The 54,948-nt window shown below is 64.1% G+C and carries 59 protein-coding genes and 1 tRNA gene (2 of these 60 only partly in view); 26 read left to right on the forward strand and 34 right to left on the reverse strand.

Features of this window, described 5'->3' with window-relative positions; all coding sequences use genetic code 11:
- The 4 genes in view from ASE61_RS17405 to ASE61_RS17420 are tightly spaced (at most 43 nt apart) and all read left to right on the forward strand, a layout consistent with a single transcriptional unit that may run on beyond the window.
- Positions 1-1,036, forward strand: partial view of an ABC transporter substrate-binding protein gene (locus ASE61_RS17405; RefSeq protein ID WP_061968971.1) — the 3' portion only. 491 nt of this gene lie to the left of the window's left edge; only the last 1,036 of its 1,527 coding nucleotides appear in the window; the start codon falls outside the window, past its left edge; its stop codon occupies positions 1,034-1,036.
- 43 nt (positions 1,037-1,079) lie between these two features.
- Entirely contained in the window at positions 1,080-2,015 is a 936-nt protein-coding gene (locus tag ASE61_RS17410; RefSeq protein WP_061968973.1) for an ABC transporter permease, read from the forward strand.
- Positions 2,016-2,019: 4 nt separating this feature from the next.
- Positions 2,020-2,832, forward strand: a complete 813-nt coding sequence (locus ASE61_RS17415) for an ABC transporter permease (RefSeq protein WP_061969172.1) — start codon at positions 2,020-2,022, stop codon at positions 2,830-2,832.
- A gap of 36 nt (positions 2,833-2,868) precedes the next feature.
- The gene (locus ASE61_RS17420) at positions 2,869-3,792 is read left to right on the forward strand and encodes a serine hydrolase (protein WP_061968976.1); all 924 of its coding nucleotides are present in this window, start codon (positions 2,869-2,871) and stop codon (positions 3,790-3,792) included.
- Between the two features lie 46 nt (positions 3,793-3,838).
- On the opposite strand, the gene ASE61_RS17425 is transcribed toward ASE61_RS17420, so the two are convergent.
- From ASE61_RS17425 to ASE61_RS17455, 7 genes are read right to left on the reverse strand one after another with little or no spacing between them, the layout of a single operon-like run.
- On the reverse strand, positions 3,839-5,551 hold the full coding sequence (locus tag ASE61_RS17425) for a GMC family oxidoreductase (protein ID WP_244492891.1): 1,713 nt from the start codon (positions 5,549-5,551) through the stop codon (positions 3,839-3,841).
- Between the two features lie 31 nt (positions 5,552-5,582).
- Positions 5,583-6,014, reverse strand: coding sequence for a GlcG/HbpS family heme-binding protein (locus ASE61_RS17430; protein ID WP_061968980.1), 432 nt, complete (start codon positions 6,012-6,014; stop codon positions 5,583-5,585).
- Positions 6,015-6,016: 2 nt separating this feature from the next.
- On the reverse strand, positions 6,017-6,925 hold the full coding sequence (locus tag ASE61_RS17435; RefSeq protein WP_061968982.1) for a carbohydrate ABC transporter permease: 909 nt from the start codon (positions 6,923-6,925) through the stop codon (positions 6,017-6,019).
- Positions 6,925-7,788 carry a carbohydrate ABC transporter permease gene (locus ASE61_RS17440; RefSeq protein ID WP_061968984.1) on the reverse strand — a complete coding sequence of 288 codons (864 nt, stop codon included), beginning with the start codon at positions 7,786-7,788 and terminating at the stop codon, positions 6,925-6,927. The genes ASE61_RS17435 and ASE61_RS17440 overlap by 1 nt, the downstream gene beginning before the upstream one ends.
- Before the next feature lie 53 nt (positions 7,789-7,841).
- The gene (locus ASE61_RS17445; protein ID WP_082617502.1) at positions 7,842-9,158 is read right to left on the reverse strand and encodes an ABC transporter substrate-binding protein; all 1,317 of its coding nucleotides are present in this window, start codon (positions 9,156-9,158) and stop codon (positions 7,842-7,844) included.
- A gap of 26 nt (positions 9,159-9,184) precedes the next feature.
- Positions 9,185-9,931 carry a GntR family transcriptional regulator gene (locus ASE61_RS17450; protein ID WP_061968987.1) on the reverse strand — a complete coding sequence of 249 codons (747 nt, stop codon included), beginning with the start codon at positions 9,929-9,931 and terminating at the stop codon, positions 9,185-9,187.
- A complete protein-coding gene (locus tag ASE61_RS17455; RefSeq protein ID WP_156407137.1) occupies positions 9,912-11,108 on the reverse strand; it encodes a mandelate racemase/muconate lactonizing enzyme family protein in 1,197 nt (398 codons plus the stop codon). The genes ASE61_RS17450 and ASE61_RS17455 overlap by 20 nt, the downstream gene beginning before the upstream one ends.
- 323 nt (positions 11,109-11,431) lie before the next feature.
- On the opposite strand from ASE61_RS17455, the gene ASE61_RS17460 reads away from it, so the two are divergent.
- On the forward strand, positions 11,432-13,039 hold the full coding sequence (locus ASE61_RS17460) for an FMN-binding glutamate synthase family protein (RefSeq protein WP_061969174.1): 1,608 nt from the start codon (positions 11,432-11,434) through the stop codon (positions 13,037-13,039).
- 45 nt (positions 13,040-13,084) lie between these two features.
- On the opposite strand, the gene ASE61_RS17465 is transcribed toward ASE61_RS17460, so the two are convergent.
- From ASE61_RS17465 to ASE61_RS17480, 4 genes are read right to left on the reverse strand one after another with little or no spacing between them, the layout of a single operon-like run.
- Positions 13,085-13,768: an HD domain-containing protein gene (locus ASE61_RS17465; RefSeq protein WP_200959655.1), complete on the reverse strand. Its 684-nt coding sequence runs from the start codon at positions 13,766-13,768 to the stop codon at positions 13,085-13,087.
- 38 nt (positions 13,769-13,806) lie between these two features.
- On the reverse strand, positions 13,807-15,096 hold the full coding sequence (locus ASE61_RS17470) for a TRAP transporter large permease (RefSeq protein ID WP_061968991.1): 1,290 nt from the start codon (positions 15,094-15,096) through the stop codon (positions 13,807-13,809).
- A 6-nt stretch (positions 15,097-15,102) separates the two neighbouring features.
- A complete protein-coding gene (locus ASE61_RS17475) occupies positions 15,103-15,693 on the reverse strand; it encodes a TRAP transporter small permease subunit (protein ID WP_061968993.1) in 591 nt (196 codons plus the stop codon).
- A 27-nt stretch (positions 15,694-15,720) separates the two neighbouring features.
- The gene (locus ASE61_RS17480) at positions 15,721-16,782 is read right to left on the reverse strand and encodes a TRAP transporter substrate-binding protein (protein WP_162260117.1); all 1,062 of its coding nucleotides are present in this window, start codon (positions 16,780-16,782) and stop codon (positions 15,721-15,723) included.
- 109 nt (positions 16,783-16,891) lie between these two features.
- Between ASE61_RS17480 and ASE61_RS17485 the strand changes: the two genes are divergently transcribed.
- Positions 16,892-17,821: a LysR family transcriptional regulator gene (locus ASE61_RS17485; protein WP_061968996.1), complete on the forward strand. Its 930-nt coding sequence runs from the start codon at positions 16,892-16,894 to the stop codon at positions 17,819-17,821.
- 15 nt (positions 17,822-17,836) lie between these two features.
- Here the strand turns inward: ASE61_RS17485 and ASE61_RS26570 are convergent, their stop codons facing one another.
- A complete protein-coding gene (locus ASE61_RS26570; protein WP_061968998.1) occupies positions 17,837-18,745 on the reverse strand; it encodes a LysR family transcriptional regulator in 909 nt (302 codons plus the stop codon).
- A gap of 204 nt (positions 18,746-18,949) precedes the next feature.
- Between ASE61_RS26570 and ASE61_RS17495 the strand changes: the two genes are divergently transcribed.
- From ASE61_RS17495 to ASE61_RS17510, 4 genes are read left to right on the forward strand one after another with little or no spacing between them, the layout of a single operon-like run.
- Complete coding sequence (locus tag ASE61_RS17495) at positions 18,950-20,014, forward strand: mandelate racemase/muconate lactonizing enzyme family protein (protein ID WP_162260118.1); 1,065 nt, start codon at positions 18,950-18,952, stop codon at positions 20,012-20,014.
- A 46-nt stretch (positions 20,015-20,060) separates the two neighbouring features.
- Positions 20,061-21,047, forward strand: coding sequence for a TRAP transporter substrate-binding protein (locus tag ASE61_RS17500; protein WP_061969002.1), 987 nt, complete (start codon positions 20,061-20,063; stop codon positions 21,045-21,047).
- A complete protein-coding gene (locus ASE61_RS17505) occupies positions 21,044-21,556 on the forward strand; it encodes a TRAP transporter small permease (protein WP_061969004.1) in 513 nt (170 codons plus the stop codon). The genes ASE61_RS17500 and ASE61_RS17505 overlap by 4 nt, the downstream gene beginning before the upstream one ends.
- Before the next feature lie 13 nt (positions 21,557-21,569).
- Positions 21,570-22,847 carry a TRAP transporter large permease gene (locus ASE61_RS17510; RefSeq protein ID WP_061969006.1) on the forward strand — a complete coding sequence of 426 codons (1,278 nt, stop codon included), beginning with the start codon at positions 21,570-21,572 and terminating at the stop codon, positions 22,845-22,847.
- A 219-nt stretch (positions 22,848-23,066) separates the two neighbouring features.
- On the opposite strand, the gene ASE61_RS17515 is transcribed toward ASE61_RS17510, so the two are convergent.
- The 3 genes from ASE61_RS17515 to ASE61_RS17525 are packed head-to-tail and all read right to left on the reverse strand — an operon-like array spanning position 23,067 to position 25,972.
- On the reverse strand, positions 23,067-24,128 hold the full coding sequence (locus ASE61_RS17515; RefSeq protein WP_061969007.1) for an NAD(P)-binding domain-containing protein: 1,062 nt from the start codon (positions 24,126-24,128) through the stop codon (positions 23,067-23,069).
- Between the two features lie 41 nt (positions 24,129-24,169).
- Complete coding sequence (locus ASE61_RS17520) at positions 24,170-25,030, reverse strand: ABC transporter permease (RefSeq protein ID WP_061969009.1); 861 nt, start codon at positions 25,028-25,030, stop codon at positions 24,170-24,172.
- Between the two features lie 3 nt (positions 25,031-25,033).
- Positions 25,034-25,972, reverse strand: a complete 939-nt coding sequence (locus ASE61_RS17525; protein WP_061969011.1) for an ABC transporter permease — start codon at positions 25,970-25,972, stop codon at positions 25,034-25,036.
- Positions 25,973-26,076: 104 nt separating this feature from the next.
- Between ASE61_RS17525 and ASE61_RS17530 the strand changes: the two genes are divergently transcribed.
- Positions 26,077-26,991, forward strand: a complete 915-nt coding sequence (locus ASE61_RS17530) for a LysR substrate-binding domain-containing protein (RefSeq protein ID WP_061969013.1) — start codon at positions 26,077-26,079, stop codon at positions 26,989-26,991.
- Here the strand turns inward: ASE61_RS17530 and ASE61_RS17535 are convergent.
- The 3 genes from ASE61_RS17535 to ASE61_RS17545 form a co-directional block, all read right to left on the reverse strand.
- Positions 26,981-28,525, reverse strand: a complete 1,545-nt coding sequence (locus ASE61_RS17535; protein WP_061969014.1) for an ABC transporter substrate-binding protein — start codon at positions 28,523-28,525, stop codon at positions 26,981-26,983. The genes ASE61_RS17530 and ASE61_RS17535 overlap by 11 nt on opposite strands.
- 146 nt (positions 28,526-28,671) lie before the next feature.
- Positions 28,672-29,391 (reverse strand): GntR family transcriptional regulator, encoded by a 720-nt coding sequence (locus ASE61_RS17540; protein ID WP_061969016.1) that lies wholly within the window; start codon positions 29,389-29,391, stop codon positions 28,672-28,674.
- A gap of 62 nt (positions 29,392-29,453) precedes the next feature.
- The gene (locus tag ASE61_RS17545; protein ID WP_061969178.1) at positions 29,454-30,392 is read right to left on the reverse strand and encodes a 2-hydroxyacid dehydrogenase; all 939 of its coding nucleotides are present in this window, start codon (positions 30,390-30,392) and stop codon (positions 29,454-29,456) included.
- Between the two features lie 104 nt (positions 30,393-30,496).
- Here ASE61_RS17545 and ASE61_RS17550 point away from each other — a divergent pair, with 104 nt between their 5' ends.
- From ASE61_RS17550 to ASE61_RS17565, 4 genes are all read left to right on the forward strand, one after another.
- A complete protein-coding gene (locus tag ASE61_RS17550) occupies positions 30,497-31,465 on the forward strand; it encodes a Bug family tripartite tricarboxylate transporter substrate binding protein (protein ID WP_082617507.1) in 969 nt (322 codons plus the stop codon).
- A gap of 48 nt (positions 31,466-31,513) precedes the next feature.
- Positions 31,514-32,269: an HpcH/HpaI aldolase family protein gene (locus tag ASE61_RS17555; RefSeq protein ID WP_082617508.1), complete on the forward strand. Its 756-nt coding sequence runs from the start codon at positions 31,514-31,516 to the stop codon at positions 32,267-32,269.
- Positions 32,270-32,348: 79 nt separating this feature from the next.
- Positions 32,349-32,819, forward strand: a complete 471-nt coding sequence (locus ASE61_RS17560) for a tripartite tricarboxylate transporter TctB family protein (RefSeq protein WP_082617509.1) — start codon at positions 32,349-32,351, stop codon at positions 32,817-32,819.
- A gap of 4 nt (positions 32,820-32,823) precedes the next feature.
- Complete coding sequence (locus ASE61_RS17565; RefSeq protein ID WP_061969022.1) at positions 32,824-34,326, forward strand: tripartite tricarboxylate transporter permease; 1,503 nt, start codon at positions 32,824-32,826, stop codon at positions 34,324-34,326.
- Positions 34,327-34,423: 97 nt separating this feature from the next.
- On the opposite strand, the gene ASE61_RS17570 is transcribed toward ASE61_RS17565, so the two are convergent.
- Genes ASE61_RS17570 through ASE61_RS17585 form a run of 4 tightly spaced genes read right to left on the reverse strand, consistent with a single transcriptional unit; the run spans position 34,424 to position 37,882 of the window.
- Positions 34,424-35,257 (reverse strand): metal ABC transporter permease, encoded by an 834-nt coding sequence (locus ASE61_RS17570; RefSeq protein ID WP_061969024.1) that lies wholly within the window; start codon positions 35,255-35,257, stop codon positions 34,424-34,426.
- The gene (locus ASE61_RS17575; protein ID WP_061969025.1) at positions 35,257-36,114 is read right to left on the reverse strand and encodes a metal ABC transporter permease; all 858 of its coding nucleotides are present in this window, start codon (positions 36,112-36,114) and stop codon (positions 35,257-35,259) included. The genes ASE61_RS17570 and ASE61_RS17575 overlap by 1 nt, the downstream gene beginning before the upstream one ends.
- Complete coding sequence (locus ASE61_RS17580; protein WP_061969027.1) at positions 36,111-37,016, reverse strand: manganese/iron ABC transporter ATP-binding protein; 906 nt, start codon at positions 37,014-37,016, stop codon at positions 36,111-36,113. Before ASE61_RS17580 ends, ASE61_RS17575 begins: the two co-directional genes overlap by 4 nt.
- Positions 37,013-37,882 (reverse strand): metal ABC transporter substrate-binding protein, encoded by an 870-nt coding sequence (locus ASE61_RS17585; protein ID WP_244492906.1) that lies wholly within the window; start codon positions 37,880-37,882, stop codon positions 37,013-37,015. Before ASE61_RS17585 ends, ASE61_RS17580 begins: the two co-directional genes overlap by 4 nt.
- Positions 37,883-38,222: 340 nt before the next feature.
- On the opposite strand from ASE61_RS17585, the gene ASE61_RS17590 reads away from it, so the two are divergent.
- A tRNA-Arg gene (locus tag ASE61_RS17590) sits at positions 38,223-38,299 on the forward strand.
- Positions 38,300-38,419: 120 nt separating this feature from the next.
- On the opposite strand, the gene ASE61_RS17595 is transcribed toward ASE61_RS17590, so the two are convergent.
- Positions 38,420-38,878, reverse strand: a complete 459-nt coding sequence (locus ASE61_RS17595) for a DUF669 domain-containing protein (protein WP_061969031.1) — start codon at positions 38,876-38,878, stop codon at positions 38,420-38,422.
- 95 nt (positions 38,879-38,973) lie between these two features.
- Between ASE61_RS17595 and ASE61_RS27505 the strand changes: the two genes are divergently transcribed.
- From ASE61_RS27505 to ASE61_RS17615, 3 genes are all read left to right on the forward strand, one after another.
- Positions 38,974-39,417: a helix-turn-helix domain-containing protein gene (locus ASE61_RS27505; protein WP_082617541.1), complete on the forward strand. Its 444-nt coding sequence runs from the start codon at positions 38,974-38,976 to the stop codon at positions 39,415-39,417.
- Positions 39,418-39,889: 472 nt separating this feature from the next.
- Entirely contained in the window at positions 39,890-40,195 is a 306-nt protein-coding gene (locus ASE61_RS17610; protein ID WP_061969035.1) for a helix-turn-helix domain-containing protein, read from the forward strand.
- A gap of 134 nt (positions 40,196-40,329) precedes the next feature.
- Complete coding sequence (locus tag ASE61_RS17615; protein ID WP_139163570.1) at positions 40,330-40,518, forward strand: hypothetical protein; 189 nt, start codon at positions 40,330-40,332, stop codon at positions 40,516-40,518.
- A 354-nt stretch (positions 40,519-40,872) separates the two neighbouring features.
- On the opposite strand, the gene ASE61_RS17620 is transcribed toward ASE61_RS17615, so the two are convergent.
- From ASE61_RS17620 to ASE61_RS26575, 4 genes are read right to left on the reverse strand one after another with little or no spacing between them, the layout of a single operon-like run.
- Positions 40,873-41,889, reverse strand: a complete 1,017-nt coding sequence (locus ASE61_RS17620) for a PAS domain-containing protein (protein ID WP_082617510.1) — start codon at positions 41,887-41,889, stop codon at positions 40,873-40,875.
- A gap of 18 nt (positions 41,890-41,907) precedes the next feature.
- Positions 41,908-42,174: a hypothetical protein gene (locus ASE61_RS17630; protein WP_061969042.1), complete on the reverse strand. Its 267-nt coding sequence runs from the start codon at positions 42,172-42,174 to the stop codon at positions 41,908-41,910.
- Complete coding sequence (locus ASE61_RS17635; protein ID WP_061969044.1) at positions 42,171-44,240, reverse strand: ATP-dependent helicase; 2,070 nt, start codon at positions 44,238-44,240, stop codon at positions 42,171-42,173. Before ASE61_RS17635 ends, ASE61_RS17630 begins: the two co-directional genes overlap by 4 nt.
- Entirely contained in the window at positions 44,237-44,455 is a 219-nt protein-coding gene (locus ASE61_RS26575; protein WP_139163571.1) for a hypothetical protein, read from the reverse strand. Before ASE61_RS26575 ends, ASE61_RS17635 begins: the two co-directional genes overlap by 4 nt.
- 59 nt (positions 44,456-44,514) lie before the next feature.
- Here ASE61_RS26575 and ASE61_RS17640 point away from each other — a divergent pair, with 59 nt between their 5' ends.
- Entirely contained in the window at positions 44,515-44,769 is a 255-nt protein-coding gene (locus tag ASE61_RS17640; RefSeq protein ID WP_061969046.1) for a hypothetical protein, read from the forward strand.
- Between the two features lie 447 nt (positions 44,770-45,216).
- The gene (locus tag ASE61_RS17645; RefSeq protein WP_061969048.1) at positions 45,217-45,411 is read left to right on the forward strand and encodes a hypothetical protein; all 195 of its coding nucleotides are present in this window, start codon (positions 45,217-45,219) and stop codon (positions 45,409-45,411) included.
- 690 nt (positions 45,412-46,101) lie between these two features.
- Here ASE61_RS17645 and ASE61_RS17650 read toward each other — a convergent pair.
- Both ASE61_RS17650 and ASE61_RS17655 read right to left on the reverse strand, forming a co-directional pair.
- Positions 46,102-46,437, reverse strand: a complete 336-nt coding sequence (locus ASE61_RS17650) for a DUF6894 family protein (protein WP_061969050.1) — start codon at positions 46,435-46,437, stop codon at positions 46,102-46,104.
- Between the two features lie 133 nt (positions 46,438-46,570).
- The gene (locus tag ASE61_RS17655; protein ID WP_061969052.1) at positions 46,571-46,792 is read right to left on the reverse strand and encodes a hypothetical protein; all 222 of its coding nucleotides are present in this window, start codon (positions 46,790-46,792) and stop codon (positions 46,571-46,573) included.
- A gap of 147 nt (positions 46,793-46,939) precedes the next feature.
- Here ASE61_RS17655 and ASE61_RS17660 point away from each other — a divergent pair, with 147 nt between their 5' ends.
- A complete protein-coding gene (locus ASE61_RS17660; protein WP_061969054.1) occupies positions 46,940-47,173 on the forward strand; it encodes a hypothetical protein in 234 nt (77 codons plus the stop codon).
- Between the two features lie 3 nt (positions 47,174-47,176).
- On the opposite strand, the gene ASE61_RS17665 is transcribed toward ASE61_RS17660, so the two are convergent.
- Entirely contained in the window at positions 47,177-47,443 is a 267-nt protein-coding gene (locus ASE61_RS17665) for a PilZ domain-containing protein (RefSeq protein ID WP_082617511.1), read from the reverse strand.
- Positions 47,444-47,801: 358 nt separating this feature from the next.
- Here ASE61_RS17665 and ASE61_RS17670 point away from each other — a divergent pair, with 358 nt between their 5' ends.
- Together ASE61_RS17670 and ASE61_RS17675 are read left to right on the forward strand one after the other, a co-directional pair.
- A complete protein-coding gene (locus tag ASE61_RS17670) occupies positions 47,802-48,011 on the forward strand; it encodes a cold-shock protein (RefSeq protein ID WP_061969057.1) in 210 nt (69 codons plus the stop codon).
- 117 nt (positions 48,012-48,128) lie between these two features.
- On the forward strand, positions 48,129-48,362 hold the full coding sequence (locus tag ASE61_RS17675) for a hypothetical protein (protein WP_142114547.1): 234 nt from the start codon (positions 48,129-48,131) through the stop codon (positions 48,360-48,362).
- Between the two features lie 991 nt (positions 48,363-49,353).
- Here ASE61_RS17675 and ASE61_RS17680 read toward each other — a convergent pair.
- From ASE61_RS17680 to ASE61_RS17690, 4 genes are all read right to left on the reverse strand, one after another.
- Positions 49,354-49,635 (reverse strand): hypothetical protein, encoded by a 282-nt coding sequence (locus ASE61_RS17680; RefSeq protein WP_091858736.1) that lies wholly within the window; start codon positions 49,633-49,635, stop codon positions 49,354-49,356.
- Complete coding sequence (locus ASE61_RS26580) at positions 49,635-49,805, reverse strand: hypothetical protein (protein ID WP_156407139.1); 171 nt, start codon at positions 49,803-49,805, stop codon at positions 49,635-49,637. Before ASE61_RS26580 ends, ASE61_RS17680 begins: the two co-directional genes overlap by 1 nt.
- Before the next feature lie 972 nt (positions 49,806-50,777).
- Entirely contained in the window at positions 50,778-52,118 is a 1,341-nt protein-coding gene (locus tag ASE61_RS17685; protein ID WP_061969063.1) for an ATP-binding protein, read from the reverse strand.
- Positions 52,115-52,777 (reverse strand): response regulator, encoded by a 663-nt coding sequence (locus ASE61_RS17690; RefSeq protein ID WP_061969064.1) that lies wholly within the window; start codon positions 52,775-52,777, stop codon positions 52,115-52,117. The genes ASE61_RS17685 and ASE61_RS17690 overlap by 4 nt, the downstream gene beginning before the upstream one ends.
- Before the next feature lie 110 nt (positions 52,778-52,887).
- Between ASE61_RS17690 and dsbD the strand changes: the two genes are divergently transcribed.
- Together dsbD and ASE61_RS17700 are read left to right on the forward strand one after the other, a co-directional pair.
- A complete protein-coding gene (gene dsbD / locus ASE61_RS17695) occupies positions 52,888-54,678 on the forward strand; it encodes a protein-disulfide reductase DsbD (RefSeq protein ID WP_061969066.1) in 1,791 nt (596 codons plus the stop codon).
- 48 nt (positions 54,679-54,726) lie between these two features.
- Positions 54,727-54,948 carry the 5' end (the start) of a DsbA family protein gene (locus ASE61_RS17700; RefSeq protein WP_061969068.1) on the forward strand. 429 nt of this gene lie beyond the right edge of the window, so the window shows 222 of its 651 coding nt (coding positions 1-222); its start codon is at positions 54,727-54,729; its stop codon lies beyond the right edge, outside the window.

Genomic DNA, 54,948 nt, shown 5'->3' on the forward strand with positions numbered 1-54,948 from the left:
CTCCTCGGCGATCCTGCCGCAGAAGGCGTTCGAGGCCGCTCCCGACAAGTTCTTCGAGAAGCCGATCGGCTCCGGCCCCTTCACCGTCGCGGCCTGGAACAAGGGCCAGGCGCTCTCGCTCAAGAAGAACGCGCATTACTGGCAGGCCGGCAAGCCGAGCCTGGACGGCGCCGAGATCATGGTCCTGCCCGAGGGCAACAGCCGCGTGCTGAAGCTGCAGGCCGGCGAGATCGACGCCGCCGTCGAGATCCCGCTCAACCAGATGCAGAGCCTCGGCCGCGCCGGCACGATCAAGACCGCCGTCGCCAACGTGCTGCGCACCGATTTCGTGCTGCTGAACACCAAGAAGAAGCCCTTCGACGATGTCCGCGTCCGCCAGGCGCTGAACTACGCCATCGATAAGGAAGGGCTGGTCAAGGCGCTGCTCTACGGCGCCGGCAAGGTCGCGAACTCGCCGATGCCGCTGATGGCCTATGCCGATCCCGACCTGAAGCCCTATGCGCATGACGTCGCCAAGGCCAAGGCGCTGCTCAAGGAAGCCGGCTATGCCGACGGCTTCAAGACCTCGCTGCTGGTGCATTCCGGCCGGCCGCTGCATCGCCAGCTCGGCCAGGCGCTGCAGAGCGCGCTCGCGCAGATCGGCGTCACCGCCGAGATCCGCCTCGTCGAAGGCGGCACGCATTGGTCGACCACCAAGGCCGGCGACTACGAGATGGCCGTCTCCTACGCCTCCAGCGACACGATCGACCCCGACCAGATGGCCGGCTTCCTGATCGTCAATCCGGAGCGCGCCAACGCCTACCACACCGAGTGGAAGAACGAGCGCGTTAACGAGCTCTACGCGAAGGAGCGCGCCACCAGGGACGGGCCGGAGCGCGGTGCGATGTTCAGGGAGATGGTCAAGCTCTCGCATGACGGGGCGCCGTCGATCTTCCTGTTCTATCCCGGCACGCCTTACGCCTATCGCAGTAATGTCAGCGGGTTCGAGGTATTGCCGACCGGCAATTTCCGCCTCGAAGACGTCAAGCTGAAGTGAGGACGGGGCGGCCTCCGGCCGCCCTGCCCCCAGGCCCGCTGCCATGCTGACCTATATCCTCAAGCGGCTCGTCCAGCTCATCCCGGTGCTGTTCGGCATCACGCTGGCCTGCTTCTTCCTGCTCAGGGCGTTGCCGGGCGACCCGGCGACGCTGCTGCTCGGCGCCCGCGGCGGGGCGGACGAGATCGCTGCGATGAAGCAGCGGCTCGGGCTCGACCTGCCGCTGTGGCGGCAATATCTGCTCTTCCTCGGCGACATCCTGTCCGGCAGCCTTGGCCGGTCGGTCGTCTACGGCCAGCCGGTGATCTCGCTGGTGCTGGAACGCCTGCCGGCGACGCTCTGGCTCGTCGCCTACTCGACCGTGATCGCGGTGGTGCTGACGATCCCGCTGGCGCTGTGGTCGGCGGTGAAGCGCGACCGGGCGCCGGACGTACTGGTCAAGCTCGTCTTCACGGTGCTGCTCGCGATCCCCTCCTTCTGGCTCGGGCTCGTGCTGGTCGTCATCCTCGCCATCGGGGTGCCGCTGTTTCCAACCTCGGGCTACGGCACCGGCCTGTTTTCGCGCCTGCATCACCTGACGCTGCCGGCCTTCGTGATCGCGCTGGCGACGGCTTCCCTGACGATCCGCAGCCTGCGCAGCGGCATTCTCAACGTGCTCGGTTCGGACTATGTCACCACCGCTCGCGCCAAGGGCAACGCAATGGGACGCACCATGCGCGTCCATGTGCTGCCGAACGCGCTGATCAGCTCGATCTCGGTGCTCGGCGCCCATACCAGCTGGGTGATCGGCGGCACCGTGGTGATCGAGACCGTTTTCGCGCTGCCTGGCCTCGGCTCGCTCTTCGTCGAGTCGATCTTCGCCCGCGACTACCCGATGATCCAGGGGCTGACGATCGTCTTCGCCGTGCTGGTGGTCCTGATCAACCTCGCGACGGACATCGCCTATGCGCTGGCCGATCCGCGCATCAGGCTGGATTGAAGCGATGAGCAAGCGCCGCCTCGATCCGACGCTCCTCGTCGGCCTCGTCATGCTCCTGCTGCTCGCCCTGCTCGTCGGGCTGGGCCAAGTCTGGACGCCGCATGACCCCTTCCTGGTCGATTACGGCAACACGCTGCAGCCGCCCTCCGCCACACACTGGCTCGGCACCGACGATCTCGGCCGCGACGTTGCCTCGCGGGTGATGGCTGGCGGGCTGGTCGATCTGCGGGTCGCGCTCATCTGCGTCATGGCCCCGGCGCTGCTGGGCATCGCGATCGGCGCGCTGGCGGGCTTCGTCGGCGGACGGGTCGACACCGTGATCATGCGCATCACCGACATCTTCTGGGCCTTCCCCTTCCATGTGCTGGTGATCGCCATCGTCGGCGTGCTCGGGCCGGGCGAGGCCAATCTCTATCTCGCCTTCCTGCTGGTGAACTGGATCTCGTTCGCCCGCATCACGCGCGGCGAGGTGCTGGTGCTGCGGGAGCTCGAATATGTGCAGGCGGCGCGCAGCTTCGGCTCGACCGATACCCGCATCATCGCCGCGCATATCCTGCCCAACGCCGTGACGCCGTCGATCGTCTACGCCATGGCCGATGTCGTGCTGACGATCCTGGCCGTGACCTCGCTCTCCTTCCTCGGCCTCGGCATCCAGCCACCGACCCCGGAATGGGGGCTGATGATCGCCGACGGACGCCAGTTCATGTTTGACGCCTGGTGGATCGCGACCGCTCCCGGCCTCGCCATCATATACACCGGCGTCACCTTCGCCCTGATCGGCGAGGGCCTCGACACCGCGCTGCGCCCGAAGGGCTGACCCATCCTACCGACCGACCTGCCTTGCGAGACGACCATGAGCTTCTTCACCGACAGTTCCGACCTCAAGCGGATCGGCGCCCTGATCGAGGCCCATGCCGCCCCGATCTATGCCGCGCGCAGCGTCCCCTTCACGCAGTTCGCCTATGTCCTGACCCGGCCGGCGCCGGAGCCCGGCGGCAAGCCCGAGGGCGCCGCTCTCCGGCCGGACTGGCGCGCCTATCCCTGCTCTCTGGTGAAGGTGTTCCATCTCTTCGCCGCGCAATTGCGGCTGGAGGGCGGGCAGCTCTCCGCCCATGGCGAGCTCGACCGCGCCATGCGCGACATGATCCTGTGGTCGTCGAACTCCGCGACGAACTACATCATCGACCTGCTGACGGGCACGACCGGCGATACGCTGCTGAATGACGCCGAGATGGATGCCTGGTGCGAGCGCCGCGAAGAGATCAACCGGATCTTCGTCGGGTTGGGCTGGCCGGAACTCGCCGGCATCAATCTCAACCAGAAGCTGATGGACGACCTGCGCTACGGCCGGGAGAAGATCGCGCTCGACCGCTCGCACGTCGGGCACAACTGCCTGACGCCGATCGCGATGGCGCGATTGATGCACGAGATCTTCAGCGACTCCGCCCTCCTGCCGCCGGCGCGCCTTGCCGCCATCCGCGACCATCTCGCGCGCGATGCCGATCATCCCGAGCGTGGTCGCGGCATCTATCAGCTCCTCGGCTATCTCGGCGATGCGCTGCCGCGGGGCACGCAAATCTGGTCCAAGGCCGGCCGCACGCGCTGGCTTGGTGACGACCGCGCCTCCTTCCGCCGGCATGACACGCTGCGCGCGATCCTGCCTGCGGGGCAGGAATTCCGGCTCACCGTCTTCACCCAGGGCGAGGCCATCGCCGAGGACGAGAGCTTCCTGCCGGCGATCGGGGCACTGGTCGCAACCGAATTGTCGCGAGCCTGACGGCGCATCAGGATGCGTGGCGCGTGCTCCCGCGCGCGCTCGCGGCCTAGCTCGACCGCGCCCTTATCAGATCCGCCATCCGCTCCGCGATCATGATCACCGGGAGGTTGAGGTTCGCGCGCGGCGCGGTCGGCATGATCGATGCGTCGACGACGCTGAGGCCGCCCACGCCGTGGACGCGCCCCGTCGCTCCGTCGACGACCGCATCGGGATCATCGGCCGCGCCCATCCGGCAGGTGCCGCAGCAATGCCATTGGCCGAAGGCATGGGCCTTGACATAGGCCTCGAGGATATCCGGCTCGTTGAGCAGCGATTGCAGGCTGATGCCGCTGGAGACGGCGCGCTGGAAGAACAGCTTTCGCAGCGGCGGCAGGGCATCGATGGCGAGCGCGATCGGCGCTGTGATCAGGTAGTTGCGCAGCGTCTGCCGGCCCAGCGACTTGGCAAAGCCGCTATAGCTCGAAGCGCCCGGCATCTCGACGATATCGGCCAGCGGGCGGGTGGCGAAGAGCCTGGCCATCAGGTGTACGGCTGCGCCCATGCGCTGGAGGTCGCGATAGTCGGAGAGATAGTTGAAGTCGGCAGTCGCCTCCTTGCGCGGATCCGATGAGACCAGCCGCACCGCGCCGCGCGAATGCGCCTTGTTGATCCAGGAGATGATCGTGCCTATCCGGGGGCCCAGCGGATGCCAGGCCGACTTCGCCGCAACCATCAGGAACATGTCCGAGGGCCCGCATTCCTCGACGCCGGAGCTGTAGCGCATGCCCACATGGATGTGCCGGCGCGTCGAATTGCCCAGCCGCGCGGCCGGCTTGATATAGCCCGAGAGCGAGATGCCGGGGTGCTCCTGCAGATTGGCGCCGACGCCACGCAGATCCGCATGGACCTCGACGCCGAGCGAGCGCAGATGTGCCGCCGGGCCGATGCCGGAGCGCATCAGGAGAGCCGGCGAATGCATGGCGCCCGACGAGACTACGACCTCCCGCGCCGCAAGACGCTCCTGCCCGCGCCCTCGGGCGATGTCGACGCCGACGACCTGCCTGCCCTCCATCGCCAGCGAGAGGACCTGGGTATCGGTCATGATCGTCAGATTGGGCCGGCGCCGGGTCGCGGCATCGAGATAGGCCATCGCGGTCGAGACGCGGTGCTGGCCGTTATTGGACAGCGTGATCGCGAAATGGCCGTCGCCGAAGGCGCCGTTCTGGTCCTTGATGTCGGGATAGCCCTGGGCCTCCATGGCAGCCTCGGCCGCGATGGAAAAGGCCGGCCAGCGCTCGCGCGGGATACGGTGCACAGGGATAGGCCCGTTCTTGCCGTGAAGCGGCCCCGCATAGTCGAGATCCGTTTCGGCCTTGATGAAATAGGGCAGCACCGAGCTCCAGTCCCAGCCCCAGGCGCCGGCCTGTCCCCATTCGTCATAGTCGTCCGGGGTGCCGCGATTGGCGATCTGGCCGTTGATGCTGGAGCCGCCGCCGATCAGCATCGGCTGCTCGTAGCGCTTGAGCGGCGGCCGGTTCGCGGCATTGTGCAGATGCGGCTGCGTCTGGACCATCAGGTCCGGCCAGTGGTTCTGGGGGTCGAAGGCCGCCTTGCCGGGATAGGTGTCCAGGATCGCAGAGCCTTCCTCACCGGGCTTGAGGTCGCGCCCGGCCTCGATCAGCAGGACCTTTCGCGCGGGATCGGCTGACAGGCGATTGGCCAGGACGCAGCCGGCCGAACCGCCGCCCACGATGATGACATCCCACATGATTTGGCTCACGATGCTTGCGTAGACAGAAGACATGCGCGGATCAGGCGGAGAGCCCGAGCGCCTCGAAGGCAGCGGCTCCGGCTTCGGCGACCTGCTGGTCTTGGACCGTCGAGCCGGAGCTCACGCCGATCGCGCCGACCACCTGCCCCCCGATGCGCAGCGGTATCCCGCCCGCGAGGGTGGTGAAGCGCCCGCCATGCAGGTTCTGGAGACCGAAGCCGGGCTCGCCCGGCAGGGTGCGCGCGGCGATCGCCCTGGTCTCGACCTGCGCGCCCGACGCGCTGAAGGCCTTCGCCAGCGCGATCTCGATCGAGGTAAACTTGGCGCCGTCCATGCGCCGGAACGCGACGAGGTGGCCGGCGGCATCGACGATCGCAATGTTCTGCGGCACGCCCATCCGCGCCGCTTCTCCCGCCGCGGCGGCAATGACGATATCGGCTTCGTCGCAGCCGATGTTCAGAACGCTGTGCATGTCTAGCCCTTGACCGAGCCCTTGGTCAGGCCGGACACGATCAGGCGGCTGAGCAGGGCGAATGCGATGAGGATGGGAAGGATGGCCAGCGTCGCGGACGCCGTCAGCGGCCCCCATTCGCGCCCGAAATAGCCGATGAAATTGTAGATCGCAGGCTGAATCGGCCGCAGCGCCGGGGTGTCGACCATCACCGAGCCTGCGACGAATTCGTTCCAGCAGGCAACGAAGGTCAGCACACCAGCCGCCCCCAGTGCCGGGCGCGTCAAGGGCAGCATCACGCGCGTCAGAATCTGGAAATGCGTGGCGCCGTCGATGATCGCGGCCTCGTCGAGCTCGCGCGGGATGCTCTCGAGCGAGCCCTTGACGATCCAGATCGCCATCGGGAGTTGATAGGCGGTGTAGATCAGCGGCAGCGTGAACCAGGAATTGGTCAGGCCGAGGCGCGTGAAATAGAGATAGTTCGGAATCAGCAGCGCGGCTGCGCCCAGCGACAGCGGAATGCTCGCAACCACGAGCATGAACAGCGCCCGGCGCAACGGGAAGTCGAAACGGTCGAAGGCATAGGCGGCCGGCAGGGCCAGCGCCAGCACGCTCGCCACGGTCAGCACGCTGTAGAACACGCTGACCCGCATGTTGCCGAGAAAGCCGCTGTCGACGACGCGCTGGTAGTTTTCGGCCGTCGGGATGAAGTCGAGCAGGACCGGAGGTGTCCTGAACAGGTCCGGTTGCGATTTCAGCGAGGTCAGCACGCCCCAGAACAGCGGCAGCAGGTTGAGGCCGGCCAGCACCGCGAACAGGCCGGCGATCACCAGGCCCAGCATGCCGGGCAGGACGATGCGGGACCGGCCCGGCACGGCTGCCTGCTGCACGGCGACCGGCCTGGGATGCGAGGCGGAAGACGCGGTGCTCATCACGCCTTCCACTTCGCGAGGCGGACATAGGCGAGGACGAGGATAATGTTGCCGGCAAACATCGCCAGCGCGAGCGCAGTGGCGGAGCCGAGGTCGAAATTGACGAAGGCGCGCTCGAACACCTCGATCGGCAGGATGCGCGTCGCGTCGCCCGGCCCGCCGCCGGTCAGGACGAGCGGCGTCTCGACGGTGTTGAGATTGGACAGGGTCAACACGATCGTCACCAGCAGCAGCGGCGTCTTCAGCAAGGGCAGGACGATCAGCCAGAAGATCTGCCAGCGGTTGGCGCCGTCGATCTTGGCGGCTTCCTCATAGTCCTCGGGAATGCCCTTGAGCCCCGCGAGCAGGATGATGACGGCATAGCCGAGCCGCTTCCAGACGGAGACGCCGATCAGCAGGGCCATGGCGCTGCCGGGACTGTTGAGGAGCTGCATGTCGGCAATGCCCGCCATCCGGACCAGCGACCCCGCCAGCCCGATATCGCTCACGAACACCCAGCGAAACAGCAGGGTGGCGACCACCGTCGAGATGATCCAGGGCAGGATGACGATCATCTGGACGACGAAGCCGAGCCGCTGGCCGAGCCGGTTGATCCAGACCGCCAGAGCGAGCGCAATGACCAGCGTCAGCGCGACGGCAGCGCAGGTGAACACCGCGCTGCGCTCGAGCGTGGCCGCAAGCACGGGGTCGTCGAGCAGTCGCGCGTAGTTCTCCAACCCGGCGAAGTCCGTCGGCGCGCCGTACTGGATGCGAAACAGGCTGAACCAGAAGCCGTAGAGGACCGGCGAGAACAGCACCAGCATCAGCAGCGCCATCGCAGGCAGCACGTAGTTGACGCCGGTGAGGCGCGAATACATCGTCATCAAGAGCGATCCCCGGTCGAAGGCGGAGCCTTTTGGGCTCCGCCCGGGTGACGTCAGCGATTGTTCTGGCGATTGAAGCGGGTTTCCGCCTCTTCGAGGGCCGCCTTGACGGAAACGCCTTCCACGATGATGCGCTGCGTCGCCTTGTTCAGCGCCTGACGGTAGCCGCCGACATTGAACTCGATCGGGGTCAGCCAGCCATATTTGCTCGCGCCCTCGGCGGCGACGCGGATATAGCCGTTGCCAGGCTGGTCGACGAAGGAGGCTACGGCCTTGGCCGTCGAGGCCATCAGGGGCGATTGCCCGCCGACAGTGACCCAGATCTTCTCGGCTTCCGCCCCGAGCATGTAGTCGACGAACCTGCCGGCCTCCGCCTTCTGCGTGCCCTTGGACCAGACGCCGACGGCCCAGCCGGCCATGACGGCGGGAGAATGAGCGGTCTTGCCATTCCCGGGCCAGAGCATCAGGCCGACATTCTCCTTGCCGAGCTTGGCCTGGAGCGTCGAGACGCGCACGCTCGGGCCCTGGATCATCGCGACGCGGTCGGAGGAGAACTGCTCGAACAGATCATCCACCGTCCAGGTCGCCGATTGAGCCGGCGAGACGTTGTATTTCTTGATCAGATCGGTCGCGAAGGTCATGGCCGCGACGCCTGCGGGACTCGCGAAATTGGCCTTGCCGTCGGCCTTGAACAGCTGCTCCCCCTCGCCGAGGAGATAGGGAATCATCATGTGCGGGTCGGCCTGCTGCTCGCTGAAACCCTGGGCGAAGCCATAGCGCGTCACCTGGCCGGCGGCATTCTTCACCGTCAGCTTCTCCGCGGCGATGCGGAGGTCGTCCCAGGTCTTGATCGAGGCCGGGTCGATGCCGGCGGCCTTCAGCAGGTCCGCCCGGTAGACGATCGAGATGTAGTTCGGCGAGGCGAACATCGCGTATTGCTTGTTGCCCTTCTTGGTCAGGTCCCAATAGGCGCTGGCATGGTCCTTGACCTGCTCGGCCGGCCATTTCCCGATGAACAGCTCGTTGAGGTCCGCCAGCGAACCCGAGCCGATCGCGTCGCCGAGGAAATCGGTGACGACCCAGCTGATGTCGGGCGCATTGCCGGCGCGATGGGCGGCCAGGAACTTCGGCGTCATCTGATCCCAGACCTGCGTCTCGACGACGATGTTGGTGCCGGGGTTCGCAGCCTCGTAGTTCTTGATGATCTGCGCCAGAGCGACCTCGCGCGGCGACGTCCCGGTCGCGCTCAGGAACGTCCACATTCGGATCGTCTTCGTCTGCGCCGAGGCCGGGGCCTGCGGAATCAATGCGCTCGCCAGCACGCAGCCGAAAGCCGCGAGCGTGTTCAAAAGCTGACGTCTCTTCATCATGGGTTCCTCCCCGAAAATATGGCCAATTAGGTTCGGCTCTGTGCGAGTTCTTCGATCAGATTGCGGGCCTTGAGATCGGCCAGCGCATCCTTGAGCGAGCGGCCGAGATGGGCGCGCACCGCCTTGGCGTAGTCGTTCGGATTGCGGTCGCGCAGCGCCGCGAGGATCGCCCGGTGCTCGACGGCCTCCGAGGCGTGCCGCCCGCGCCAGGATTCGATGCCGCGCTGGATCCAGGCGTTGAGCACCTGCATCTGGATGCCGCGATAGGTCGAGAGCAGCAGCGCATTGCCGCTCAGCTCCACGATCTGATGGTGGAAGCTCGCGTTCTGCTCGTGCCGATCCTTGTGCGAAATGGCTTGCGGATCGACTTCGAGACGGCGCTGGACCTCCTCGATCCGGTCGATCGCCGTGCCGTCGAGCGTGCCGTCCCTGAGCCGCTCGATCATCAGCTCGCCGGCCATCAGCTCGATCGCCAGCCGCACCTGCCAGAGGTCCAGGACCTGCTTGGCATCGGGATCGCGGATATGATAGCCGCGCCGCTGGATGACCTCGATGAAGCCTTCCGCCGCGAGCCGCATCAGGGCCTCGCGCACCGGCGTCAGACTGACGTTGAAATGTTCGGCGAGCTTCTCGGGATAAAGTCGCGCACCCCGCTCGAAATAGCCGAACACGATCATGTCGAGCAGCGTGCGCCGCAAGGTCTCGGCGAGCGTCTCGCCGGGCTTGCCGACGAGATCACCGAGGTCGCCGGGGCTACGCACCAAGATGGACATGGGCCCGCTCCTCTGTCTCCCCCAGGCCGTTCACGGCATAGCGGGACAAACGCCCGAGATCCGGCTCGCCGCCGTGACCGGGGGTATCCTGGGCGACGAGCTGTCCGCCTTCGGTGATGAGCGGGCGCACCGCCATGTTGTCACGCAGCGGATTCAGCAGGCGGTTCGCCTCATAGGCATGGACGGCGGGCGCGGCCCGGCAGGTATGCACGGCTGCCGAAACAGCGACGCAGGTGCCAACGCCATGGGGCGCCATGCGGATGCCGGAGCGCGCGCAGAGCGCGCCGATCGCCATCAGCCCGGACACGCCACCGGCACGCGAGATGTTGGGCTGCAGGAAATCGACCGCATCGGCGGCGACGAGCCTTGCATGAGCGTCCAGCGTGAAATCGTTCTCACCGGCCGCGATCGGCACGGGCGAGGCCTTGCGAACCTGCGCCAGCGCCTGCGGATCATCGGGCGGCACGGGTTCCTCGAACCAGCCGATATCGTAAGGGGTCAGCGCCTTCGCGACCGTGATCGCCGTCGCGACGTCATAGGCACAATTGGCATCGAGATAGAGCGCCGCGCCCGGCCCGATCTCGCCGCGCACGGCGGCGATGTGCTCGATGTCGGTCGCAAGGCCGCGGCCCACCTTGAGCTTGATGGCGGTATAGCCCTGATCGAGATAGGCACGCGCCGCGCGCGCCGATTTGTCGGGGTGATCCTGGAATCCGACCGGACTGACATAGGTCGCGACCGGCCCCGGAGAGCCACCGAGCAACGTCGCCAGAGGCAGCCCGGCGGTCCGCGCCTTCAGATCCCACAAGGCGATGTCGACGCCGCTCAGGGCCTCGATCGCCGGGCCGCGCGTGCTGCCCATCGCCGTGAAATAGCGCTCCAGATCGCCAAGCATCTCCCTGGGATCGGCGATCGTCGCCCCGATCAGCGCTGGAGCGATGACACCGTTGATGATCGCAGTGGCAGCACCGGCATGGGGCAGACCGAAAGCCTCGCCATAGCCGATCGCCCCGTCATCGCTTTCCACGACGACGAGCGTCGCGACCTGGCCGGTGCGCGGGATGCGCCGAAAATGGGCGGCCGGGGCCAGCAATTCCGCCGGCACCTTGTCGATCCCGCCGAACACATCCGCAAACCGCGCTTCGAGCTGAATGGCTCTGAGTCGAGAAATCTTCAACACCGGCTCCTCCAATATTATAAATTATAATTTATTTTTTTTGAGAGGAGTCAAGCGGCACGTGCGGCCTGAAGGTTTATCCGAAAAGGCCGCCGCTTTGACGATCTGCGATGCTGATCGGAAGTATCGCTCCGAACGGCGGCGCGCCAGGGAGCCGGTCCCTTCCGAAGCTATGTTTGGGGGTGCAAGTTTATCCTCTTGCGACGGGGACCTGAAAGGCTGGGGCCCCCAGCCTTTCAGGTCCCGCCGCTCAGTTCAGCCAACTCGCCATGGCGATGCGCCGAGGCTACAACGGTCCGCTGCTGTTCGGACGGGTTCTCGATATGACATTGCGATTGAGTCGGTTCACGACGCTCACATTATGCCTTCTGGTCGCGCTCTCGACGCTTCCCCTGGCCTTCCGGTATCACTGGCTATGGGTCCCGGGGATGCTCGCGGCTCTTCTGGCGCTCGTCGGGTTATGGGACCTTGTCCAGACCGGGCACGCGATCCGCCGCAACTATCCGGTGATCGGCCATATCCGCTGGTTCGCGGAACTGGTCCGTCCCGAGTTGCGCCAGTATCTTTTCGAGGCTGACGAGGAAGCCGCCCCGTTCTCCCGATCGCAACGCTCGCTGGTCTATCGCCGGGCCAAGGGCATCGCCGGCGACCACCCCTTCGGAACCATGCTCGACGTCTATCGAGAGGGTTACGAATTCATCGGGCACTCGACGCGCCCAGCGCCGGTGGCGGATCCCGACAGCTTCCGCATCACCATCGGCAACGACCAATGCCGACAGCCCTATTCGGCCTCGGTCTTCAACATCTCCGCCATGAGCTTCGGCTCGCTCTCCGCCAACGCGATCCGCGCGCTGAACACCGGGGCGCGTCTGGGGAATTTCAGCCACGACACCGGCGAAGGCAGCATCAGCCCCTATCACCGCGCCGGGGGCGGCGACATCGTCTGGGAGGTTGCGAGCGGCTATTTCGGCTGCCGCGACGAGCAGGGGAATTTCGATCCCGACCGCTTCGCCCGCCAGGCGGCCGACGCCCAGGTGAAGATGATCGAGATCAAGCTGAGCCAGGGAGCCAAGCCCGGCCATGGCGGCATTCTGCCGGCGCCGAAGGTTTCCCCCGAGATTGCCGAGACACGAGGCGTTCCGGTTGGGCTCGACTGCATCTCGCCGTCGAACCACAGCGCATTCTCGACACCGCTCGAAATGATGGGCTTCATAGCGCAGTTGCGCGCGCTTTCAGGCGGAAAGCCAGTCGGCTTCAAGCTTTGCCTCGGCCATCCATGGGAGTTCATGGGCATCGTCAAGGCGATGCTGGCAAGCGGCGTCGTGCCGGACTTCATCGTCGTCGACGGCGCCGAAGGTGGCACCGGCGCCGCACCGGTGGAGTTCAGCGACCATATCGGCCTGCCGATGCGCGAAGGCCTGCTGTTCGTTCATAACGTCCTCGTCGGCGCGGGGCTGCGCGATAGGGTGAAAATCGGCGTCGCAGGGCGCATCGTCAGCGCCTTCGACATCGCCAGCGCGCTGGCGATCGGCGCGGACTGGACGAATGCGGCGCGCGGTTTCATGTTTGCCTTGGGCTGCGTCCAGGCGCTGTCCTGCAATACCAATCGCTGCCCGACGGGCGTCGCGACCCAGGATGCGGTTCGTCAGCGGGCGCTTGTCGTTCCCGACAAGGCACAGCGCGTCCACCTCTTCCACGCGAACACCCTCAAGGCTTTGGCGGACATGCTGGCCGCAGCCGGCCTCACCCACCCGTCCGATCTGGGTCCTCACCACCTCGTCCGCCGCGTCAGCGCGACCGAAATTCGCCTGTTCTCCGATCTCCATGTCTTTCTGGAGCCCGGCGAACTCACCTCCGGAGAGTGCGAGCACGCATTCTATCGCCGCAACTGGGACGCCGCCCGCGCCGACAGCTTCGACAGGCTCGCGTGAATTCGCCGAAACCCCGCCTGCCGAAGCGGCGGGGTCCTTGTGCGATCAAGCCTTGGCAGATTTTGGCTGCCCGCTGACGCCTCCGGTCATGCCGTCGAGCCAGGTGTCCGTGGCAGCAAACTGGCGCCCGGCCTCCACGGTCTTCCAGAATGTCACATCGGCCCAATGAACGATCGTATTCTCGAGACTGCGCTCGAGGAGTTCCCCCTCGGCAGAATGCGCCGCGGCGATATGAGCGACGGCCTCGGGCAGGTCCATGGCGAAGCAGATGAACACCCCGTAGCCGGGATGGCGCACCGACGGAAAGCCGACGGCATATGAGTCAGCCTTCCAGCGCTTGACGTTGTCGGGCTGGAACTCCCAGACCTTGCCGATGTCGTGGCAGAGCGCGCCCGCGATCAGGATATCGCGATCGTAGCGGAAATTGGGGAACAGGCCCGCCATCTCCTCGGCCGTCTTGACCGCAAGGCGGCAAACCGAGCGCATATGGTCGCATTGCGTGCCGGTCAGGAGCGGGTTCGAGTCGTAATTGCCCGATGGCTTCATGTCGCCGATCTGCGTGAAGCCATGGGCTTCGAGCGCTGCAACCCAGGCATCGATGACCTTGTCGCGCAGGTCGCGATCCTTGATCCATTCGATCTCCGGCATCTCGGCGATGCGGGCGGCACGTTTGGCGTCGGTGATCTCGATCGACTTGCCACGCATTGTCACGGTTCGCGGGTAGCTCACAGCATTCTCCGAATTGAAGATCAGGCGTTGGACGAGGGTCACTGCGCGCCGATCAGGCGTGGCAGCCACATGACGATGTCGGGGGCGACGATGATCAGGACGATCATCAGGAGCAGGCTTCCGATGAAGGGCAGAACGCCGAGAATGACGTCGCTGATGACGCCGCGCCCTCGCACCCCCTGCACGACATAAAGATTGACCCCGACCGGCGGCGTGATCATCGCGGTCTCGCAGAGCAGGACGACCATGATGCCGAACCAGACCGGGTCGAAGCCGGCTTGCACCACCACCGGGACGATGATCGGGATCGTCACGATCATCATCGGCAGCGGCTCCATGAAGCAGCCGAGAACGAGATAGAAGATGATGATCGCGACCAGCGTGCCCATCGGCCCCAGCCCGAGGCCGGTGATGAAGCCGTTCAGCGCGGCAACGAGGCCGATCGCCGACAGCACGAAGTTCAAGAAGAAAGCCGATGCCACGATCAGCATGATCATGGCGGATGTCCGCATCGTGCCATCCAGCGCTTCGAGGATCATCCTGACGGACAGCTTGCGGTTGATCGCCGCCAACGCGATCGCCACGACGACGCCCAGTGCAGCCGATTCCGTCGGAGTCGCGAAGCCTGCATAGATGCTGCCGATCACGATCACGAAGATGAACCCGGGAGGAACAAGTCCGCTCAGGCTCTCAAGGCGTTCCTTCCAGGAGGTTTCGATCGCGCGGCCGCGCCATTCCGGCCGGACGAGGCAGCAGATCAGGATCGTCGCCATGAAGATCAGCCCGAGCACGATCCCGGGCACGAAGCCGGCGAGATAGAGCTGCGGCACGGAGGTCTGCGTCAGCCAGCCATAAATGATCAGGTTGATCGATGGCGGTATCAGGATGCCGAGCGTGCCACCGGCGGCAATGGTGCCGAGGAAGAGTCTCTCGCCATAACCATAGGTCTTGATCACCGGCGTCGCGACGGTTCCGATGGTCGCGGCCGTCGCCACGCTCGAGCCCGAAGTCGCCGCAAACACCATCGAGGCACCGATATTGGCGTGCATCAGCCCGCCCGGGAGCCAGGCGAGCCAATGGCTCATCGAGCGATAGAGTCGATCCGCCATGCCCGAGCGCAGCAGGATCTCCCCGAGCAGCACGAAGAGCGGCACGCTGACGAGGATGGCATTGGTCGAGGCCGACCAGATGACCTCGCCCATGGCGAGATAGATCGGCATCGGCGAGAACGCCGCCCCCAGCGACAATGCCAGAAGCAGAAGCGCGGCGCCGACGGGAATGCTGAGGCCGAGCAGGAGGATGAGGAGGCCGAGCGAGGTCTGGACCATGGCCGATTATCTCTGGATCACGGGTTGCGCGTCGACGGCGTCGAGCGCCTCTTCGATTTCATCGGCGACATCGGGTGTCGTGACCATTGCGGCAGCGGCTGCGCGGTCACCTCGCATGAGGGCGAGCGCGACGAGAGCGAGCTGCTCCATGCAGACGAAGGCGAACCAGACCAGCCCGACGAACCAGAGCCCTTGCGGGATGACCAGCAATGTCCCCAACGAGGTGTTCTCGCGTGCACCGAGGGTCCACGAGGTATCGACCGTGTCCCAGGCGAACCAAGCCATGATGAGTGCGACGGCGCCGAGCGCACCGAGCGCGAGGACATCCAGGGCGAACCTGATGAGCGGCGGCATCCAGTTCCTGATGACGTCGATCCGGACATGGGCGCGGTTCAACAAGGCGTAACTGAAGGCCCAGCTCGCGGAGATGGCGAGCGCATAGCTCGACAGCTCCGTGCCAACGCTGAACGGGATATGGATCACCTTGCGCGCCAGGATCTCCATGGTGATCACCACGGAGGATCCGACGAGCATCAGGCCGCCGATGCGGGCCATCCAGAGCGAGATGGCCGCGACGATCGCGTGAAATGCGTTCATGGCAATCTGCCCCGAAAAGCCCGCGGGTTACTGCGCCTTGGCCTCGATGCCCGCGACCTTGCCGACCGTCGCGTTCCACTCGGTGACGCATTCGGTGCCGCAGCGCTTGGCCCAATCGGGCAGGATCCGCTCGCGCAGGATCTTCTGCGCTGCCGCCTTGTCCGGCTCGGAGACGGTGACGAACTTCATCTTGGAACTGGCTTCGATGCCGTCCTTGCAGGGGCCGAGACCGGTGTTGCAGTTCACGCCGTCCTGGATGTCGTTGCCGGCCTGCACCCACATGCGATCCTCCAATTCGGCGAACTGCTGTTCGAGAAAGGTGCGGGTCTTCGGATCGAGCTTCGCCCAGCTGCTCAGATTGGCGCCGAAAAACGTCATCGACCAGCCCATGGGCAGCGCATAGAGATGGTCGCTCACCTCCCACCAGCGTGCGGTATTGCCGGCTGACGTGCCTGTCACCGCACATTGGGCGACGCCGCGCTGCATCGCCGGGATGACTTCGGCGAAGGGAACGTTCACCGAAGAGCCGCCGGCGCCCTCGACCATCTGCGACATTGCCCGGTTGAAGGTCCGCACCGCCTTGCCGCGCAGCGAATCCAGCCCCGTGATCTCGCCCTTGCAGTAGAACATCTGAGCCGCCACCGGGCTCATGCTGAGCAGCTTGGTGTGGTATTTCGCCTCGAGCGCCTTGGCGAGCGCGGGGCGGAAGGCGTCGGCAGCCTTGCGCTGCGTGACGATATCGACGGTCACGCCGGGCAGATCGAGGCCGTCGAAGCGGGAATCCTCGCCCGCCATGTAGGACATCGTCGCCTCGGAGATGTCGAATACGCCCTGCCGCAACAGGCGCAGCACCTCGGGGCCGCGTAGGCCGAGCTCCTCGAGCGATCCGAACGTCGTGGTGATCGCGCCGTTCGTCTTTGCCGCGAGCATCTCGGTGAAGAACGGCTTGTAGACCTTCTGGAACAGGTTCTGCGTCTGATTTCCGCCGGAGACCTTGAGATTGATCTTCGGGAAATCCTGAGCCTGGGCGCCGAGCGCCGACATTCCAAAGGCTGCCAGAAACGCCAATACACGAAGCGGTCGCTGCATCACTCTCTCCCTTGAAAGGTCGATTATTCGACTTCTGGCGGGCAGCGTAAGCCGCATTGCAATCGCAAATCCAATTGGATTATCTCGTGCGACAACATTGGAATTTTCAATGCGCCCGACGATCGCGGAATTAGAGGCCTTTGTCTGGACGGCACGTCTCGGCTCCGTGCAGGCGGCTGCGAGACATCTATTCCTCGCGCAGCCAACCGTGTCGCTTCGGCTGAAATCCCTGCAGGACGAGCTGGGCGTCAAGGTTTTCGATCGCGCCGGCTCGACGCTGCGCCTGAGTCCGGACGGCGAGCTGCTGTTCGGGCATGCGATCTCGATCATCGAGGAGCTCGGCCGCATGCGCGAGCGTGCAGGCTCGACCGGGGCGCTTCACGGCACGGTGAAGGTCGGCATGCCGGAAACCTTCGCGGTCGCCTGCCTGACGCTGATCCTCAAGGACCTTGGAGCGCTCTATCCGCGGCTGCGGCTGGAACTCTCCGTGGCCACGAGCTCCCAGCTCGAGGACGAACTCCGCGAGCACAGGCTCGACGTCGCCTTTCTGGTCCACCCCAGCGACGGCGTTGCGATCAGGCTGGTCGAGCTCGGGCGCCAGGAGGCGGCATGGGTCGCCGCCAAGAGCCTCGGCCTCGGCCCGATCGTGCGGCCTGCCGATCTGCAGGACTGTCAGATCCTGACAAACCCCCCGCCATCCGCCATGCATCGGCAGATCACCGAGTGGTTCAGCGCAGCAGACGTCAAACCGCGCCGGCTGGACTTTTGCACGGGCCAGATGGTCATCGCCCATCTGGTTCAGGAGGGCGTGGCCGCCGCCTTCCTGCCTGTAAAACTGATGGAGCCCGCTCTTGCCGACGGGCAAATCGTGAAGCTGCGGGCCGTGCCGGACTTCGCGCATGCCGCGCTTTGCGCCGGCCATCGCATCGGAGGAGCAACCGCCGAGATCGAGGCGGTGATCGCGGCGGCGCGACGGGTTCTGGGGACGATGCCGTTCCTGCTGCCGCCAGCACGGAGGGGGCGCGAGTGCGAGGGCTGATATCGGCCCAGCCCGTCAGCGCGGGCCGTCCACCTTGAGATAGTCGATCGCGTCGAGCGCCTTCTGGATCGATTTCAGCATGGCGCTGACCGGAGCGGTCAGGCCACCTTCCGGATAGCTCGCATAGACCCTGCCATGATTGAGGTCCGGAACCGGGCGCAGCACCGTGACGAGACCGGCCTTGACGTCGGCCTCCATCATCCGGACCGGCAATACGCCGAGGGCCACGCCCGACGAGACGAGATGGCCGATCACGGCGACGCTGTTGCAAAGATCATGGCGAAGCGGTTCGAGGCCGGCAGTCGCGAACCAGTCCTTGATCTGTCGAAACATGGCCGATCTCGGCTGATTGCTGACGATCGGCAAGGGGCAGAGGTCAGCGGGGCGGACTTCCGGACCGAGCCCCCATTTGACCGAGGCAACCCAGGCCGTGTCCTGCACGCCAAGCGGAACCAGCCTCATGCCGGGACGCCCGATCGGGTTGACCAGGACTGCGAGGTCCAGCCTGCGGTCATTGAGTTCGCGTTCCAGCTCGTAGCTGATCGAGACGACGTATTCCGCCTTCAGCAGCGGATAATCCGCCCGCACCGTTTCCAGCAGGCTCGGCAGGCAGGTCATCGCGAAGCCTTCGGCAAAGCCGACGCGGATACTGCCGGTCACGACCGCAGGGTCGGTCTGCAGCATGATCCGGTCGGCTTCCTCCAGCAGGGCGGCAGCGCGCGGGAGCAGGGCGAGGCCGTCCGCTGTCGGCGCAAGTCCCCGGCCCTTGCGCTGAAACAGCCGGACATCGAGCGCCTGCTCGAGATCGCGCAGGCGTAGCGAGATGGTGGGCTGCGACATGTGGAGATGGCCCGCAGCCTTGCTCAGCGAGCCGAGGCGAACGGTCCAGAAGAAGGCCTCGAGTTGCGCGATGGTGAATCTCATGCCTGGCGCATTCTCATATTGAGATTCCTGATTGATACCCCTGCAGATAAACCAATTGGATTGGCGATGGCAAAGCTGATTAACGGTTGAGTCCCTGCCGCAACCTGCCTGCCGTTCATGCTGTCCGCGCCTCCCAAGATACGTCGCATCGACGGATTCGAGCTCACTGCGAAGCTGAGCGAGACCGTCGGCAATTCGCGGCAGATGTTCGATCGCCGCGGCGCCCTGCTCCTGCGGGTCACCAGCGATACGGGCGCGGTCGGCTGGGGCGAGACCTGGGCCTATCCCGGCGCGGCTGCCGCGCTTGTCCGCGAGCATTTCGCCCCTGCCCTGCTCGGGCGCGACGCGACGACGCCGCGCGCCGGCTGGCAGGCGATGGCTGCCGGGCTCGGCTATGACCGACGTGGCATCTCGACGATGGCGCTCGGCGGGCTCGACGTCGCCTTGTGGGACCTCGCCGGGCAGATCGCCGGGCTGCCGGTCCATGCCCTGCTCGGCGGCAAGCTGCGGGACCGGATCCCGGCCTATGTCAGCGGCCCCTTCATGAAGCCGGGCCGCGATCCCTATCGCGACTTCGAGGCCGATATCGCCGGCTATCTCGACGCCGGCTTCCGGGCGATCAAGCTCAGGATGGGCAGCGATCCGGCCCGTGACGGCGCAACCGCCCACAAGGTCCGCGCCCAGATCGGCGACGCTATGCCGCTGATGGTCGATCTGAACGAGGGCTTCAGCGTCGAGGGCGCGCTCGCGATCGCCCGGCGGCTCGCGGAGGTCGATCCGGTCTGGCTCGAGGAGCCGATCGCCCATGACGACCTGCCGGGTTATCGCCGCTTCGCCGCCAAGGCGCCGATGCCTCTGGCGGGCGGCGAGGCGCTCTTCGGCCTGCGCGCCTTCCGGGATTATCTCACCGCCGGCGTGTTCGACTTCATCCAGCCCGATCTCGGGCTGTGCGGCGGGCTCTCCGAGGGGATGCGGATCTCGGCGCTGTGCGAGGCGTTCGACGTCGCCCTGGTGCCCCATGTCTGGGGCTCCGTCGTGAATTTCCAGGCCTCGCTGCATTTTGCGGCCTGCCTGCCCGAGCGGCGCGGCCGCCTGCGCTGGCCGCTGTTCGAATACGACCCTTCCGAAAACCCGCTGCGCACCGCCTTCGCCAGCCATCCGCTAGACGCCGACGGGGCGGTTGCGGTTCCGGACGCCCCGGGCCTGGGCCTTGACCTGACGCCCGAGCGGCTCGCGCCGTTCATCACGAACCATTGGACGATTGAATAATCGGCTCGTCGGATTCAACCGAGAGCGAACCCAGAGGGAGACGACCATGCGACTGAGATCCATCCTGCGTTCCGCGCTCGTCGGCGCGGCCTGCCTTGCCGGGCTGACATCCGCGTCGGCTCAGCAGCCGAAGGTGCTCAATCTAGCCTTCGTCGGCCGGGTCACGGCGCCCGAAGGCGTCGCCATGACGGCCTTTGCCGAAGAGATCAAAGCCAAGACCAACGGCCGCATCGAAATTCGCCTGCATCCCGGCGGCGCGCTCGGCGGCGACCGCGAGGTGCTGGAAGGACTTCAGCTCGGCACCGTCGATCTCACCGTGCCCTCGACCTCGGTGATCGCGAATTTCGTGCCCGAGGTCCAGGTTTTCGACATCCCCTTCCTGTTCCGAGATTTCGACCATGCCCAGGCGGTTCTCGACGGCCCGATCGGCCAGGAGATCCTGGCCAAGTTCAAGGCCAAAGGCCTTCAGGGCCTGGCTTTCGGAGGCATCGGCTTCCGTCAGCTCACCAATAGCCGCCGGCCGGTCAACGGCCCCGACGACGTCAAGGGGCTGAAGATCCGCACCCAGGAGAACCAGATCCATCTCCAGATCTGGCGCGCGTTGGGGGCGCTGCCGACGCCGATGGCACTGCCGGAAGTCTTCACGGCCCTGCAGCAGGGCGTGGTCGACGGCCAGGAAAACCCGATCGGCGCGATCCTCAACAACAAGTTCGGGCAGGTGCAGAAATACCTGACGATCACCAACCACGCCTTCACGCCGGTCGGCTTCGTCATGGCGCCCCGTGCCTTCGAGGCGCTGTCGCCGGAGGATCAGAAGCTCTTCGTCGAGGCCGGTCGGCGCGCCATGGCGATCTGCAAGGACGAGGTCGGCAAGGTCGAGAAGACCGGCATCGACGAGTTGCGCAAGCTCGGCCTCGAGGTGGTCGAGAAGGTCGATACCGCCAAGTTCCAGGACCTGCTCAAGCCTGCCTTCGCCGAGCTGGGCAAGCGCTTCGGCGAGGCGACGATCGCGCGCATCAAGGACCAGAAGTGAGCGCGCGGCAGTCCAGGGCGGTCGCGCTGCTGTTGGGCGCGGAGCGCATCGTCACCGGCGCCGGCCTCGCGGCCGGCTGCCTGGCGATGGCGCTGGCGGCCTGCGTCGGGCTCTTCCAGGTCCTGACCCGCTTCATCCTCCAGGAACCCGCAACCTGGTCCGAGCCGCTGATCCGCGCCTTGCTGATCTGGATGGCCTATCTCGGCCTGGCATCGGCGGTGCGGGCCGGATCGCTCGTTTCGGTGGATCTGCTTTACCGCCTCGTCAAAGGGCGAAATCGCCGGCTTCTCGAAGCCGCGATCGCGATCGCGACCTTCGCACTGCTGGCGATCCTGTTCTGGTTCGGCGCCGATCTGGTCTGGCGGGTCCGCTTCCAGAACCTGGCCGGGCTCGAGATTCCGATCAGCTACGCCTATGCCGCGATCCCGACCGGAGCGCTGGTCTCGATGCTCGCCGTGATCGCGCATTTCTTCGATCCACGCCGCGAAGAGCTCGAAACCGCGGTCTGAAAGACGATTTGCCATGACTGCAACGATGCTCGTCACGATGTGCGTGCTGTTCCTGCTCTCGGTGCCGGTGGCTGTGGCCGTCGGCCTCGCGGCGGTCGCGGGACTCGGCCTCTACACCCCGCTGCCGCTGGTGCTGGTGGCGCAACAGGCGTTCGCCTCGCTCGACAAGTTTCCGCTGGCGGCGGTGCCGTTCTTCATCCTCGCCGGCAATCTCATGGGCGAGGGCGGCATTTCGCGGCGGTTGGTCGATTTCGCCAAGAGCCTGGTCGGCGGCGTGCAGGGCGGCCTCGCCTGCACCTGCATCCTGACCTGCATGATCTTCGCCGCGGTGTCCGGATCGAGCGTAGCCACGACCTTCGCCATCGGTGCGATCCTGATCCCGGCGATGGTCAAGCACGGCTATCCGATCTCCTTTGCGGCTTCGCTCCAGGCCAGTGCGGCCGAGCTCGGGGTCATCATCCCGCCTTCGATTCCGATGATCCTCTACGGCGTTGCAGCCGAGGTCTCGATCGGCGAACTCTTCGTGGCCGGCTTCGGCCCCGGCATCCTGATCGCCTGCGCGCTGATGCTCTCGGTCTGGCTCTGGTGCCGCATCCGCGGCTATGGCCGCAACGATCACGAAGGGCGCATGCAGGTGCTGGCGGCAACGCGGGCTGCCGGCCTTGCCCTGATGATGCCGGTGATCATCCTTGGCGGCATCTATGGCGGCGTCTTCACCCCGACCGAAGCCTCGATCGTCGCGGTGTTCTATGCGCTGATCGTGAGCTGCTTCATCTATCGCGAGCTCGATTTCGCGACGGTGATCGCGATCCTGCGCAAATCGGTGGTCTCTTCATCGGTGATCATGCTGATCATCGCGATGGCGGGCCTGTTCAGCTTCCTGCTGACGCGCGCCGGCGTGCCTGCCCAGATCGGCGCCTATATCATCGCGACCTTCGACAGCGGCTGGTCCTTCCTGCTCGCGGTCAATCTCTTCCTGTTCGTGATCGGCATGTTCATCGAGACTTCGGCGGCGATCATCGTGCTGGCACCGATCCTGGCGCCGGTCGCGCTGCGCTTCGGCATCGACCCTGTGCATTTCGGGATGGTCATGGTGGTCAATCTGGCGCTTGGGATGATCACGCCGCCCTTCGGCGTCAATCTGTTCGCGGCCTGCGCGGTTGCCCGGATCTCGCTGGACAGGATGACGAAATCACTCCTGCCCTTCATCGGCGTCGTCTTCGCCTGCCTGATGCTGATCACCTACATGCCCTGGATCTCGCTCGCCTTGCGGGATTTTGTCTACCGCTGATCTTTTTGCCGCGCGCGAGCGGCTATCGCGCGCACGGGACGCGTCCGATCTTGGGAGCGACAGCGGCGAGATCGGTTCCGAGATCCGATCGCAGCTGGAAGCGACACGACCGCATCACGACCGTTCGTTGCGCTTTGAATGCAAAAGGCTTGGGTAGAAAGTGCGGTCGAGACAAGACCGGCAATGTTCCTGTCTCGACCACCTTTTTAGGCTTCGCTCTCAGCTCCAGAATGCATCCTGCCACAGGCTCAGCTTCTCGCCGACGCCGTTCTTGAGCGCGTTCTCATAGACGCGGTAGCCGCACATCACGTCGTAAATCGCCATGCCGCGGGCGAAGTAGACGATCACATCGTCGTCGTCGCGGCGCCCGCCGGTCTCGCCGGCGATGACCTTCCCGAGATCGATGATCTCTTCCTCCTTCGCCAGGCCGCGATCGACCATGACGCTCGGGGTCATCGTCTTGCGCTCCATGCTGATCGCCGAGTTCATGACATAGCCGTCGGCGCGAGCGAGCGTCTCGAAGGTCGCGTCCCAGATCGAGAGGTCGACCAGCAGGCTGCCCTTCTTCATCCAGTCCGGCGTGATGTAGGCGTCGTCGATCGTCTGGACGTTGGTCGCGGGAATGACGACATCGGCGTCGGCGACCGCATCGCGCGCCGAATCGGCCACGCGGACATCGATGTTCAGCTTGCGCGAGAACTCGGCGGCGAAGGCCTTGGCGCGCTCGGTGTTGAGGTCGTAGACATGGGCGACCTCGAGCTCCGGCATCACCTCGGCTGTGCACTGAATCGCGGCTTGGTTGATCGGGCCGACGCCGATCAGGCCGACGCTGCGCGCGCCCGGCCGGCGCAGATGCTTGACGCCGATGGCGCCGAGCGCGCCTGTGCGCATGCAGCTGATCACCATCGCGTCCATCAGCGCGAGGGGATAGCCGGTCTCCGGGTCGAGGATCGTGACCAGGCCCGAGGCACGCGGCCCTTTGCCATTGATCGGGTTGTCCGGGTTGCTCGGGATGTTCTTCAGCGCGACCTTCATCACGCCGTCGTCGTCGAGATAGCCGGCGTGGATATTCGCGCGCTTCTTGCTGGGATAGCCGACGAAGTTCTTCAGTTTCTCGGCCGGAACACCCCAGAACAGCGTCGCGGTCGGCGCCTCGATCGCCTTGCCCCGATAGGCCAGCAGCGTGGTCCGCTCGGTGTCGGCGACCGTGGCGGCGACATCGCCGGCGCCGCAGCGCACCGCGTCCTCCTGGCTGAGATAGATGAAATTGGCTTCACTCATGACAAGGCTCCGGGGTGGTCGTTCATGCGCTGCTTGCAGGGTCAGTCGCGCTGCCGCAGTTTCGGGTCGGTGGCGTCGCGCAGGCCGTCGCCGAGAAGATTGAGCGCCAGCACGGTCAGGAAGACGAAGACGCTCGGGAACACCGCCAGCCACCAGGCCTCGAGGATGTTCTCGAAGCCCTCGCGAATCATGCCGCCCCAGGTCGCCGTCGGCGGCTTGACGCCCAGCCCGATGAAGCTCAGCGAGGCTTCGGTGCGGATCGCCGTCGCCATCCACAGCGAGCCCATCACCAGGATGTCGGCGATCAGGTTGGGCAGAATGTGGATGCGCATGATGCGCTGGTGGGTGCAGCCCATCGAGCGCGCCGCCTGGACGAATTCCTGCTCCTTCAGCACCAGCGTCGGCGCCCGCGCCAGCCGCACGAAGGGCGCGATCTCGGTGATCGCGATCGCGATGATCAGGTTTTCGAGGCTCGCTCCCAGCACGGCGGCGACCAGCATGCCGAGCAGCAGACTCGGGAAGGACAGCATCAGGTCGACCAACGCCATCACGAAGGCATCGAAGCGCCCGCCGATATAACCCGAGATCACGCCGAGCGCCGTGCCCAGCGTCATCGCGATCAGGATCGAGACCAGCCCGACGAAGAGTGAGACCCGCGCGCCATAGATGATCCGCGACAGCACGTCCCGGCCATAGGAATCGGTGCCGAGCCAGAACTCGCTCGAGGGCGGCATCAGCCGGTTGACGATGTCCTGCGCCAGAGGGTCGTAGGGCGCGATCAGCGGCGCGAACACCGCCATCAGCACGATCGCCGTCAGCAGGGCGAGGCCGAACCAGGCAAAGACACCGCCGCGGGAGATGAACCGCGCCGTGTCGCGCAGGGTGGAGAAGGTTGCGCTCATGGCTCAGGCGTTCCTGATCCGCGGATCGACCGCGGCATAGGCCAGGTCGGTCAACACGTTCGCGAGCACCACGAAGGAGGCGAAGATGATCATCAACCCCTGCAGCAAGGTGTAGTCGCGGGTGTTCAGCGCGCTGAGGATCAACCGCCCCAGCCCGGGGCGGTTGAAGACGATCTCGGTCAGCACCGCATTGCCGATCAGCGTGCCGAAATAGAGCCCGACCACCGTGATGATCGGCAGGAGCGAGTTCCTCAGGACATGGCGCAGCGCCAGCGTCGTCGGCCCGATGCCCTTGGCGCGGGCGGTGCGGACATAGTCCTCGCCCAAGGTCGCCAGCATCGAGGAGCGCGTCACCCGCGCCACATAGGCGCTCATGATGATGCCGAGATTGAGCGCCGGCAGGGCGACGCCGAGGAAGCGATCCCAGGGGCCAGCGTTCTGGCTCGTCCCGATCACGGGGAACCAGCGCAGTTGGATGGCGAAGGCCAGGAGCAGCAAGATGCCGGAGACGAAGGCCGGCAGGGACAAGCCTACCAGTGAGAACAGCCGACCGACATAGTCCGGCCAGGCATTGCGGTGGACGGCGGCATAGATGCCGAAGGGCAGGCCGAGCGCAAGGCCGACGAAGATCGAGGCGGCGGCGAGCTCCAGCGTGTTCGGCAGGACGCGCAACGCCTCTTCCAGCACCGGCCGCTTCGTCACAAGCGAGGTGCCGAGATCGCCTTGCAGCAACCCGCCGAGGAAACCGAGATATTGCTGGGGCAGCGGCCGGTCCAGCCCGAGCTCGAGGCGCAGCGCGTCGAGGGCCGCGGTGCTGGCCTGGTCGCCGAGGATCACGGCAGCTGCATCGCCCGGCACGACGCGGATGATCACGAAGATCGCCGTGAACATGGCGAGCAGCGTCGGTAGTCCGAGCAATATTCGTTTGAATGCGTATTGCATGACGTTTTTAGCAGTCGCGGTTGCGCGACCTCCTTCTGGTGAATATCGACAGGCAATGCTAAAACGTCCAACAACGTTTTTGGCTCGGTGTATTCCAGAGAGTTATGCCCAGAAGCATCAATCTACGGCAGGTCGAGGCCTTTCGCGCGGTGATCGAGAACGGCACCGTCAGCGCCGCCGCGCTCGCGCTCAACGTCACCCAGCCGGCCGTCAGCAAGCTCGTCTCCAATCTCGAATACGACACCGGCTTGCGGCTGTTCGACCGCGTCAAGGGCAAGCTCGCGCCGACGATCCAGGGCATGCGGCTCTATGAGGAGGTGGATCGCGTCTTCTCCGGGCTGCACCAGCTCGAGCGCGCGGTCGAGACCGTGCGCCGCGAGGAGAAGGGGCGGCTCGTCGTGGGCGTGCTGCCGGCCCTCTCTGGCCATTTCATCCAGCAGGTGACGATGCGCTTCCTCGAGAGCGAACCGCATGTCTTCGTCTCGCTGATCGTGCGCGGCTCGCCGGGCCTCACCGACTGGCTCGCCACCCGACAGGTCGATGTCGGCATCCTGAACGCCAGGGTCGAGCATGCCTATCTCGAGACCGAACCCTTCCTGTCGCATCCGCTGGTCTGCATCATGCCGCCGAGCCATCCGCTGGCGCGGAAATCCGTGGTCCGGCCGGAGGACCTTCATGACGAGCCCTTCGTGGGCTTCGACGAGGGCGTCGAGATCCGCCGCGTCGTCGACGAGGTCATGGCGAATTACGGCTCGCAGCCACGTCTGGTGCTGGAGGTGACGACGGCGCCGACGCTCTGCGAGTTCGTCGCCCACGGCCTCGGCCTCTCGCTGGTCCATCCGCTGATGGCGGGGCCGGTGCAGGGCCGTGTCGCGATCCGGCGCTTCGAGCCGGCGATCGACAACCATTTCCTGCTGGTCAAAGCACAGAAGGCCCGCAATGCGGGCCTTCTCGATCTCTTCATCGGGCATGCCCGCCGCTGCGGCGGAGAGCTGATGCGGGAGGCGCTCAGCGCGTGACGGTGGTCTTCTCGGTGATCTGCGGGGCGATGTTGATCGCGCCCTTCAGCTCATAGCCGTAATCGACCTTCTTGCTGCGCGCCCAGACCTGCTGCAGCTCGAACAGCGGCACGGCGCAGACATCGGCGTTGATCTTCTCCTGCGCGGTCTTCCAGGCCGCCATCTGCCGGGCAGCGTCGGTCTCCTTGCGGGCCTGCTCGATCTCGGCGTCGGCCACGGCGCAATGCGAGAAATTGGTGATCGCGGTCGGCTTACCGACCGTCGCAGCCGAGTGGTAGAATTCGGTCAGATAGGTGTCGGCGACCGGGAAGCGTGCTGCGCCGTAGAACACCAGCGCGCTGGCGTTCTGGCGGATCTGTTGCTGGTAGGTCGGATGATCGACCACCTTCATGTCCAGCTTGATACCGGCCTTGCCGAGCTGGTTCTGAATGACTTCCATGATCGGCAGCTGCGAGGAGATGTTCGAGACCACAACCGCCAGCGTGATGCCGTCGGGATGGCCGGCCTCCTTGAGCAGCGCCTTGGCGCGATTGACGTCAGCCTTCACTGTCCAGGAGCAGTCCTCGCCGCGATAACCCGGCGGCACGACCGAGCAGCCCTTCTTGGCGACGTCAGGGCCGACGAAGCGAACGATCTGATCGACGTCGATGGCCGCTGCGATCGCCTGCCGAACCCGAATGTCGTCGAGCGGCTTGATGCTGCGGTTGATATGCAGCGTGCGGAACTCGCCAAGCCCGAAGATGTCGACCACGGCATCAGGGCGTGCCTTGACCTGCGTCACCCAACGCTGCTCGCGCCGGCCATAGATCATGTCAATCTGGCCCGACTGGAAGGCAAGGTCGCGGCTGCTGTCGGAAAGCACAAAGCGCCAGAACACTTCATCGATCTTCGGCACGCCTCGGAAGCTGTCCTTGTTGGCGGTCAGGCGGACATATTGCTGTGGCACGTGCTCGGCGATCGCGAAGGGGCCTGTGCCGACCGGCTTCGCCGAGAAGCCCGCGCCCATCTGCTCGGCCGCCTTCTTGCTGACGATGCGCCCACCATTGAAGTTCGAGAGCAGCCCGAGCAGGCTAGCATTCGGATATTTCAGCTCGACGCGAACGGTCATGTCGTCGACCTTCACCACATCCGCGATCGACGAGAAATTGCCGGCGAAGGACGAGGTCTTCGGATCGGAGGCGCGCTTCAGCGAGAACACAACGTCATCGGCGGAAACTTCGCCGAAGCCGCCCTGGAACTTGACGCCCTTGCGCAGATGGAAGGTCCAGGACTTGCCGTCGGCAGCAGTCTCCCAGCGCTCGGCGAGGTCGGGCTCGAGCTTGGCCGGGTCAGCGCTGCCCGGCGGAAACCGCACCAAACCATCGAAGACGTTGCTGAGCAGCATCGAGTCGAAGCCGTTGGCGCGATGCGGATCGATATTGGTGATGTCGGAGGTGCCGACAGCGACCTGCAGCGTTTCCGCCCGAGCCGGAGATGCGGCGAGAGCCGGCGCAGCCAGCAGGCCCGCCAGAACGGCCATCGTTGTCTTGTTCATCGCGGTGCTCCCCATGCTTTGACGCATGAGGCCGATCGCGCCGCATGCCGTCAAATGACGTTTGGCGAGCCGCTTATAAGCAATGGTTATGCTGATGCTTGCTGAGGCAGGCAGCGTCGCGGTGCCGTGGCAGGCGCTTGCCACCGTTACCAGTCGCCGTTCTTCAGGAATCTGAGCAATTGATTCCTGGCTCCTTCACAATGTGTCTGCGCGATGTCGCGAGCCCGTTTGACGTCATGATTGGCGATGGCTTTCAACAACAGCCGGTGCTCCGCAATGATCGTCTCGATGCGCGCCCCGCCATAGGCATATTTCACGCGAATGGCCTCGATGAGTAGCCGCCCGCGATCAAGCACCCGCAGCGCTTCCGAATTGCCCGGCAGCCGATTGATGAAATTGTGGAGGCGGAAATTGGCATGCAGCATCGTGGCTGCCTCGCGCGTCGTCGCCTTCTCCTCGAAATTGTCCACCAAGGCAGTGAGCTCGGCCACGCCCGCGTCATCAATGAGCGCAGCGGTTTGCCCGGTCAGCATCACTTCGATCCCGGCTCGCACATCCAGCACATTGCGGATGTATTCGGCATTGATGCTGCGGATTTCGGCGCCACGGTTGGGGTGCAGCTCGACGATGCCCTCGGCTTCGAGCTCCTGCAGGGCGGTGCGGACCGGCATATGGCTGACCCCGCAAAGCGTGGCGATCTCGTTGATCTTGAGGCGCTGCCCCGGAACCAGTTCGCCGTGCAGGATGCGGCGGCGCAAATCCGCCGCAACCTGCATGGAGGTCGTGGCGCCGACCTTGAGCGCAGGCGCCAGGTGCTCCGGAGCCTCGCTTGCATGATCCGGATAGTATGTCTTGCCGTAAACCACGGAGTTCCGATCCTGGCTTGGTGCGCTTGATTGCAGGCGGCGATCGTTCGTCGAGCCCTGCTTCACGGTAGGGGTGAGAGGAGAGGCTCGCCCTCAAAGAAGGCGGTGAGGTTGTCGAGCAGCATCTGCCCCATCGCAATTCGCGTATAGTTGGATCCCGATCCCAGATGCGGCTGCAGAACGACGGTGTCCAGTGCGGCCAGCGCTTCGGGAACGTTCGGCTCATGCGCAAAGACATCGAGGCCGGCGCCTGCCAGGCGCCCATTCTGCAGCGCCTCGACAAGGTAAGGCTCATCGACGACGGAGCCTCGCGCCACGTTGATCAGATAGCTATCCGGGCCGAGCGCATCGATGACCTCGCTCCCGACGAGGCCCACGGTGCCGGGCCCGCCCTGAACGGAGATCACGAGGATACGAGCGAAGCGCGCGAGATCGCGGATGTCCGCGAAATAGCGGTAGCCGGTATCCGGCTGTTCGCGCCTGCCAGTATAGGCGATCTTCATTCTGAAGGCTTCGGCCCGTCGTGCGATCGCCTTGCCTATGCCACCAAGGCCGACGATGCCAAGAGGCTCACCCCAGACCTTGTCGGTCAAGGCCGGTTTTTCGGTTGCCCAGGCCCCGCGGCGGACGAAACGGTCGTTGAAGAGGACGCGCCTGACGGTGGTCAGCGTCAGGGCCCAGGCCATGTCGGCAACACATTCCGAGACGACGCCCGGCGTGTTGGTGACCGCGACACCCATGGCCCGTGCGGCCGACACATCGATGCCGTCATAGCCTGCGCCCGAGGATGCGATCAGCCTGAGCTTCGGTAGGCGCGACATCAATTGGCCGCTTAACTGATAATCCCCGCGCGTCGCAATCGCAGTCAGACGCGGCGCGACTGCCGCGATCAACGCATCGCGATCGGGCGCGAGGTCATAGCGGCGCACGACATATGTTCGCGACAGCGCATCGCTCGTCTCCGGCAGCAGCGGGCCGATCTGCAGGACCTCCGGCTTCATCTTCGTCCCCTTGCAATCCGCGTTGCCTTGATATTTGATCAAATATCAATTACGCAGCGATCGAACCCGGCGTCAATGCCGGGAGCAATGAGAGGGAGGACGATATGCCATTCATTCGCATGGCTCTGGCGGCCGGGCTCGTGGCTACGGGCCTGTCGACAGCGGCGCTGGCCCAAACCTATCCGAGCGAGCCGATCAAGCTCGTCGTTCCGTTCCCGCCCGGCGGCACCTCGGATTTCGTCGGTCGTGTCGTCAGCGAAACGCTCGGCAAACAGCTCGGCCAGCCCGTCATCGTCGAGAACCGGCCGGGTGCGGCGGGCACCATCGGAACCGTAGGCGTCAGCCAGGCGGCTCCCGACGGCTACACGATCCTGCTGACCTCGTCGGACATCACGATCACCCCGATCATTCAGGCGAATGCCCCCTTCGATCCGATCAAGGATTTCGCTCCGATCGGCCTCGTGCTGCGCTATTCGCATTATCTGGTTGCCAACGCGGCTTTCCCGGCGAAAACCGTAGGCGATCTCATCACCCTAGCGAAGGCGAAACCGGGAACGATCAATTTTGCCTCGGGCGGCATCGGGGGCAGCAATCACATGGCGGCCGAACGCTTCCAGAGCGTTGCCGGCATCAAGCTGACGCATGTGCCCTATAAGGGTAACGGGCCCGCCATTACCGATCTGGTCGCCAACCGGGTCCAGCTGTTGTGGACATCGTTGCCGCCGGTGCAGGCTTTCATCAGCAGCGGCAAGCTGAAGATCATCGGCATCACCAGCAAGGAACGCTCTCCTGCAACCCCGGATGTCCCGACCTTCTCCGAGAGCGGGCTGCCCGGTTACGAGCTGAACAACTGGTTCGGGGTTCTCGCACCGCCAAAGACGCCGCCCGCGATCGTCGAGCGCCTCAACGCCGCCCTCAAAGAGACGATGGCCTCGCCCGAGGTCCTGAAAAAGCTCGAGGCTCTCGGAATGGATCCGGTCGTCAACCAGCCGGCCGAGTTCAGCGCGATGCTCAAGGATGAAATGGAAAGCTGGCGCCTGATCGCCAAGCAGGCCGGCCTCGCCGCGAAATAGCCTGCAACAGTCTGACGCTCGATCATCACGCGCCCTTGGAGCACGACCATGCGAACCAATACCGCCAAGCAGCGGGCACTCGCGGATCAAACCGCTATCGGCATCATGTGCAACCTCGCCAGTCCTATCGGGGCCGAAACATTGGGGCAGTGCGGCTACGACTTCGTGGTGATCGATCTCCAGCACGGGGAGAACAATCTGGCGACCGTCCAGGTGCTGATGCAGACGCTCAGCGCCAGCGCTTCGACGCCGATCGTCCGGGTGCCTGCCAATGACCCCATCCATATCCAGCGCGTGCTCGATCTCGGCGCCTATGGCGTGATCGTTCCTTTCGTCAACAATGCCGGCGAGGCCCGGAGCATTGTCGAGAACACGGCTTACCCGCCGCTGGGCTCGCGCAGTTTCGGGCCGATCCGCGGCACGATCTATGGCGGACCGGATTATTTCGCGAAGGCCGGTGACGAGCTTCTCGTCCTGCCGATGATCGAGTCGGCCGACGGCCTGGCCAATGCTGCGGCGATCCTGGCGGTGGACGGCATCCATGGTTGCTTCGTCGGCCCGGCAGATCTCAACATATCGCTCGGCCATTCACCCGATGCGCCCCTCGCCGCAGCCACCGAGGAGGGCATCGCCGCGATCCTCGCGCAGGCAGCGGCGCTCGGCAAAGTCGCCGGCATTCACGCCTTCAGCATCGAGGACGCCAAACGTCGGGCCGAGCAGGGGTTTCGGTTCATTACGGTGATGGCCGACACCCGCCTCATCAGAATGGGCGCGCAACAGACATTCGCCGCATTGCGGAGCTGACAGGCTCCGCTCAGGCGCCGAACCATGCGCACGATATCCGCTGCGGCGCAGCGCTTCTCGATGGGAGGCAGGATCGAGAATGAGATTACAGATCAGAAACCGGCGGGATTTCTACTCGGGGCTGATGTTCGCTGCGTTCGGCGTTGCATTCGCGGCCACCGCCGCCCGATACGAGATCGGCTTGCCGGCACAGATGGGCCCCGGCTGGTTCCCCCTGGCGCTTGGGGCCCTTCTCACCGGGCTCGGCATCCTGATCGCGTTCGCGGCCTGCCGCGTCAGCGCGACACGCACGGAGATCGCGGCGATCGCCTGGCGCGAAATGAGCCTGATCCTGCTCGCAGTGGCCCTGTTCGCGCTGCTGCTTCCGACCGCAGGTGCGGTCATTGCGGTGGTTGCCCTGGTCGCGGTCTGCGCCTGGGCCGGGCGCTCCGGAAAGCTGATCGAGACCGGCCTCGTCGCTCTCACCCTTGCGGCGATTTGCGACTTCGTCTTCATCCGTGGCCTGGGCCTGCCGATCGCGGCCTGGCCATCATTGCCTTTCAGCGGCTGAAGCGATGGATTTCGCGTCGAACATCATTCTCGGCCTGACCACGGCGATCCAGCCGCAGAATCTGCTGTTCTGTTTCGTAGGCGTGGTTCTCGGCACGGCGATAGGCGTCCTTCCAGGCCTCGGGCCGCTCGCAACCATCGCGATGCTGCTTCCGCTGACCTTCAAGGTGGCGAGCCCCGACGCTGCGCTCATCATGCTGGCAGGCCTCTACTACGGGGCCCAGTATGGCGGCTCGACCACGGCGATCCTCGTCAACCTGCCGGGCGAGCCATCCTCGATCGTTACCGCCCTCGATGGCTATCAGATGGCGCGCAAAGGCCGCGCGGGCACGGCCCTCGGCATAGCCGCGCTGAGTTCCTTCTTCGCAGGCACCGTCGCGACCGCCGTCATAGCCGTTGCGGCCGCCCCTTTGGCCGAGCTCGCCTTCGCTTTCGGGCCGGCGGAGTATTTCTCGCTGATGGTTCTGGGGCTGATCGCTGCGGTGGTTCTGGCTCAGGGGTCGATCCTCAAAGCACTGGCGATGGTCGTGCTGGGCCTGTTGATCGGCATGATCGGGACCGATGTGAATTCGGGTGCGACCCGCTTTTCCTTCGGCATCCCACAGCTTTACGACGGGCTGGATATCGCGGTCATCGCGATCGCGGTGTTCGGCTTCGCCGAATTGATTTCACTGATCAGCGAAGCCGGAACCCAGAGCACGACCGATGCGCCGATCGGCCGGATCCTGCCGGACCGCAGGGAGTTGCGGCAGGCTGCGCCAGCGGCGATGCGCGGCACGATATTCGGATCCTTGCTCGGCGTTCTTCCCGGGGGCGGCGCGACGCTGTCGTCCTTCGTGTCTTATGCGGTCGAGAAGAAGCTGTCGAAGACACCGGAGCAATTCGGCCGGGGAGCCGTCGCGGGTGTCGCGGCGCCGGAAGCTGCCAACAATGCTGGTGCACAGACATCCTTCATTCCCATGCTGACGCTCGGCCTGCCGTCAAATCCGATCATGGCGCTGATGATCGCCGCATTGATGATCCATGGCATTCAGCCTGGCCCGCAGGTCATGACAAGCAACCCGACGCTGTTCTGGGGGCTGATCGCGTCGATGTGGATCGGCAATCTGATGCTCGTCGTGCTCAATCTTCCGCTCATCGGGCTGTGGGTCCGGATGCTCGCCATCCCGACGCGCATCTTGTCGCCCGCGATTCTGATGTTCTGTGCCATCGGCGCCTATTCGATGGACAACAGCACGTTCAATATCTGGATCTCGATTCCGCTTGCGGCGCTAGGCTATCTCTGGCGCAAGCTCGACTGCGAAGCAGCACCGCTCCTGCTGGGCATCGTGCTGGGCCCATTGCTGGAGGAATACCTGCGGCGGGCCATGGTTCTCTCGCGTGGCAGCTGGACGATCTTCGTCGAGGAGCCGATATCCTGCACCTTGTTGGCTATTGCTCTCGTGATGCTCGTCGTCGTTGCGCTGCCGGCGGTTCAAAGCCAGCGCGAGAAGGCTTTCGCCGAATAGGATCCCATGTCTCGTTTTGGGCCGCGATTGGCAGGGCAGCCTAGGCGCGGCCTTCCAGCGCAGCACGGCCCTCGCGCTCCTTTTGCAGGCTATGCACCTATACCGGTGCCTCGGTGGCTCTCCTGCTCGTATGGAAAAGCGCGAGAACGAAGACGAGCGACAACAGCAGCACGATCGTCGGTGCCGGCGCGCTGTCGAGGAAAAACGAGAGATAGACACCCAACACGGAACCGGTCACCGCGATGATGACCGATATCAGCAGCATCGTGCTGAAGCGGCGGGTCAGCAGGAACGCGATGGCACCGGGCGCGATCAGCATGGCAATGGCGAGGATGATGCCCACCGCCTGCAGCGCGCCGACGATCGCCAGCGAGATCAGCCCGAGCAGGCCGTAATGCAACAGCTTCACCCGTAGCCCGATCGCCTGGGCCTGGGCCGGGTCGAAGGCGTGCAGCAGGAAATCCTTCCATTTGACGGCGATCACCGCCGCGGTGAACGTGGCGATCGCCGCAGCCCCGGCAATGTCCGCCCCGGAGACGCCGAGCATGTCCCCGAAGAGGATGTGGTCGAGATGCACGTCGGACTGGATCTTGACGTAGAGCACGAGGCCGAGCCCGAACATGCCCGAGAAGACCACGCCCATCACCGTGTCCTGCTTGATCCGGCTGTTCTCCTTGAGGAAGCCGGTCGCGGTGGCGCAAATCATACCGGCGACGAAGGCGCCGATCGCATAGGGAAAGCCGAGGATATAGGCGAGGACCACGCCCGGAAACACGGCATGGCTGATCGCGTCGCCCATCAACGACCAGCCCTTCAGCACGAGGAAGCAGGACAGGAGCGCCATCGGCACCGCGACGATCGCGGATATCACCAGCGCGTTGACCATGAAGTCGAACCGGAAGGGCGACAACAGCATATCGATGAGAGCCATCACCCGGCCTCCAGCTCGCAGGCGGCGCGGCGGCGGGCCGCCAGCAGGCCATGCTTGGGCGCAAGGAAGAAGGCGACAAGAAAGATCGTGGTCTGCAGCACGACGATGACGCCGCCGGTCGCGCCGTCGAGAAAATAGCTGATATAGGCGCCGGTGAAGCTCGTCAGCGCGCCGATCGCCACTGCGATCACCAGGAGCCGCGGGAAGCGGTCTGTCAGCAGATAGGCGGTGGCGCCGGGCGTGACCACCATGCAGATGACGAGGAAGGCGCCCACCGTCTGCAGGGCCGCCACCGTCGAGGCCGAGAGCAGGGTGAAGAACATCAGCTTCAGCGCCGTCGGATTGAGGCCGATCGAGCGTGCATGGCTCTCGTCGAAGAAGGTCACCATCAGGTCCTTCCATTTGACAAGCAGGATGGCGAGCGAGACGAAGCCGATGGCCGCGAGCTGGATCGTGTCGGCCGGCGTGATGGCGAGCACGTTGCCGAGCACGATGGTCTGGATGTTCACCGAGGTCGGCGACAGCGAGACCATGAACAGGCCGAGCCCGAAGAAACTGGAGAAGATCAGGCCGATGATGGCATCTTCCTTCAGCCTTGTCCGCTGGTTCAGGAAAAGCATCGCGCCGGCCGCGAGCCCGCCGGAGAAGAAGGCGCCGACCGAAAAGGGCAGCCCCAGCATGTAGGCGCCGGCAACGCCCGGCACGATCGCATGCGAGAGCGCATCGCCGATCAGCGACCAGCCCTTCAGCATCAGATAGCAGGACAGGAAGGCGCAGACGCCACCGACGAGGGCCGAGACCCACATCGCATTGCGCATGTAGCCATAGGCGAAGGGTTCGAGCAGAACGGCGATCATTGCCGCTCACCCTGCGGCGTTTCGGCCTCCCGGCTGGATGCCTTGCCCTCACGCAGGATCAGCGGCCGCTCGTCATCGGTGAAGACGCCGACCGGCGCCTGCCCGCTGCGGCCGGGCTCGTTCAGCACAAAATGACGCAGGACGCCGCCGAAGGCGCGCTGCAGGTTTTCCTGCGTGAAGGTCTCCGCCGTCGGGCCATGGGCCAGCACCGTCCCCTTGATCAGGATGGTGCGGTCGCAGAATTCCGGAACGGAGCCGAGGTTATGCGTCGAGACGAGCATGACCCGGCCCTCGGCCCTGAGCTCCCGCAGCAGGGCGATGATCTGGTCCTCGGTCTTGACGTCGACCCCGGTGAAGGGCTCGTCGAGCAGGATGACCCGGCTGTCCTGGGCCAGGGCACGTGCCAGGAAGACGCGCTTCTTCTGTCCGCCCGAGAGCTCCCCGATCTGACGCTTGCGAAAGGCGCTCATGTCGACGCGCTCAAGCGCGGCGGCGACAGCCTCGTGATCGGCCGCCTTGGCGATGCGCATCATGCCCATATGGCCGTAACGGCCCATCATCACGACGTCCTCGACCAGGACCGGGAAGGTCCAGTCGACCTCCTCTGCCTGCGGCACATAGGCGATGAGGTTGCGGCGCAGCGCCTCGCGCACCGCCATGCCGAGGATGCGGATGTCGCCCTTCGCAAGGTGCACGAAACCCATGATCGCCTTGAACAGCGTCGACTTGCCGGAGCCGTTGACGCCGACCAGTGCCGCGATCGTGCCGGTGGGGATGCGGAAGCTCGCATCCCGAAGCGCCGTATGGCCGTTGCGATAGGTGACTGTCGCATCGGTCACCGCAATCCCTGAGCCCTCCTCGGCAGCGGGCGGAAGCGAGCGACCGGCGACGGGAGCGTTCACCGCGTCAGCCCCTTCGCGATCGTGTCCGCGGTAACCTTGAGCAGGTCGATATAGGTCGGAACCGGGCCGTCCGCCTCGCTCAGAGAATCCACGTAGAGCACGCCACCATAGCTTGCGCCGGTCTCACGCGCGACCTGCTGGGCCGGCTTCTCGGAGATCGTGCTCTCGGAGAAGACCACAGTGATCTTGTTCTTCCGCACGGCGTCGATGACCTTCCGGACCTGCTGCGGCGTGCCCTGCTGGTCGGCATTGATGGGCCAGAGATAGAGTTCCTTCAATCCGAAATCGCGCGCCAGATAGGAGAACGCCCCTTCGCTGGAGACGAGCCAGCGCTTCTCTGCGGGAACGGCGGCAAGCTCGGCCTTGATCGGGTCGACGGCGGCCTTGATCCGGACCTTGTAGGCCTCGGCATTGGCCTTGTAGGCCTCGGCATTCTTCGGATCGTGCCTGGCGAAGGCGTCGCGGATATTGTCGACATAGATCAGCGCCGCCGCCGGCGACATCCAGGCATGCGGGTTCGGCTTGCCCTTGTAGGGGCCTTCGCTGATCCCCATCGGCTCGACGCCCTGCGAGACGACCACGCTGGGAACGTTCCTGAGGTTGCGGAAGAACTTCTCGAACCACAGTTCGAGATTGAGGCCGTTCCAGAGGATAAGCTGCGCGCCCTGTGCACGCTGGATGTCGCCTGGCGTCGGCTGGTAGTTATGGATCTCGGCGCCAGGCTTGGTGATCGACTCGACCACGGCCACGTCGCCGGCGACGTTGCGCGCGATATCGGCGATCACCGTGAAGGTCGTGACGGCCTTGAACTTCTCCTGCGCCGCGGCGGGCACGACACTGCATGCGACGAAAAACGCGGCGCCCATCAAACCGATGAGAGCTGATCTGCGCGAGCCAACGGCCATCGAGGCATCCTTATTGATAATGAATTGCAACAAATCCCTTCTAACTTGAAGCCCGTGCATTTTGCAAGTGCGAGTTATTAGCAATTACAGGATCGGCGGCCATGCCCGCGCGAGAGACCCCGCTGAACCACACATCAGAGCGCTGTCGCGGGCAGCTGACGTGTCCATCGAGGCCCCAGCCGCACTCGCGGCGCGCCCGGCACGATGCGAACGTGTGACCTTTGCCTTCGGAGAACTGCGCGCCATCCAAAATCCCGCATTGCCGAAGCGACGGGGATCGGCTATCCAGCCTGCACGGTTAGCGCCCGTAGCTCAGCTGGATAGAGCGTTGCCCTCCGAAGGCAAAGGTCACACGTTCGAATCGTGTCGGGCGCGCCATTAAAATCAAATAGTTAGCATTGGCTACACCCGCCAGATCATTCGGGGAGTCGCCACCGAGTCGCCACGGTGGACGGAAACGTTAGGCATCGTGCGGTGACACGTGGCGCACCGCCTACCTCATGCAGCCTTGCGCCAGTCGGTGCATTCGACCTTGGTCCGCGGCTGCGGCGCAGGTGCCTCGTCATCAAACAGGTACTGCTTGATGACGTTTTCCAGCTCGCCGGTGTCCTTGCGGGCCTTGATGCCGATCTTCACGCCGAACTTGATAAAGTGGAGCTGCTCAGAATCGTCGGGCGCGAGCACGCCAATCGCCCGACGCAGGCCCGCAAAGTCGCGCTGGCCGATCTCCTGCGCCTGCGGGTTATCGTTTTCGAGGTTGTAGTTGATGTAGAACGGGCGCTGATCGTAATCGCCGCCGACAATCTGAGCTTTGCAGGCCAGCAGCATGCCGGTTCCCTTGGACGTCGCCTTATACTCGCTCTCGACAATCTCCAGCGTGTATTCCCCGGCAGGGAGGGGCGTAAAGCCCGCTGACGGCTCGGCGTCGGGATTGTAGTTGGATGCGATGTTGGCCATAGCGCTGCTCCTGTTTCGTGGTTTCCGTTAATGATAAACGTAAAACACGGAAAACATGACACGTCAACGGAATTCGTTTGTGGTACACGAATTCCATGAAACAGATTTCGATTGCCCAATGCCGCGCCGCACGCGGCCTCATGGATTGGTCTCAGGCGGAGCTAGCGTCTCACTCAAACCTGAGCGAGAGCACCATTCGCGATTTCGAGAAGAATCGGCGCATTCCCGGCCCAAACAATCTCGCTGCCATTCGCGCTGCCTTTGAAGCCGCCGGCGTCGAGTTCATCGACGATGAGCGTGGCGAGGGCGTGGTGAAGTTGCGCTTACCGGCCCGCCAAACGGCCACTGAGGCGGAGATGCAGGCCAGCGCCGACGATGTCAGATCACAAGCCGCGAGTGCCGTAGACGAGGCCTTGAGCGGCTCGGATGCGACCGCGCAGCAAAAGGCGGAGCGTCGGGGAGAGCTGACGGACGAGCCCGCCGTGGTTTGGCGCGCGCGGGGTAAGGGCCAGCCGAGAGCGCCGAGGGCCAAGGAGTGAGCGACGTGCGCGGCGAAGGCGTCGAGAAGCTGAGAAAATAATGTTTAACGTCAAAAGTCAGTATAGCGATTTATAATTAGGATTCGCTGCCGCGTCGGTTGACAACCATTACTCACCGCGCTCGTTCTCATACGAAAGAATGACAGACGATTCCTATGGACTCTCTGTCTGATTCGCGTAACGACTCTGCCTCCACTTGAGGCGAGCGCATGTCACCAAACGAAGCACTCAGACCTGTCTTCGTAACGCGGAAGACGGCCGCCAAGCTGATGGAAATCAGTGCAGATACGTTTGACCTGTGGCTCCAACAGGGCTTCGTGCCGCGGGCGCACATCAACCGCGGCCAGATCATGCGATGGCACTGGCCCAGCGTTGAGCAGAAATTGGCGCCGCCCCTGGAAATGGAAAAGCCGGCCTGGGTGATGCCAGAGGGACCTTACGTGCGGCCACCCCGCGGGAGAAGGCCGAAGCCATGACCGGCCCGCTTGGCACGATCTACAGCCTGCAGGAAGCCGCAGACCATCTGCGTATTTCCAAGCAAGCTCTAGCCCGGGCTGCGAGGCGATACGGCATCGGCTCGATGTTCGGTCGCCATCATCGGTTCACAGATGACGACCTTAAGGCCATCCTCGAGGCCATGAAGATCCGCGGAGAAGAGGCCAATCCGGTCGCGGTCCGGGCGGCGTACCAGAGCCTCAAAAAGATGGCGCAGGCAAAACGAGACGAGAAGGTTCGGCAGCGGGCCGCAGCTAGGGGAGGAAACAATGGAAAGCGCTGAGTTGGTGAAAGTCTCGCCGATGCAGGTCCGAGTCGCGACGGTTCAGGTTGGGTGGATGACGGGGACTTCGCGATAAGCCGAGGGAACAGTCAGTTCGGCAGACCGTTCATCGAAGGGGGCAAATGGAGGCTCTCATGCGCGACGGTCAAGGCAACAAGCTATCCCCGGAAGAGCAGCAAAAGGTGCGCTCGATCCAAGGTGCTCCCGACAAGAACTCGGTCAGCGGCATTTCCATAGATCCCAATGCGGGCAAGGATACCGGTGAGGCCGACAAGCCTTTGGTACCGCCCAGCGAGAAGCCGGCTGCGGGCCCAGGCGAATAGGCTCAGAGCAGCGAAACCTGCGTCAGCGCCGAGCATGAACGGCAAGGCCTTGGGATTGCTGAAACGTATCGCGGGAGAGGGCGCTTCATCGCCTCCCAACGATGCGCGCCCTCTCCCCTCGCATCGAGTTCCATGTCACGCTGGCCCATTCCGAAGCGAGAGGTCAGGCATTATGGGATTGCGGCCCTCCAGCGGATTACGGACGGATTAAAGGGGCGTCAGGCGCGCGATGAAAGCTCCCTACCCGTCGTTCTTCGCCCGCTGGTAGCTGCTGATCCCGATGGCGGCGGGAGCCGTCATTTGGTGGGCGGTTTTCTTCGGTTAGGCGCGGAGGCTTTGGGCGGCTGTGTTCGGCTAGACACCGATCTTGTCTGCAGACATTTCGATCTGGACAACCAGCCCCGCGGGATTCCAGTCAAACCGCATAAGAGCGCCGAGTTGCGCTTTGGCCGCACGATCCACGAGCAGGCTACCGAAGCCTTGCCTATGGGGTGACCCGACGACGGCTGGTCCACCGCGCTCCTCCCACACCAAGACGACGTGCTCGCCGGAACCCTTAACTTCTATCCGCACGTTCCCCGTCGGGATTGAAAGTGCGCCGTGCTTGACGGCATTCGTCGCAAGCTCGTGAATGATAAGGGCAATGGATGTCGAACTGGAGCGTCCGATGCGAACCTTATCGCCGCCAACACTGATCCGAATGCTACCTTCGGCATTGTAGGGCGCAATCAGGCGGCCAATCAGATCGGGCAGATTGTCCGAAGACTCATCGCCGTTCTTATCCAGGACGATGCCGTGGGCCCTGTGCAGCGCGGTCAACCGGCCGATGATTTCATCTGCAAATTTTGCAGCTGCAGGCTCCGCGCGAGCGCCCATCGAAATGAGGCTGCTGACCACGCTAAAAATGTTGCCAATGCGGTGCTGCAGTTCGCGGGCGATCAACTCGCGCTGCTCTTCTGCCGTACGGCGTGCGGTAATGTCGATGTGGGCTCCAATGAGCTTGATCGGTTTCCCGAGATCATCACGTTGAATTTCAGCCTTGGCCAAGATCCATCGGGTCTCTCCGTCGGACGGTCGGATTATCCGATATTCGACCTCATAGTCGGTGTCGAAGCTATCAACGCTTTGTTGGAAATGGCTTACGACTCGATCGCGATCCTCGGGATGGATCCGCGCAACCCACGCCTCGTGACTTTCGTTCGCAGCATCTGCCGGCAATCCATGAACCGCCAGGTATTCCGGGGATCGCTGGTTGCGAAATGCGCCTTCTCTGAGATCGACTTCAAGGCCCCCGATTTGTCCGATGCGCTGCACGCGCGCGAGCTCGTCTTCGCGCGAGCGTAACTGCTTCAGTGCCTCGTTCAGCGGCAACGGAGATTCCCCAAGTTTTCAGAGCAAAGATACTTGCTTCGGTAGCTCTGGTTCCGAGTCGTCGCCATCTTTTTTGACACACCGAGCCACGATATCGAGCGCGCCATCAGCAAGCGGCCGTTGCAGCGCCCTCGCCTCTTCCCACGGCGCCGTCATCCAGGTCTCGCATTCCTCCGGCGTCGTTAGGATGACGGGCAAGCCCGCTCGAACGGCCTTTCGGAACACCGGGAGCATGAGCGGCATCCCGAAGGCGATTGGATGAGCCTGCATAACGGAAAGGTTCATCGCCACATCCCGCGCATCTTCGCCCTAACGTCGACCTTTGGACCTCCAGAGGGCGCTCGCGTGTCTTCGGAAGCACAGATCGGCCAGGCCGACCGCTCGAACTGTCCGAGAAGCGCGTTCGGGATGAAGCGGGTGCGATTGGCATACACATGCCGGTCGCCGGTCGCGGACTGCCCATGCGTAAAGAAGCGCTGCGGCACGACGAGATGCAGGTCGTCCTTGGCCCGTGTCATCGCGACATACAGCAGGCGCCGCTCCTCCTCGATCTCGTCCCTGGCGCCGGCGCCAAGGTCGATCGGAATGCAGCCGTCGACCGTGTTCATGACGAAGACTGACTTCCATTCCTGCCCCTTGGCTGAATGGATCGTCGACAAGATCAGATAGTCCTCATCGAGATGCGGCACGCCGGCTTGGTCACTGGTTGTGTCGGGCGGATCCAGCGTCAGTTCGGTCAGGAAGCGCTCTCGCGATGGGTAGCCGCTGGCGATCTGCTCCAGTTGCACGAGATCGGCTTGCCTCGTGCTGGCATCCTCGTGGATGCGCTCCAGGTGAGGTTCATACCATCGGCGGGCACGCTCGATCTCGGCTGGCCAACCGGCAGAGCCGGCGCGCAACTCCCCGATCGCGGTTACGAACGCGCCCCAGTCTTCGCCGGATCGAGGTGGAGCCGGGGCGCTATCGAGGGATTCGATCGGCGCCGACGCCTGCGCCATATGCTCAAGGACGCGCTGCGCCGATGTCGGCCCAACACCGGGCAGGAGCTGCAGCACCCGAAAGCCAGCCACTTTGTCACGCGGGTTCTCGACGAAGCGCAGGAGCGCCAGCAGATCCTTGATATGAGCGCTGTCGAGGAACTTCAGACCGCCGAATTTGACGAACGGGATATTCCGGCGCGTGAGCTCGATTTCGAGCGGGCCGCTGTGATGGGAGGCTCGAAACAGCACCGCCTGCTGTTTCAGCGTCGAGCCGCCCTCGCGGTTCTCCAGTACCTTCTCCGCGATGAAACGCGCCTGATCAGCCTCATCTCGAACATGAACGAGCTGCGGCTGTGATCCGGCTGCACGATCGGTCCAGAGGTTCTTGGTGAAGCGCTCCGCTGCCAGATCGATCACCGCATTCGCTGCCGAGAGGATCGCGCTGGTCGAGCGGTAGTTCTGGTCGAGCGTGATGATTTCGGCCGGCGGCACGAAAGCGGACGGAAAGTCGAGGATGTTGCGGACGGTCGCCGCGCGGAACGAATAGATCGACTGAGCATCGTCGCCCACGACCGTCAGACCGCGGCCATCGGGTTTGAGCGCGAGCAGGATTGAGGATTGGAGACGGTTGGTATCCTGGTACTCGTCGACCATGACATGATCGAAGCGCGCGCCGATATCAGCCGCGATGTCGGGATCAGTCATCGCCTGCGCCCAGTAGAGCAGTAAATCATCATAATCGAGGACGTTCTGTTGCTGCTTCGCGTCGACATAGGCGGCGAACAGGTCCTTCAGCTCGGCCGCCCAGGCAACACACCACGGGTAGGACTGCCCAAGAACCTCCTCGATCGGCCGCTCGGCATTCACGCAGCGCGAATAAATCGCCAGACAGGTGCCTTTCGTCGGAAACCGTGTCTCCGTCTTGGAGAAGCCGAGTTCGTGGCGGACCAGGTTCATCTGGTCGGCGGAGTCTTCCCGATCATGGATCGTGAACGCGGGATCAAGACCAAGCTGATCGGCACAATCGCGCAGGAGCCGCGCTCCGATACCATGAAATGTGCCGGCCCAACTGAGGGCGTCGGTCAGGACGCCAGCGCCCTCCCCGAGGACTTTGCGGGTGATCCGCTCAACGCGCTTCGCCATTTCGCCGGCTGCCCGGCGAGAGAAAGTCATTAGCAGGATCCGCCGCGGATCGGCGCCGCTGACCATGAGATGAGCGACACGATGCGCTAACGTGTTGGTTTTGCCGGAGCCTGCCCCGGCAATCACAAGCAGGGGGGATGCCGTCACGGCGCCGACACCATGGGTCACCGCGCGCCGCTGTGCCGAATTGAGAGCGTCGAGATAGCCGATTGGGGAGACGGCATTCATGCCTTCGGCTCCCGTACCGGCCGCGCTCCCTGCGAGAACACCCCTCGAAGGAACCCGCGGGAGACCGAGCGATCAGCATCTGCCAACAGGACATTGAAATCGTGCAAAACGGCACGTAGCGCGGCGCGCTCGCTTCCATGCTCAGCTACGAGATCATTGATCTCCCATTCGATTTCGTTCGCCTCGTCGGAATCTTCTATTGGTTCGGCTGACATGGCTTGCGTCCTCGGGCACGAGAACATTATGAGAACAAACCAACCCGAGGAGTCAAGCCATGGCCAGCGTCGACACGTTCTTCCTCCAGCCCTTCAAGACGCACCGGAAGCGTCTGGTGCCTGGCCTGCGGGTGCTCGCGAAGACGAAGCATCATGCTCTGAATGAAGGCGAGCGCCTCGGCCGAACCGCCGAAGGCGTGGCGGTTATCCACGTGACCGCAGATGACGAAACTGGCGAAGTCAGCGCGCTCGACGTCCTGGCGCGCCATGGCGCGATCCCCGAGGAGTTCGAGGAGCAGATCAGGGCGTTGTGAAGCATGAGAGCAAGGGGTCAACCGAGCGACACGCAGATCAACCGCGACTTTCCGCATCAGGTAGCGGTCCCACTCTTTGAAGGGCGCGGCCTCGGCTACTTCAATTCGTCGGGACCTCTGTCGAGCCTCTGCCCGCGTCGCTTTAAAGTTGGCGATGGGGCGCGAAGCTATGAGGCCTACTGCTTCGGCGATCGGGATCAGGCGGAGCAATTTCGCGAGGCAATCAAGGGCGAGGATTTCGATCCCCGCGATCGCGTCGGCGCGATATGGCACCGCGGCCGAGGTAAGCGGCGAGATGCCAGTCGCGCTCGAAAAGGATATTGGTAGCGAGCCCGCCTCAGAGATTCGCAGAGGCCTTTCCCACCCGACAATCCGCCGCACGTCTTCTCGATCCTCTCCAGCCGGGAGGTCTCGACCTGGTCGGAAGAGTGGAGGCACGAATGCGAGATGCGGCTCCTTGACGGCCTGCCGCTCCGCGAACGGAACGACGCGCTGGACGGCGTGAAGGATGGGCTGAAGGGTATGAAGGCGTTCCGGGCGATGCCTGTGTGGCTCAACTCCGGACGGAAATTGAAGATCGCGCTCGGCACTGCGTCGCCGCGCCGGGCCCTTGACCACTTCCGCCGGCAGGCCCAGCCCTAAAAACCCGACCCGCACACATCGAATGCTACTCCGCAACGCAACGCGAATCGGCGGCCGATGAAATCGCTCCGTGATTACGATCGAGCACCGGGCGAAATAAGCGAGGGTAAGAAATACCCGAGGTATGCGAATGCCGAAAGCACCGCGATCAGGATAAGCCACGCCCCGAGGCGACTTGGTATCGAGCGCGAGGTACTCGCCTGCACCAACAATCGCAGCACCCCGCGAATAGGCAAAAAACGCGAAGGAGCTAAAGAAGAAGCGTGGGCGCCGTCATCGCTCGCCACACGCCCGGCGCCGTCGGCAGATCGCTCGGTGTCCTGCTCATGCTGGTCCACTCGCGTCCACCATACCTTTTCGGTCGACCATCTCTTTGCGGTGGCCAGGAGCAAAACGGGATCGAGAGGGAATCGTTCCAAGGCTATATGGAGATCGATTGCTCGCTAGGATCGGACTTGGTTCTGAACAAAACCCCGCCGGGATCACCGACGGGGTTTGTGGGCCTCCGGCCCTTGCTCAGCCGAGAAGGCGAGCGCTACTGAATTTCCTAGCCTACCGGCCGATCGGTCGCTGCCGGTACATCCGCGGCTCGCGTCCAGATCGGCGGTAGAGAGTGGCGCGGCTTCACTGGCATGGGAGCCGCGCGGCAGCATAACAATGAAATCGCGGATAGGTTCCGGCGGCACAAACCTAGTTCGGCGTTTTATTGCGATCGGGATCGAGAGCCTTTGCCACCGCATCAACCGCGGCGTCAGCTTCAGCATCCAATTGGGCAGCCCTAGCGCGCCCTTCGTCAGCGGTTTCGCCGCGGAATTTGAGCGAGGCGTGATAAATTTTCTTGCCGGCAATGTCTTCAACATCGGCCGTCAGATCGACGGAGTTGCCGTTAGGTAAGACCTCATGCACCATATCGGCCAGCGCCTCCTGTGCCGCGTCCGTTGCGGCCTTGTCGTCGGCGAAATCTAGAGGATTGTCTCCCCGGTCGACCTTTTTCCCGTCATCGGTCGTGAAACGATATTTCGGCATGTCGCACTCCGTAGCCGTAAGGCCGAATGGCCTCCTGGCTGCCGAACGGGCGCGTCAGAGCTTGGTTCCGCGCCACGCGTCGAACCTCCTCCGATCTACCAGTAGCCAACAGCGCTCGTACGAGTCGTTCCGGTTAGGCTGCGACGTCGCGATCTAGGTGAAACATGACATTCTTCGCGAGATCTTCTTCATCGAGCGCCAGAGGTGCGAACCCAGCCACCATATAAGCAATGCGCTCGCGCTCTTTGTCTCGGTCGTGCTCTGGCACTGAGTCCTTGATAACGTTCCATACTGCTTCCAACGCGGCATATGCCCGAGCGAGATCCGCAGGATCGTTGAGAGACGAAAATGGCATTGCTCCTTCCTCCAAAGCCGTTTCGCAGAAGATGATTTAGGAGCAGCTATTCATCCTTCAAGAGATGAAAATTGGTTGCAAATAACCGGGAACGCCGTGGCCCGCCGACAGTTGAACCACCATCAATCTTTGGGGTGAGATTTCGCCATGGTTGCGTTGCAGGATCCCGTCGCCCCCCAGCCACCGCGCAATCGCCGCGAGCTCTATCGCGAGAAATGCCAGGACGAGGATGGCAATCGCTTCACCGTCATCGTCTGGCAGAACAAGCCCGGCCTATCGACCGTCTCCTACTCCCTCGCAGACGGCACACCGGTCCATTACGAGGACGAGTGCTACTTCGCGACGCCGACGAGGAAGATGCTGACCCGGTGCGAGGATTAACCGCTAATCCTCGAAAGCGATGCCTATCGAGGTTTCATCCCGCCATTTCACCAGAGCAGAGCGCTCCCGACGTAAGATATTGGCGACGACGCGCACGCGTCCCTCGATCTCGACACCCGCTGGTACACGGAGCATTGCCCCACCTGCTGATAGATCGCGGATGATGCAGCTGTAGACCGCGCCTTCATCCGTGACGAGCCTCGCCATCTCAACCATCCGATTGCGTTTTGATGTTCGGGGGAATTCAGCCATGCGGCGGCTATAGGACATCGATGCCAGAGGTGAAATGACCTAGCCTGGCCCCAGGCGGGGGGCAGAAGGCGGCCGAGATTGCTGAGGCACGCCTTCGCCAGTGAGATACCGCGCATGAAATCGGGATGATTTCTCAAAATAAAATGAAATCCTCGCTAGTGAAAACCACAATCTGTGCGCACAAAAATCGTCTGAAGCGCGCTTTGGTTGACATTTCAATTTATGAAATGTAAGCTACTTTATCGAGATTGCTTGGACGGTCGTTGTTATTTTCGCGCTTTGTCGCGGCTCTGATAAACTCCCCCTTTCGAAATCGTTCTGAACTCGCCGTACGTCTTGTCGGCGAGCGACAGGTGTAGCCAAAGGAGGGTTTCTCATGACCACCGGCACAGTTAAATGGTTCAATTCCACCAAGGGTTTCGGCTTCATCCAGCCCGATGACGGCAGCCAGGATGTGTTCGTACACATCTCCGCTGTCGAACGCGCTGGGATGCGGGACCTGCAGGAAGGCCAAAAGCTGGGATACGAAGTCGCTCGCGACAACAAATCTGGCAAGATGGCTGCAGAACAGCTCCAGACTGCGTGATCTGGCAATCGTCGCCGTTGACCACGGATGTACTGGCACCAGCGACTTTAGCCACTCGAAAGGCCGGGCACTTGCTCGGCCTTTTTGTTTTCAATTTAACTGCGAATGGAAATGGTAGTGTTCGAACTTTCAAAACAGCGCTTAACCGCCGACAATCAGTTCTTGAAGATTCAGACGCGGGCTCTCTCTCGCGCGAGGATTATGTCCGAAACGGAAAAGCTGACCCAGCAGCGCGAAGACAACATGCTCAAACTGCGCGGGCTCCGTCTGGCGAACGAGACCAGTGTTAAGCAGGCGGGGCTCGCAGCGCAGATCAAGACGAAATCGCGGAGGCGTCCGGGCTTCAAATAGCCCTAGATCTGCTGGGCGGCCGATGTATTCACCGGTCAGGAGGGTCCGAAGCGATAAAGGCGGCAACCACTCAAAAGACATAGACAAGCCATGTGGAAGGAGCAGGATCGGCGCTGCAGTTGTCTCCATCCGCTTTTTGGAAATGACCGCTGGCGGCGCGCATTGACGCCGCCTAGGCGGAGACCTGTCATGCATACCGGAAAAGGCTCTTTGGTCCTGCGCAATGGGCGCACTACGACGAGACCCGCGCAGGCCATCTTCTCTGCGATACATCCGCACTCGACCCGGCATTGCTGCAGGATCGGCTGCATGTCGTTTGCGATGACGGAACTGCTATCGTCGTTGCGGTGATGCACTCCAGTGATCGACATCTGGCGGTCACAGGGCGGGTTCTGGCGGCCGCGGCCTGATAAAGCTCTGCCATCATAAGTAGATGCGCGGAAGGCAGCGTAGCCATTGGATCGGCCCAGCGACGGCGAAGTGCCCATCACCGCGTCAGCGATCGAGCCAAGCCAAAATCAAACACTGCCCGGACCAAGGAAGCTCAAATGCAGCGTACCCCGAAAACTGGATAATTACGCGGTGGCTGCATCATACGCGCAAACGCATGCGTCCGGATCGATGCTGTGGGAACCGGGGTGCTATCCGATGAAGAAATGGGATTCGCCGGCCTGAGCGGCTTGACTAGGTCAGACGCTGTCTGGGCCAGGCTGTCCCCGTCCTGCCAGGTCAAGGGAAACATCAGCATCAATACGGGGGAAAGCATTTACCACGTCCCCGGCCAGCGCCGTTATCTGGAGACGAATATCAGTCCGCAACATGGCGAGCGCTGGTTCTGCACGGCGGCGGAAGCGGAAAGCGCCGGTTGGCGACCCGCGAGAAACTGAGGCGGTTGCGCTGAAGTCAAAGGCGCCAAAGCTTACTCGCCCACTAGGCGATGGCTGCCACGGCCATCATGCTCACGGCAACAATCAGCGCGTCATCCATCGGTTCACTCCTGCGGCTCGGCGATGTAGAAGCCGAATGCTGAAGCGCAGGTCAGAACGACGCCGATCTCTAGCAAGCCCATTGTAGCCTCCAACCTGACGATGGAAGAGCAACCGCCCGGAACTGGCCATTGTTCCGCCGCGGGTCGGGCGAACATCGCATTCAGCAAAGAGGAAGAGATCGGCTGGCGAACGCCTCGATCGGAAGCCGCCGGTACATCCGCCACGAGCTCCGATCGAAGGCGGAAGAAGCGAACCGGCACCGAATCCCCGCCGCTCATCGGCATCAAATGCACCTTGACGGGCGGTAGCCCAATGCCCGTGCTTGCTTGCGGCGCTCTTTGCGTGCCAGCGAGTTCAGGTGCTCCCACTGGCGGAGCGATGCCCATAATTTCAAGTCATAGGTTGGGGGCTGCACCAACTGGCTTTCGTTCGTGGCCGGATTGATCTCGCTCAAGCCGCCCTCGTTATCGTCGGTGCATCATTCGATGCCGGACCCTAGGCCCTCGTGGTGCGACGAGCCCTGTCAAAAGACAGAAGCGTGGGAAAACGAAAAAAGCCCCGCCAGCCGGAGCTGCCGGGGTCAGGTAATCGTGGTGTGAGGGTGAGCCCGCCACGCGCGGAGCGTCACGCCGGTTCCCTGTCCGCTGGATTTCGGAGAAAGTGGGAGCGTCGGAGGCCGCAGCGCTATGCGGGCCTCGAGGGCGAACAGCGGTTACCGCCTTGGATCTCGAGGGCAATCGCATTGCTCTCCGGCAGCAAGGAAGCGCACGGCAGCTGAGGAAATAGCGAGCCGCAGAACGGTGCGGCCGGCAAAGATGATCTTGCCGGCTGCGCCGAAGAGCTAAACGCATTTGGTTGGTAGCGAGGCTCTCTCCGACCGCGAGGTCGTTTAGCGCCAGTTGCGGACATTGGGAGCTTACCCAGAAGCTGACGTTCGCGAGGGATAAGCGGCGGATCTGAGGACGACCGTCCTGCAAGGGGGTATCCTCTGCCGTCGCCGAGTGGACGTTAGATTTCGGGAGCGACGAGTAGGTCTTGAATGGCCAACCCGGAGCTATCGAACACGGTGATATCGGCATCAGCATCCTGCCCAACACCTCGCCGGTTAGATCCGTCCGGATGCGGGCGAGCGCCGCGACTTCGTAGCGGGCCTGGTGGCCAGTTCCAAAAATGGCAAGCATGGAGGCGTCGCGGCGCGCCAATAGATCGGTCGCGACCGCGTCAGCCTCAGCCGTGTGGTAGGCGTTGGGCGGAAGGCAGAAAGGCGTTCGATCGTTTAGCCGAGGCCAGCTGCGCGGCGTGTGTCACTACGTCTGCTCAGGCAAAACCGGGATCATCTTGTTCGTCTTCTCTACTTTCTACGACTGAACCGCTCGACAGGTCCAATGCGGTCGGATCAAGCAGCGAACATTGGCTACGCAGCAAGTCAACTGCGGGAATCGGGTGACATCTGAAGCGTTGCTTCCAGGCCGCCATGGTCGCCGCGGTTGGCGAGACGGAGTTGTCCGCCCATGCGCCGCACGGCAGCATCGGCGATCGCCAACCCAAGTCCGGTTCCGATCGCGCTCTTGTTGCGGCCGCGGAAGAAGCGCTGCGTGACGAGGGGGATTTCATCCTCTGGAATGCCCATACCCTCGTCTTCGACCACGATCCCGTTCCCGGCCGCAGCCTTGCGCCAGGTCACCATGCCGCCTGAGGGCATGTGCCGCACAGCGTTGTCGTGGAGGTTGCGAAGGGCGAGCGTCAGCAGTTCGCGGCTGACGACCACGGTCAGCTCCCTGAGCGCGGGTTCGATCGTGACCGAAATGCCCGCTTCGGGAGCGGGGGCCGTGGCCGTGATCTCGTCGAAGACGTCACCGATGATGACGGGCTCGCGAGCCTGCGGCTCGGCATTCGCGTCGAGCTTCGCGAGAGCCAGCAGCTGGCGCGCGAGGCGCGTGGTCCTGTCGACGGAGAGCACGATCTGCTGCAGCGCCCCCTGTCTGACCTCCGGGGCGGCGGCGCTCATCGCGATCTGGGCCTGCATCTTGAGCCCTGCAAGCGGCGTCCGCAGCTCATGCGCCGCGAAGGCCGTGACCTCCCGTTCGTGCCGCCGGGCCGCCTCGACCTTGGCGAACAGACCGTTCAGTGCCTGCGTCAGCGGCTTGACCTCCGCTGGTGCGCGCACGGGATCGATCGGGCTCATATCGTCGGCGTCGCGCCCGCCGACATCGCGGGCCATCGTCCGCAGCGGCCGCAGGCCTCGCCCTAGGCTGATCCAGATCAGCAGGGCGAGCAGCGGTGCGATCAAAAGGGCTGGCGCCAGCAGCCCTTTGATCAGATCGGAGACGAGGCGGTCGCGCAGGCCGAGCCGGTCTCCGACCATGACCCGCGCGCCCGTGGCGGCATTGGCGATGGTGTAGATGCGCCAGGTCTCGCCATCGACGACGCGGTCGGAAAAGCCCGCCACCGCTTCCGTCAGGCGGCTATCGGGCGCACCGCTCGACCGAGCCATCAGGCGGCCGTCCAGCGACCAGATCTGGCACGAAAGCTGGCGCTCATAGCCCGCCCCTTCTGCGGGCAGGCTCGGAAGGACGGCAGCGGGGGATGTCATGTCGGCGCTGGCAACGAGCGAATTCACCATCCGCGCCGCCTCCTGCAGACGGGTATCGAGGACGTGCTCCAGCTCCCCGCGCGTCCCAGCGTAGATCCACAGGACGGCCGACAGCCAGATCACCCCGGTCGCGCTCAGCAGGATCGCGAAGAGGCGCCCGCGCAAGGAGGTCATGACGTCACCCTGATCCGGTAGCCGAGGCCTCGAACCGTCTCGATCACGTCACGGCCGATCTTGGCCCGCAGGTGGTGGATATGGACTTCGACCGCATTGCTCTCGATCTCCTCCTGCCAACCATAGAGCCGATCCTCGATCTCGGCCTTGGAGCGCACCGTGCCGGGCCGCTCCAGCAAGGCCGCCAGCACCGAAAACTCGCGCCGGGACAGTGAGAGAGGCACGCCGTGCAGGGCGACCGACAGATTCGACGGGTCCAGCATGATGCCTGCGGCGGCAAGGCAAGGCGACGCCCGCCCCGAGCCACGCCGGGCGATGGCTCGGACGCGGGCACCGAGCTCGTCGAGGTCGAATGGCTTGCCGAGATAATCGTCCGCCCCGGTGTCGAGGCCGCGGATGCGGTCGGATGTCTCGTCCATCGCCGTGAGCAGCAGAACGGGGGTCTGGTTGCCCGATCCGCGCATCTCGCGCAGCAGATCGAGGCCCGAGCCATCCGGCAGCATCAGGTCGAGCACGACCGTATCGAAGACAGAGGTGGACAACGCGGCGCGCGCATCGGCGCATGTCCCGACGCAGTCCACCGTCATGCCGGCGAGGCCGAGCCCCACCTTGAGCCCATCGGCCAGAACCGGATCGTCCTCGACCACGAGAATGCGCATGTGTCGGTATCCTCCCTCGCATCATCGATCCCGGCGATCAGGCAGCCCAGCCTTAAGGCTGGCTTAAGCTGCGATGTCGAGATGGCGGCCTCAACCGATCGAAGGTCGCCATGCACCGTCCGTTTCTCGCAGCGCTCGCCAGCCTCGCCCTCTGCCTCATGGCGATGGCGGGCGTCGCGTCCGCCGCCACGCCGCGCCCGGCCGACGAGGTCTTTCGCCTCGGCGTGGATCGCGCTGCCGACCTTAGCCTCATCCTCACCTGGACGGCCTTGCCGGGCCATTACCTCTATCGCGAAAGCCTGAAAGCGCAGCGGCAGGACGGCACGCCATTGACGCTTTCCACTGAGGCCGGCGAGCAGAAGGACGATCCCAATTTCGGACTGACCGAAATCTATCACGGCCAGACGCAGGCCCGCATCGCGGCCAGCGACGCGCCGGCAACAGGCACGCTTGTCGTGACCTATCAGGGCTGTGCCGAGCAGGGCGTCTGCTATCCGCCGATCGTCAAGGCTGTCGATCTGGCGACGGGTGCCCTGTCGAAGGCGCAGTCCACCTCCGTCCCGGACACCTCGCCGGCTGTCGCTTCCTCTCCCAGCAACGCAGCGACAGCCGTAGCACCGGCCGGTCTGTTCTCCGGCAGCTTGGCGTTGACGCTGGCAAGCTTTCTCGGCTTTGGCCTGCTCTTGTCGCTGACGCCGTGCATTTTTCCGATGATCCCGATCCTGTCGGGCCTGCTGGCTCAGACGGGCGCGCAACTGTCGGCCAGGCGTGGTTTCGTCTTGTCGGGGGCCTATGTGCTCGCCATGGCCTCGGCTTATGCCGCCCTGGGCGTCGCCGCGGCGATGTCAGGCCGCAACCTGCAGATCGCTTTGCAGACACCCTTGGCCCTCGGGCTGATGAGCCTCGTCTTCGTCACCCTGGCGTTGTCGATGTTCGGCCTTTTCGATCTGCAGCTTCCGCAGGGTTGGAGCACGCGGCTTGCGGGAACCGGCCGCGGTCGCGGCGGCTCGCCGGGCGGTGCAGCGATGCTCGGCTTCAGCTCGGCGCTGATCGTCGGTCCATGCGTGACGCCGCCGCTGGCGGCCGCGCTGCTCTATGTCGCGCAGACCGGCGACATGGCGCGCGGAGCGGCGGCGCTGTTTGCGCTCGGCCTCGGCATGGGCCTGCCGCTCGTGCTGTTCGGCACGTTCGGCGCTCGCATCCTGCCGCGGTCGGGCCCATGGCTCGTCAAGGCGAAGCAGGGTTTCGGTTTCGTTTTCATCGGCCTCGCCATCTGGATGCTGGCGCGCGTGCTGCCGGCCGGCATCACGCTCTTGCTGTGGGGCCTGCTGGCGATCGCGGCCGGCGCCTGGTTCGGTGGCTATTCGCTGATCCGCGACCATCTGCGCCTGCTGCCGCGTTTCGCTGGGGCAGTTCTTGCGCTGTACGGCCTGGTATTGGTCGGGGCGGCTGCGACGGGGCGACCGGATCCGTTACGCCTCGCGGTCTTTCTCGACGGGGCCGGCGCGTCGGAGCCGGCTGCGGCAATGGCGTGGGCAACGGCGAGAGTCGTCTCCACGCCCGCCGCCTTCGATGTTGTGCTCGCCGAGGCCCGGGCGGCGAAGCGGCCGATCCTCGTCGATTTCACCGCCGACTGGTGCACAATCTGCAAGGAGATCGACCGCGGCGTGATGCGCGATCCCGCCATCAGCGCCCGCCTCGACAGGCTCACGATCATCCGCGCCGACCTGACCGTCTATGGCAGCGAGGGGCAGGCCCTGATGGACCGCTTCGGCGTCGTGGGCCCGCCGACCCTGCTCTTCATCGATGCCGGCAGCGGCCGCGAGGTCGATGGAGCCCGCACGACGGGCGCCACCACCGTCGACGCCTTCGCGGCGATGCTCACGAAAGCCGGTGCCTGACACCGCCTCTCCCCTCGCATGTCCATCTCGTCACCCCTGGAGCTTGCCATGAACCGCAGAACCTTCATCTCCCGCTTCGCTGGATTGAGCGCCTCGGGCGTTCTCGCCACGATCTGGCCCGCACTGCTGGGAATTCCCTCTGCCTTGGGCCAGGACGTCGACATCAACGCCATCCTCAACGACCCCGAGGCGCCCACCGCCGGCAATCCGAAGGGTGACGTCACCATCGTCGCGTTCCTCGACTACAACTGCCCTTTCTGCAAGCAATCG

This window comes from Allobosea sp. Root670 (assembly GCF_001429415.1).
Classification (GTDB): domain Bacteria; phylum Pseudomonadota; class Alphaproteobacteria; order Rhizobiales; family Beijerinckiaceae; genus Allobosea; species Allobosea robiniae.

Bases quoted from the DNA above. Each gene is read 5' to 3' on its own strand.
- ASE61_RS17410 (WP_061968973.1), top strand. From the start codon at position 1,080: ATGCTGACCTATATCCTCAAGCGGCTCGTCCAGCTCATCCCGGTGCTG.
- ASE61_RS17415 (WP_061969172.1), top strand. From the start codon at position 2,020: ATGAGCAAGCGCCGCCTCGATCCGACGCTCCTCGTCGGCCTCGTCATG.
- ASE61_RS17420 (WP_061968976.1), top strand. From the start codon at position 2,869: ATGAGCTTCTTCACCGACAGTTCCGACCTCAAGCGGATCGGCGCCCTG.
- ASE61_RS17430 (WP_061968980.1), bottom strand. From the start codon at position 6,014: ATGCACAGCGTTCTGAACATCGGCTGCGACGAAGCCGATATCGTCATT.
- ASE61_RS17435 (WP_061968982.1), bottom strand. From the start codon at position 6,925: ATGAGCACCGCGTCTTCCGCCTCGCATCCCAGGCCGGTCGCCGTGCAG.
- ASE61_RS17440 (WP_061968984.1), bottom strand. From the start codon at position 7,788: ATGACGATGTATTCGCGCCTCACCGGCGTCAACTACGTGCTGCCTGCG.
- ASE61_RS17445 (WP_082617502.1), bottom strand. From the start codon at position 9,158: ATGATGAAGAGACGTCAGCTTTTGAACACGCTCGCGGCTTTCGGCTGC.
- ASE61_RS17450 (WP_061968987.1), bottom strand. From the start codon at position 9,931: ATGTCCATCTTGGTGCGTAGCCCCGGCGACCTCGGTGATCTCGTCGGC.
- ASE61_RS17460 (WP_061969174.1), top strand. From the start codon at position 11,432: ATGACATTGCGATTGAGTCGGTTCACGACGCTCACATTATGCCTTCTG.
- ASE61_RS17470 (WP_061968991.1), bottom strand. From the start codon at position 15,096: ATGGTCCAGACCTCGCTCGGCCTCCTCATCCTCCTGCTCGGCCTCAGC.
- ASE61_RS17475 (WP_061968993.1), bottom strand. From the start codon at position 15,693: ATGAACGCATTTCACGCGATCGTCGCGGCCATCTCGCTCTGGATGGCC.
- ASE61_RS17480 (WP_162260117.1), bottom strand. From the start codon at position 16,782: ATGCAGCGACCGCTTCGTGTATTGGCGTTTCTGGCAGCCTTTGGAATG.
- ASE61_RS17485 (WP_061968996.1), top strand. From the start codon at position 16,892: ATGCGCCCGACGATCGCGGAATTAGAGGCCTTTGTCTGGACGGCACGT.
- ASE61_RS26570 (WP_061968998.1), bottom strand. From the start codon at position 18,745: ATGAGATTCACCATCGCGCAACTCGAGGCCTTCTTCTGGACCGTTCGC.
- ASE61_RS17495 (WP_162260118.1), top strand. From the start codon at position 18,950: ATGTTCGATCGCCGCGGCGCCCTGCTCCTGCGGGTCACCAGCGATACG.
- ASE61_RS17500 (WP_061969002.1), top strand. From the start codon at position 20,061: ATGCGACTGAGATCCATCCTGCGTTCCGCGCTCGTCGGCGCGGCCTGC.
- ASE61_RS17510 (WP_061969006.1), top strand. From the start codon at position 21,570: ATGACTGCAACGATGCTCGTCACGATGTGCGTGCTGTTCCTGCTCTCG.
- ASE61_RS17515 (WP_061969007.1), bottom strand. From the start codon at position 24,128: ATGAGTGAAGCCAATTTCATCTATCTCAGCCAGGAGGACGCGGTGCGC.
- ASE61_RS17520 (WP_061969009.1), bottom strand. From the start codon at position 25,030: ATGAGCGCAACCTTCTCCACCCTGCGCGACACGGCGCGGTTCATCTCC.
- ASE61_RS17525 (WP_061969011.1), bottom strand. From the start codon at position 25,972: ATGCAATACGCATTCAAACGAATATTGCTCGGACTACCGACGCTGCTC.
- ASE61_RS17530 (WP_061969013.1), top strand. From the start codon at position 26,077: ATGCCCAGAAGCATCAATCTACGGCAGGTCGAGGCCTTTCGCGCGGTG.
- ASE61_RS17535 (WP_061969014.1), bottom strand. From the start codon at position 28,525: ATGAACAAGACAACGATGGCCGTTCTGGCGGGCCTGCTGGCTGCGCCG.
- ASE61_RS17545 (WP_061969178.1), bottom strand. From the start codon at position 30,392: ATGAAGCCGGAGGTCCTGCAGATCGGCCCGCTGCTGCCGGAGACGAGC.
- ASE61_RS17550 (WP_082617507.1), top strand. From the start codon at position 30,497: ATGCCATTCATTCGCATGGCTCTGGCGGCCGGGCTCGTGGCTACGGGC.
- ASE61_RS17555 (WP_082617508.1), top strand. From the start codon at position 31,514: ATGCGAACCAATACCGCCAAGCAGCGGGCACTCGCGGATCAAACCGCT.
- ASE61_RS17560 (WP_082617509.1), top strand. From the start codon at position 32,349: ATGAGATTACAGATCAGAAACCGGCGGGATTTCTACTCGGGGCTGATG.
- ASE61_RS17565 (WP_061969022.1), top strand. From the start codon at position 32,824: ATGGATTTCGCGTCGAACATCATTCTCGGCCTGACCACGGCGATCCAG.
- ASE61_RS17570 (WP_061969024.1), bottom strand. From the start codon at position 35,257: ATGGCTCTCATCGATATGCTGTTGTCGCCCTTCCGGTTCGACTTCATG.
- ASE61_RS17575 (WP_061969025.1), bottom strand. From the start codon at position 36,114: ATGATCGCCGTTCTGCTCGAACCCTTCGCCTATGGCTACATGCGCAAT.
- ASE61_RS17585 (WP_244492906.1), bottom strand. From the start codon at position 37,882: ATGGGCGCCGCGTTTTTCGTCGCATGCAGTGTCGTGCCCGCCGCGGCG.
- ASE61_RS17595 (WP_061969031.1), bottom strand. From the start codon at position 38,878: ATGGCCAACATCGCATCCAACTACAATCCCGACGCCGAGCCGTCAGCG.
- ASE61_RS27505 (WP_082617541.1), top strand. From the start codon at position 38,974: ATGAAACAGATTTCGATTGCCCAATGCCGCGCCGCACGCGGCCTCATG.
- ASE61_RS17610 (WP_061969035.1), top strand. From the start codon at position 39,890: ATGACCGGCCCGCTTGGCACGATCTACAGCCTGCAGGAAGCCGCAGAC.
- ASE61_RS17615 (WP_139163570.1), top strand. From the start codon at position 40,330: ATGCGCGACGGTCAAGGCAACAAGCTATCCCCGGAAGAGCAGCAAAAG.
- ASE61_RS17630 (WP_061969042.1), bottom strand. From the start codon at position 42,174: ATGAACCTTTCCGTTATGCAGGCTCATCCAATCGCCTTCGGGATGCCG.
- ASE61_RS17635 (WP_061969044.1), bottom strand. From the start codon at position 44,240: ATGAATGCCGTCTCCCCAATCGGCTATCTCGACGCTCTCAATTCGGCA.
- ASE61_RS26575 (WP_139163571.1), bottom strand. From the start codon at position 44,455: ATGTCAGCCGAACCAATAGAAGATTCCGACGAGGCGAACGAAATCGAA.
- ASE61_RS17640 (WP_061969046.1), top strand. From the start codon at position 44,515: ATGGCCAGCGTCGACACGTTCTTCCTCCAGCCCTTCAAGACGCACCGG.
- ASE61_RS17645 (WP_061969048.1), top strand. From the start codon at position 45,217: ATGCGGCTCCTTGACGGCCTGCCGCTCCGCGAACGGAACGACGCGCTG.
- ASE61_RS17650 (WP_061969050.1), bottom strand. From the start codon at position 46,437: ATGCCGAAATATCGTTTCACGACCGATGACGGGAAAAAGGTCGACCGG.
- ASE61_RS17655 (WP_061969052.1), bottom strand. From the start codon at position 46,792: ATGCCATTTTCGTCTCTCAACGATCCTGCGGATCTCGCTCGGGCATAT.
- ASE61_RS17660 (WP_061969054.1), top strand. From the start codon at position 46,940: ATGGTTGCGTTGCAGGATCCCGTCGCCCCCCAGCCACCGCGCAATCGC.
- ASE61_RS17665 (WP_082617511.1), bottom strand. From the start codon at position 47,443: ATGTCCTATAGCCGCCGCATGGCTGAATTCCCCCGAACATCAAAACGC.
- ASE61_RS17670 (WP_061969057.1), top strand. From the start codon at position 47,802: ATGACCACCGGCACAGTTAAATGGTTCAATTCCACCAAGGGTTTCGGC.
- ASE61_RS17680 (WP_091858736.1), bottom strand. From the start codon at position 49,635: ATGCCGATGAGCGGCGGGGATTCGGTGCCGGTTCGCTTCTTCCGCCTT.
- ASE61_RS17685 (WP_061969063.1), bottom strand. From the start codon at position 52,118: ATGACCTCCTTGCGCGGGCGCCTCTTCGCGATCCTGCTGAGCGCGACC.
- ASE61_RS17690 (WP_061969064.1), bottom strand. From the start codon at position 52,777: ATGCGCATTCTCGTGGTCGAGGACGATCCGGTTCTGGCCGATGGGCTC.
- dsbD (WP_061969066.1), top strand. From the start codon at position 52,888: ATGCACCGTCCGTTTCTCGCAGCGCTCGCCAGCCTCGCCCTCTGCCTC.